The 54905-nt window shown below is 65.0% G+C and carries 46 protein-coding genes; 13 read left to right on the top strand and 33 right to left on the bottom strand.

All coding sequences use genetic code 11. From position 1 onward, the window contains the following. Positions 1-54: 54 nt before the first annotated feature. Positions 55-360: a putative quinol monooxygenase gene (locus ACMZ6R_RS09040; RefSeq protein WP_416110600.1), complete on the bottom strand. Its 306-nt coding sequence runs from the start codon at positions 358-360 to the stop codon at positions 55-57. 189 nt (positions 361-549) lie between these two features. Between ACMZ6R_RS09040 and ACMZ6R_RS09045 the strand changes: the two genes are divergently transcribed. Genes ACMZ6R_RS09045 through ACMZ6R_RS09055 form a run of 3 tightly spaced genes read left to right on the top strand, consistent with a single transcriptional unit; the run spans position 550 to position 5503 of the window. Next, positions 550-1230 (top strand): CerR family C-terminal domain-containing protein, encoded by a 681-nt coding sequence (locus tag ACMZ6R_RS09045; RefSeq protein ID WP_416110601.1) that lies wholly within the window; start codon positions 550-552, stop codon positions 1228-1230. Between the two features lie 5 nt (positions 1231-1235). Next, the gene (locus ACMZ6R_RS09050) at positions 1236-2393 is read left to right on the top strand and encodes an efflux RND transporter periplasmic adaptor subunit (RefSeq protein ID WP_416110652.1); all 1158 of its coding nucleotides are present in this window, start codon (positions 1236-1238) and stop codon (positions 2391-2393) included. After that, positions 2390-5503 carry an efflux RND transporter permease subunit gene (locus ACMZ6R_RS09055; protein ID WP_416110602.1) on the top strand — a complete coding sequence of 1038 codons (3114 nt, stop codon included), beginning with the start codon at positions 2390-2392 and terminating at the stop codon, positions 5501-5503. Before ACMZ6R_RS09050 ends, ACMZ6R_RS09055 begins: the two co-directional genes overlap by 4 nt. Before the next feature lie 177 nt (positions 5504-5680). Here ACMZ6R_RS09055 and ACMZ6R_RS09060 read toward each other — a convergent pair whose 3' ends face one another. The 29 genes from ACMZ6R_RS09060 to ACMZ6R_RS09200 all read right to left on the bottom strand — a co-directional run bounded on the left by ACMZ6R_RS09060 (position 5681) and on the right by ACMZ6R_RS09200 (position 36784). Beyond that, on the bottom strand, positions 5681-6631 hold the full coding sequence (locus ACMZ6R_RS09060; RefSeq protein WP_416110603.1) for a UbiA family prenyltransferase: 951 nt from the start codon (positions 6629-6631) through the stop codon (positions 5681-5683). Position 6632: 1 nt separating this feature from the next. Next, entirely contained in the window at positions 6633-7649 is a 1017-nt protein-coding gene (gene cydB, locus ACMZ6R_RS09065; RefSeq protein ID WP_416110604.1) for a cytochrome d ubiquinol oxidase subunit II, read from the bottom strand. Positions 7650-7711: 62 nt separating this feature from the next. Then, positions 7712-9085 carry a cytochrome ubiquinol oxidase subunit I gene (locus tag ACMZ6R_RS09070; RefSeq protein WP_416110605.1) on the bottom strand — a complete coding sequence of 458 codons (1374 nt, stop codon included), beginning with the start codon at positions 9083-9085 and terminating at the stop codon, positions 7712-7714. Between the two features lie 21 nt (positions 9086-9106). Beyond that, positions 9107-9712 (bottom strand): class I SAM-dependent methyltransferase, encoded by a 606-nt coding sequence (locus ACMZ6R_RS09075; RefSeq protein WP_416110606.1) that lies wholly within the window; start codon positions 9710-9712, stop codon positions 9107-9109. Positions 9713-9803: 91 nt separating this feature from the next. After that, positions 9804-10493: a ubiquinone/menaquinone biosynthesis methyltransferase gene (locus ACMZ6R_RS09080; RefSeq protein ID WP_416110607.1), complete on the bottom strand. Its 690-nt coding sequence runs from the start codon at positions 10491-10493 to the stop codon at positions 9804-9806. Between the two features lie 18 nt (positions 10494-10511). After that, complete coding sequence (locus ACMZ6R_RS09085) at positions 10512-11894, bottom strand: MATE family efflux transporter (protein ID WP_416110608.1); 1383 nt, start codon at positions 11892-11894, stop codon at positions 10512-10514. Between the two features lie 258 nt (positions 11895-12152). After that, positions 12153-12980: a polysaccharide deacetylase family protein gene (locus ACMZ6R_RS09090; protein ID WP_416110609.1), complete on the bottom strand. Its 828-nt coding sequence runs from the start codon at positions 12978-12980 to the stop codon at positions 12153-12155. Positions 12981-13007: 27 nt separating this feature from the next. After that, complete coding sequence (locus ACMZ6R_RS09095; RefSeq protein WP_416110610.1) at positions 13008-14162, bottom strand: lytic murein transglycosylase; 1155 nt, start codon at positions 14160-14162, stop codon at positions 13008-13010. 16 nt (positions 14163-14178) lie between these two features. Next, positions 14179-15132 carry a nucleoside recognition domain-containing protein gene (locus tag ACMZ6R_RS09100; RefSeq protein ID WP_416110611.1) on the bottom strand — a complete coding sequence of 318 codons (954 nt, stop codon included), beginning with the start codon at positions 15130-15132 and terminating at the stop codon, positions 14179-14181. 25 nt (positions 15133-15157) lie between these two features. Next, complete coding sequence (locus tag ACMZ6R_RS09105; RefSeq protein WP_416110612.1) at positions 15158-15640, bottom strand: hypothetical protein; 483 nt, start codon at positions 15638-15640, stop codon at positions 15158-15160. Positions 15641-15745: 105 nt separating this feature from the next. After that, a complete protein-coding gene (locus ACMZ6R_RS09110; protein ID WP_416110613.1) occupies positions 15746-16090 on the bottom strand; it encodes a carboxymuconolactone decarboxylase family protein in 345 nt (114 codons plus the stop codon). 115 nt (positions 16091-16205) lie between these two features. After that, positions 16206-16766 carry a lytic transglycosylase domain-containing protein gene (locus tag ACMZ6R_RS09115; RefSeq protein WP_416110614.1) on the bottom strand — a complete coding sequence of 187 codons (561 nt, stop codon included), beginning with the start codon at positions 16764-16766 and terminating at the stop codon, positions 16206-16208. 43 nt (positions 16767-16809) lie between these two features. Continuing rightward, the gene (locus ACMZ6R_RS09120; RefSeq protein WP_416110615.1) at positions 16810-18177 is read right to left on the bottom strand and encodes a hypothetical protein; all 1368 of its coding nucleotides are present in this window, start codon (positions 18175-18177) and stop codon (positions 16810-16812) included. 141 nt (positions 18178-18318) lie between these two features. After that, on the bottom strand, positions 18319-20049 hold the full coding sequence (locus ACMZ6R_RS09125; protein WP_416110616.1) for a hypothetical protein: 1731 nt from the start codon (positions 20047-20049) through the stop codon (positions 18319-18321). Positions 20050-20059: 10 nt separating this feature from the next. After that, a complete protein-coding gene (locus tag ACMZ6R_RS09130) occupies positions 20060-20593 on the bottom strand; it encodes a prepilin-type N-terminal cleavage/methylation domain-containing protein (protein WP_416110617.1) in 534 nt (177 codons plus the stop codon). A gap of 1 nt (position 20594) precedes the next feature. Further along, complete coding sequence (locus ACMZ6R_RS09135) at positions 20595-21062, bottom strand: type II secretion system protein (protein ID WP_416110618.1); 468 nt, start codon at positions 21060-21062, stop codon at positions 20595-20597. Continuing rightward, positions 21059-21727, bottom strand: a complete 669-nt coding sequence (locus tag ACMZ6R_RS09140) for a GspH/FimT family pseudopilin (protein ID WP_416110619.1) — start codon at positions 21725-21727, stop codon at positions 21059-21061. Before ACMZ6R_RS09140 ends, ACMZ6R_RS09135 begins: the two co-directional genes overlap by 4 nt. Further along, positions 21672-23789: a pilus assembly protein TadD gene (locus ACMZ6R_RS09145; RefSeq protein WP_416110620.1), complete on the bottom strand. Its 2118-nt coding sequence runs from the start codon at positions 23787-23789 to the stop codon at positions 21672-21674. Before ACMZ6R_RS09145 ends, ACMZ6R_RS09140 begins: the two co-directional genes overlap by 56 nt. Before the next feature lie 116 nt (positions 23790-23905). Then, on the bottom strand, positions 23906-24388 hold the full coding sequence (locus ACMZ6R_RS09150) for a type II secretion system protein (RefSeq protein WP_416110621.1): 483 nt from the start codon (positions 24386-24388) through the stop codon (positions 23906-23908). A gap of 34 nt (positions 24389-24422) precedes the next feature. Then, positions 24423-24848 carry a pilin gene (locus tag ACMZ6R_RS09155; RefSeq protein WP_416110622.1) on the bottom strand — a complete coding sequence of 142 codons (426 nt, stop codon included), beginning with the start codon at positions 24846-24848 and terminating at the stop codon, positions 24423-24425. 194 nt (positions 24849-25042) lie between these two features. Continuing rightward, the gene (locus tag ACMZ6R_RS09160) at positions 25043-26365 is read right to left on the bottom strand and encodes a sigma-54 interaction domain-containing protein (RefSeq protein WP_416110623.1); all 1323 of its coding nucleotides are present in this window, start codon (positions 26363-26365) and stop codon (positions 25043-25045) included. An 88-nt stretch (positions 26366-26453) separates the two neighbouring features. Further along, positions 26454-27680 carry a type II secretion system F family protein gene (locus tag ACMZ6R_RS09165; protein ID WP_416110624.1) on the bottom strand — a complete coding sequence of 409 codons (1227 nt, stop codon included), beginning with the start codon at positions 27678-27680 and terminating at the stop codon, positions 26454-26456. Positions 27681-27711: 31 nt separating this feature from the next. Beyond that, positions 27712-29418 (bottom strand): GspE/PulE family protein, encoded by a 1707-nt coding sequence (locus ACMZ6R_RS09170; RefSeq protein ID WP_416110625.1) that lies wholly within the window; start codon positions 29416-29418, stop codon positions 27712-27714. Between the two features lie 99 nt (positions 29419-29517). Beyond that, complete coding sequence (locus ACMZ6R_RS09175; protein ID WP_416110626.1) at positions 29518-31548, bottom strand: ExeA family protein; 2031 nt, start codon at positions 31546-31548, stop codon at positions 29518-29520. Positions 31549-31559: 11 nt separating this feature from the next. Beyond that, positions 31560-33476 (bottom strand): secretin N-terminal domain-containing protein, encoded by a 1917-nt coding sequence (locus ACMZ6R_RS09180; RefSeq protein ID WP_416110627.1) that lies wholly within the window; start codon positions 33474-33476, stop codon positions 31560-31562. 39 nt (positions 33477-33515) lie between these two features. After that, positions 33516-34004: a hypothetical protein gene (locus tag ACMZ6R_RS09185; RefSeq protein ID WP_416110628.1), complete on the bottom strand. Its 489-nt coding sequence runs from the start codon at positions 34002-34004 to the stop codon at positions 33516-33518. A 12-nt stretch (positions 34005-34016) separates the two neighbouring features. After that, positions 34017-34550: a hypothetical protein gene (locus ACMZ6R_RS09190; RefSeq protein WP_416110629.1), complete on the bottom strand. Its 534-nt coding sequence runs from the start codon at positions 34548-34550 to the stop codon at positions 34017-34019. Continuing rightward, positions 34547-36544, bottom strand: a complete 1998-nt coding sequence (locus ACMZ6R_RS09195) for a hypothetical protein (RefSeq protein WP_416110630.1) — start codon at positions 36542-36544, stop codon at positions 34547-34549. The genes ACMZ6R_RS09190 and ACMZ6R_RS09195 overlap by 4 nt, the downstream gene beginning before the upstream one ends. 54 nt (positions 36545-36598) lie before the next feature. Further along, entirely contained in the window at positions 36599-36784 is a 186-nt protein-coding gene (locus tag ACMZ6R_RS09200; RefSeq protein WP_416110631.1) for a helix-turn-helix domain-containing protein, read from the bottom strand. Between the two features lie 336 nt (positions 36785-37120). On the opposite strand from ACMZ6R_RS09200, the gene ACMZ6R_RS09205 reads away from it, so the two are divergent. The 5 genes from ACMZ6R_RS09205 to acs are packed head-to-tail and all read left to right on the top strand — an operon-like array spanning position 37121 to position 42867. Beyond that, the gene (locus tag ACMZ6R_RS09205; RefSeq protein ID WP_416110632.1) at positions 37121-38197 is read left to right on the top strand and encodes a type IV pilus twitching motility protein PilT; all 1077 of its coding nucleotides are present in this window, start codon (positions 37121-37123) and stop codon (positions 38195-38197) included. Between the two features lie 5 nt (positions 38198-38202). Beyond that, positions 38203-39387 carry a type IV pilus twitching motility protein PilT gene (locus ACMZ6R_RS09210; RefSeq protein ID WP_416110633.1) on the top strand — a complete coding sequence of 395 codons (1185 nt, stop codon included), beginning with the start codon at positions 38203-38205 and terminating at the stop codon, positions 39385-39387. Further along, positions 39384-40031, top strand: a complete 648-nt coding sequence (locus ACMZ6R_RS09215) for a hypothetical protein (protein WP_416110634.1) — start codon at positions 39384-39386, stop codon at positions 40029-40031. Before ACMZ6R_RS09210 ends, ACMZ6R_RS09215 begins: the two co-directional genes overlap by 4 nt. Before the next feature lie 12 nt (positions 40032-40043). Next, positions 40044-40922, top strand: a complete 879-nt coding sequence (locus tag ACMZ6R_RS09220) for a LytR/AlgR family response regulator transcription factor (RefSeq protein ID WP_416110635.1) — start codon at positions 40044-40046, stop codon at positions 40920-40922. Between the two features lie 34 nt (positions 40923-40956). After that, a complete protein-coding gene (acs, locus tag ACMZ6R_RS09225) occupies positions 40957-42867 on the top strand; it encodes an acetate--CoA ligase (RefSeq protein WP_416110636.1) in 1911 nt (636 codons plus the stop codon). Between the two features lie 152 nt (positions 42868-43019). Here the strand turns inward: acs and ACMZ6R_RS09230 are convergent, their stop codons facing one another. Both ACMZ6R_RS09230 and ACMZ6R_RS09235 read right to left on the bottom strand, forming a co-directional pair. Next, positions 43020-44129 carry a response regulator gene (locus ACMZ6R_RS09230; protein WP_416110637.1) on the bottom strand — a complete coding sequence of 370 codons (1110 nt, stop codon included), beginning with the start codon at positions 44127-44129 and terminating at the stop codon, positions 43020-43022. 26 nt (positions 44130-44155) lie between these two features. After that, positions 44156-45259 (bottom strand): HD domain-containing phosphohydrolase, encoded by a 1104-nt coding sequence (locus tag ACMZ6R_RS09235; RefSeq protein ID WP_416110638.1) that lies wholly within the window; start codon positions 45257-45259, stop codon positions 44156-44158. Between the two features lie 272 nt (positions 45260-45531). On the opposite strand from ACMZ6R_RS09235, the gene ACMZ6R_RS09240 reads away from it, so the two are divergent. Continuing rightward, positions 45532-47355, top strand: coding sequence for an autotransporter assembly complex protein TamA (locus ACMZ6R_RS09240; RefSeq protein ID WP_416110640.1), 1824 nt, complete (start codon positions 45532-45534; stop codon positions 47353-47355). Continuing rightward, entirely contained in the window at positions 47318-51772 is a 4455-nt protein-coding gene (locus ACMZ6R_RS09245; RefSeq protein ID WP_416110642.1) for a translocation/assembly module TamB domain-containing protein, read from the top strand. The genes ACMZ6R_RS09240 and ACMZ6R_RS09245 overlap by 38 nt, the downstream gene beginning before the upstream one ends. A gap of 129 nt (positions 51773-51901) precedes the next feature. On the opposite strand, the gene ACMZ6R_RS09250 is transcribed toward ACMZ6R_RS09245, so the two are convergent. Then, the gene (locus ACMZ6R_RS09250) at positions 51902-52372 is read right to left on the bottom strand and encodes a hypothetical protein (protein WP_416110644.1); all 471 of its coding nucleotides are present in this window, start codon (positions 52370-52372) and stop codon (positions 51902-51904) included. A gap of 163 nt (positions 52373-52535) precedes the next feature. Here ACMZ6R_RS09250 and ACMZ6R_RS09255 point away from each other — a divergent pair, with 163 nt between their 5' ends. The 3 genes from ACMZ6R_RS09255 (at position 52536) to gap (ending at position 54764) form a co-directional block, all read left to right on the top strand. Continuing rightward, positions 52536-53150, top strand: coding sequence for a hypothetical protein (locus ACMZ6R_RS09255; RefSeq protein ID WP_416110646.1), 615 nt, complete (start codon positions 52536-52538; stop codon positions 53148-53150). 12 nt (positions 53151-53162) lie between these two features. Next, positions 53163-53642: a hypothetical protein gene (locus ACMZ6R_RS09260; protein WP_416110648.1), complete on the top strand. Its 480-nt coding sequence runs from the start codon at positions 53163-53165 to the stop codon at positions 53640-53642. Positions 53643-53780: 138 nt separating this feature from the next. Then, entirely contained in the window at positions 53781-54764 is a 984-nt protein-coding gene (gene gap, locus ACMZ6R_RS09265; RefSeq protein WP_416110650.1) for a type I glyceraldehyde-3-phosphate dehydrogenase, read from the top strand. Positions 54765-54905: the final 141 nt, after the last annotated feature.

Raw genomic sequence — 54905 nt, forward strand, 5'->3', positions numbered from 1 at the left:
GGGGAGGGAACCCCTTTTTTCAAAAAGGGGTTCCCTCCCCCGGGGGTCACATCTCTAGAAACCGGGAAGCTCGGCGAAGAGCTTGACGCTCATGGGCGCGACCATAAGTTCGGGGGCCTTGGCCGCGAACCCTGTCAGATGGGGAGTTTGCAAGTGGCTGGCCAAAAGTTCCCGGTTCTCCCAGGCTTCGATGAGCACGAACTCGCCGGGGCGGGACGTGGACTCGTAGAGGTCGTAGGCGATATAGCCCGGATCTTTCTGGGTCGGGGCAATAAGCCCGGTGAGTTCCGCTTTGAGCTTTGCTTCGAGGCCGGGTTTGGCCACGAACTTGGCCACGACGTTGACGACGCCTTCCGCCATTGGTGATCCTCCTTTTCGATTTACCGCAAGGAGTCTACCGGCTAGGTCTTTTCGGCGTCCAGGTCAACGCCGGGACCGGCCGAACATGGCAAAGCCGTAACCCGGCCGCGTCGTCCCGGGAAAGTATTGACCGGCCCGGCTTTTCCGCCGTACATCCCAGGGCAATGCAGGCTCACGCAAGGCGGACGGATGACTGGCAACGGTCGTGAAGACGAAACCAGGAGGCGGCTCCTCGATGCCGCTGGCGAAATCTTCTCCTGCAAGGGGTATCAAGCCGCCACCGTCCGCGAGATAACCAAATTGGCCAAGGCCAATCTGGCCGCCATCCACTATCATTTCGGCAGCAAGGACCGCCTGTACCAGGCGGTGCTCGAACACGCCCATCGCGAGGCCGGCCGGCGCTATCCCCCGGACCTGGGGCTCGTCGGCGATGCCCCTCCGGAAGTGCGGCTTTACGCCTACATCCGGGCTCTTCTCCTGCGCCTCGAGGACAAAGGCCGCCACAGCTGGCTCATGCGGCTGATGGCCCGGGAGATGGCCGAACCCTCGCCCAACCTGACCACGGTGGTCGAACGCTGTCTGGCTCCGGCCAATGCCGTGCTGCGCGACATCGTGGCCGCGCTGCTCGGCGGGGATCCCAATCCCCTGACCGTGGCCCGCTTTGCCCAGAGCATCGTCGGCCAGTGCCGTCATTTCGTTCTCGACCAGCCCATCCTGGAAAGACTCTATCCCGATTGCGATCCGAGCCAGGACGGCGTCGACGCCCTGGCCCTGCACATCACCCGGTTTTCCCTGGCTGCCATGGGCTTCCCGGACGCCATGCACTTCCCCCAGCCCACCCTTGAACCGCTTTGTGGAGACGCCTTGTGAGCCGCATGTTTGTTTCGCGCGCCCTGATACTGGTGTTTTCCGTATGCTGTGTCTGGTCCTGCGGGGGCTCCGGCGAGAAAAAAGCCGGACGCGACGCCCGGCCGGTGCCGGTGGTGGCCGTTCCCGCCGTCGTTGCCACCCTGCCCTTCGTGGTCAAGGCCGTGGGCAACGTGGAGCCCATGGCCACGGTTTCGGTCAAACCCCGGGTCGACGGGGCCATCACCGCCCAGCTGGTCAAGGACGGCGCCCAGGTGGCCAAGGGCGATCCGCTGTTCCGCCTGGACCCGCGTCCCTTCGATCTGGCCATCCGCGAGGGACAGGCCAAGCTGGCCCGCGACAAGGCCCTGCTGGTCAAGGCCGAGGCGGACCTGACGCGCTACGCCACGCTCAAATCCAAGGACGTGGTGGCCCAGGAGCAGTACGACCAGACCCTTTCCCAGGCCAAGACCCTGGAAGGCACCATCCGCCTCGACGAGGCCAGCCTGGACCGGGCCCGCCTGGACCTCGAGTACGCCGACATCCGCGCCCCCATCGCCGGCCGGGTTGGTACGGTGATGCTCACCGTCGGCAACGTGCTCAAGGCGGGCGACGACCGGATCATGTGCGTCATCAACCAGATCAGCCCCATCTTCATCGCCTTTTCCCTGCCCGAACGCTATCTGCCCGCCATCCAGGCCAAAAACCGCCAGGGCGCGCTCACCGTCACCGCCGTCCCGGCCGGCGAGGACGATTCCCGCCCGGTGACGGCCAACCTCGCCTCCATCGACAACGCCGTGGATTCCAAGACCGGCTCCATCCGGCTGAAGGCCATTGCCGAAAACGCCGATCACAAGCTCTGGCCCGGCCAGTTCGTGCGGGTGGGTCTCACCCTGTCCACGCTTGCCGACGTGATGGTCATCCCGACCCAGGCCGTCATGGACGGGCTCAAGGGTCCCTACGTCTATGTGGTCAAAAAGGACGGCAGGGTGGACGCCCGGCAGATTACGCCCGGCCCCATCATCGACGCCCGGACCGTGGTGGAAAAGGGGCTCTCCCCCGGCGAAATGGTGGTCACCGACGGCCAGGTGCGCCTGGCCCCGGGACTCAAGGCCGCCATCAAGCCAGCATCCGAAGCCAAAACCGCCCCGACCGCCGAGCAGGCCGACGCCAAGGCCGCGCAATGAATCCGGCCGCCATATTCATCACCCGGCCGGTCATGACCACCCTGGTCATGGCCGCCATCCTCATCTTCGGCGTGATGGCCTACCTGAAGCTGCCGGTGTCCGACCTGCCCAACGTCGATTTCCCCACCATCGAGGTGCGGGTGTCGCTGCCCGGGGCCAGCCCCGAGACCATGGCCGCCGCCGTGGCCAACCCGCTGGAAAAGCAGTTCTCCACCATCGCCGGCCTCGACTCCATGACCTCCATCAACTCCGTGGGGTCCACGCGCATCACCCTCCAGTTCGCCCTTGACCGCAGCATCGACGCCGCCGCCCTGGACGTGCAGTCGGCCATGACCACGGCCGGCAAGGACCTGCCCGACGACCTGCCCTCGCCGCCGTATTTCCGCAAGGTCAACCCGGCCGATGCGCCCATCCTCTACCTGGCCATCTCCTCGGACGTCATGCGCCTGTCCGACGTCGACGAGTACGCCGAGAACATGATGGCCCAGCGCATCTCCATGGTGCCGGGCGTGGCCCAGGTTTCGGTCTACGGCTCGAAAAAATACGCCGTGCGCATCCAGCTCGACCCGGAAGCCATGGCCGCCAAGGGCATCGGCGTGGACGAGGTGTCGGACGCGGTCAAGAAGGGCAACGTCAACCTGCCGGTCGGCACGGTATCCGGCCCGTCCAAGGAATACACCGTGCGCTCGAGCGGCAAGTTACTCACCGCCGCCGGCTACAAGCCGCTGATCGTGGCCTGGCGCAACGGCTCGCCCGTGCGCCTGTCCGAAATCGCCAACGTAACGGATTCGGTGGAGGAAACCCGGCGCTTCAACTGGTTTTCCGGCACGCCGGGGCTGGTGCTCGCCATCCAGCGCCAGCCCGGCACCAACACCGTGGAAGTGGTGGATTCCATCAAGGCGCTGCTCCCCCACTTCCAGGCGCAGCTGCCGGCCTCGGTCGACCTGCGCGTGCTCTACGACCGGTCGGAATCCATCCGCGAGTCCGTCTCCGACGTCAAATTCACCCTGGTCCTGACCGTCTGCCTCGTGGTCATGGTCATCTTCCTTTTCCTGCGCAACATCCCGGCCACGATCATCCCGAGTCTGGCCCTGCCCATGTCCGTGGTCGGCACGTTTGCGGCCATGTACGTGTTGGGGTTCAGCCTGGACAACATCTCGCTTATGGCCCTGACCCTGTCCGTCGGCTTCGTGGTGGACGACGCCATCGTCATGCTCGAAAACATCGTGCGGCATCTGGAAATGGGCAAGACGCCCCTGGCCGCCGCCATGGAAGGGTCGAAGGAAATCAGCTTCACCATCGTGTCCATGACCATCTCCCTGGCCGCGGTCTTCCTGCCGGTCTTTTTCATGGGCGGCGTGGTGGGGAGGCTTTTTCACGAATTCGCGGTCACCATCATGGTGTCCATCCTCATCTCCGGCTTCGTGTCCATTTCGCTGACCCCGATGCTGTGCAACCTGATCTTGAAGCCCCATGCCCCGGTGCGCCACGGCAGGGTCTACAACGCCGTCGAGCGGGCCTTCGACGGCCTGCGCAACTTCTACGACGTCAGCCTGCGTCTGGTGCTCAGGCACCACGTCCTGACCATGTGCGTCTCGCTGGTGCTGCTCGGGGTGACGGTGTGGCTTTTCCGGGCCATTCCCAAGGGCTTTTTGCCAAGCGAGGACACGGGACGGCTCACGGTCACGACCGAGGCCGAGGAAGGCGTATCATTCGGGGTGATGATGCAGCGCCAAAAGCTGCTCAACGCCATTGCGGCCAAGGACCCGGACGTTTCCGAATACATGTCCGTCATCGGCTCGGGCGGCCCGAACAACACCAACAACAACGGCCGCATGATGCTGTCGCTCAAGCCCCTCGACGAGCGCAAGGACAGCGCCGATACGGTGATGCAGCGCATCCGCCGGGCCTTCGCCCAGGTGCCGGGGCTTCGGGCCTACCTGCAAAACCCGCCGCCCATCCGCATCGGCGGCCGGTCCTCCAAGGGCCAGTACCAGTTCACCCTGCAGGCCTCGAACACGGACGAACTTTTCACCGCGGCCGCCGCCTTCGAGCAGAAAATGCACGGCATCGCCGACATCCAGGACGTGACGTCGGATTTGCAGATCAAGAACCCGGAACTGCGCGTGGACATCGACCGCGACAAGGCTTCGGCACTCGGCATTTCGGCCTACCAGATCGAAAACGCCCTGGCCACGTCCTACGGCAACCGTCAGATATCGACCATTTACGCCCCCAACGACACCTATCAGGTCATCATGGAGCTGGCCCCGGCCTATCAGGCCAATCCCGACGCGCTGTCCCTGCTCTATGTGCGCTCCGCCGACGGCCAGCTCGTGCCGCTGGACACGCTGGTCAAGCGCGAGGTGTCGGTGGGGCCGCTTTCGGTCAACCATTCCGGGCAAACGCCGTCGGTGACCATCTCGTTCAACCTGCGGCCCGGCGCGTCGCTTGGCGGCGTGGTCGCGGCGGTGGAAGACCTGGCCCGCAAGGAACTGCCGGGCTCGATCTTCACCAGCTTCCAGGGCGAGGCCCAGGCCTTCCAGAGTTCGCTCACCGGCATGGCCGTGCTGCTCGCCATGGCCGTGCTGGTCATCTACATCGTGCTCGGCATCCTCTACGAAAGCTTCATCCACCCCCTGACCATCCTGTCGGGGCTGCCCTCGGCCGGCGTCGGCGCCCTGGCCACACTCATGCTCTTCGGCATGGATCTCAACATCTACGGCTTCGTCGGCATCATCATGCTGATCGGCATCGTGAAAAAAAACGCCATCATGATGATCGACTTCGCCCTGGAAGCCCAGCGCGGCCAGGGGCTTCCCGCCCGCCAGGCCATCTACGAGGGGGCGCTGACCCGCTTTCGGCCCATCATGATGACCACCATGGCGGCGCTCATGGGCACGCTGCCCATCGCCCTGGGCTTCGGCGCGGGCGCGGCGGCCAGACGGCCGCTGGGGCTCTGCGTGGTCGGCGGACTCATCGTGTCGCAGCTGCTGACACTCTACTTCACCCCCGTCTACTACATCTACCTCGACGCCCTCCAAAACTGGTTGGGCCGCCACCTGCGCCGGCGCAGCCACAGCCGCGCATCCGCTATAAATCCTTTATAAAGGAGCCGGGGGGAAACCTTTCTGGAGAAAGGTTCTCCCCCCGGGCCCCCTTTCCAAAGACTTTTACCAGTAACAGCCTGTCACCGTTAAAAGTTTGAGGAAGGGGAGAGCGCGAGAGGGGAGAACCCTTTTTCAAAAGGGTTTCCCCTCTCGCACTTTCTTCCTCGCTCTTCTCACCTAACGCAAAATTAAATGGATGAGCAAAACGGCCAGGGACAGGGCCGGGTAGAAGCTGGCGCGGTTGAAGAGTGCCGAGGCGTCGGCGTCGTCGAGGTTTTTGGCCAGGCGCAGGGCCGGCGGCAACACGAGCCAGGCCCCGCCGAGCAGGGCGACGAGGCTTAGGGGCGTGGAAACGGCCAGGGGCGAGCCGGCGAAAAGCGGCACGGCGATGACGACGCCCGCGGTCAGCGTGGCCACGGCCAGCCGGCTGGCCCGCCTGTAGCCGAGCACCACCGGCATAGTGCGCGCGCCGGTGGCGGCATCGCGGGTGGCGTCGTGCCAGTCGGCCGGGATGTTCTGCCCGCCGATCTCCCAGGTGAAGACCCAGGCGAAAAGCCCGACCAGAAACCAGGCCGGCGGGTCCGGGTTGACGGCGAAGGCGGCGGCCAGCGGCCCGAGGGATTTGACCACGCCGTTTATGATCGCGCGCAGGTGGGTGACGGTCAAAAGCAGGCAGTAGGCCGCCTCGAGCACGCAGCCGGCAACGAGCAGCCAGGCGCAGACGGGGCTGAGCGCAAAGGCCCCGACAAAGGCGACCACAGCCCAGAAAAGAAACCAGACGATGGCCGCCGGCAGGGACAGGCAGCCGTGGGCCAGGGGATGGCGGATAAAGGCCGCGTCCAGATAACCGGCGCGCTCATCCGCGCCGCTGCCCTCCACCTGCCGCTTGTCCGAGCGGTAGTCCACGATATCGTTTAGGGCGTAGACGGCGGTGTAGCCGGCAAAGACGGTGACGCAGCCAAGGGCCACGACGGAAAGCGGCGGAAAGCCGCCCCGGCAAAGCAAGGCGGCGCAAAACGGCCCGGCCAGATCGAGCAGCCCATGGGGCGTGCGCGAAAGGGCCAGGTAGACGGTCAGGGCGAAACGCCCGGTCGGGGCGCAGGAATTCGATGCGGGGGATGTGGCCAAACTACTCGATCTCGTTTTCCGGTGCGGCCTTGCCGCGAAAAACCCGGTACTGGTAGGCGTTGTAGAAAAGGATCACCGGCATGAGCCCGCCGATCACGGCCAGCATGACGCGCAACATCCCGGCCGGCGAGGCGGCCTGGGCAGCGGTCAGGCCCGGGGGCACGATGACCGGGAAGAGGCTGCCGCCAAAAGCGGCGAAGACAAACGCCAGCATGGCGGCGCACCAGCCCAGGGGCTGGCCGTCCCGCCCCTTGCCCAGGGCCTGGAAATAAAACGCCGCGCAAAGGACCGCCGCGAGGGCCAAGCCGATGAACATGGGGGAAAGCCCCCCCTGCCCGCCCGGCCGGCCGACCAGATAGCCCATGTTCCCGTGCAGGGCGACGTAGCCGATGACCACGACCAGCATCACCACGGCCGCAGCGCCGTAGCGCGCCCCCCACTGCCTCGCTTTCGCCTGGAGCGCGCCCTCGGTCTTGAGCACCAGCCAGGCCGCGCCGAACATGGCGTAGAGGAAAAGGAGCGTCAGGGCGACCAGGACGGTAAAGGGCGAAAACCAGTCGAAGGCGCCGCCGGTGTAGCGCAGCCCGTCGAAGTGCATGCCCTGCAAGATGCCGCCGAGCAAAAAGCCGTGGGCCAGCACCACGGCCACGCTGCCGATGCCGAAAAGCACGGACCAACCGCGCTTGCGTTCGGCCTCGGCCCGGTATTCGAGCCCGATACCCCGGGCCATGAGCGCAAAGAGCAGCAGGCCGGCCGGCAGATAGAGCGCGGCCAGCACCGTGCCGTAGACCAGCGGAAAGGCGCCGAAGAGCACCCCGCCGAGCATCACCAGCCAGGTCTGGTTGGCGTGCCACACGCCGTCGATGGTTTCGGTCATGGCGTCCCGCCAGGCCTCGTCGTCTGTGTGCAGGCACAAGAAGCCCACCCCCAGGTCGAACCCGTCGGTAAAGACGTAAAGCCACAACAGCAGGGCCACTATCCAGTACCACGCTTCGGCGATGCCCATAGGTCCGTCCATCAGCAGCCTCTTTTTCTTCCCTTCGCGCCGTTGATCCGACGTTGCTTCCGTCCAGCCCCACCCTACCCTTTCGCGTGGGCGGCGGGGGGCAGCTCTTCCATGTCCGGGCCCTTTCGCAGCAGCTTGCCCATGAAAAACACGAACAGGGAGAAAAGTATCGTATAGGCGACGATAAAGCCGCTCAGCGACACCCAGACTTCGCCGGCGGTCAGGTCCGAATGGCCTTGCCCGGTGCGGAGGAGCCCGTAGGCCAGCCAGGGCTGGCGTCCCACCTCGCGGGTGATCCAGCCCATGACCACGGCCACGTAGGCGCCGCCGGCCATGGCCGCCCAGGCCAGAAACAGCCATTTGCGCCCCGGCGCGGCATCCACGGTGAGCCGGCCCTTCTTCCATTCCCAAAACGTCCAGAGCATGACGCCCACCATGATGAAGCCGATGCCGACCATGAGCCGGAAGGAATAAAACGGCAGCACGATGGGCGGCCGGTCCTCCTTGGGGAAGTCCTTGAGCCCGGGCACGATGCCGGTCGGCGAATGGGTGATGAGCAGGCTCAGGCCGTAGGGTATCTCGATCTGGAAATAATTGCGCTCGTGTTCCGGGTCCGGCCAGGCGAGCATGTTCCAGGGCGCGCCGGTGCCGGGCTTGTTGGTGTTCCAATGGGCCTCGATGGCCGCGACCTTGGCCGGCTGGAGCCGGCCGATCTCCTGGCCGTTGGCGTCGCCGATAAGAGCCTGCAGCGGCGTGACGACCAAGGCGGCGACGGCGGCGATCTTAAATGACTTGAGGTAGAACTCCGTGTGCCGCCCCAGCAGGATGTTGATGCCCGAGACCGCGCCGATGACAAACAGGCTCACCTCCAGGCAGGCCAGGTACATGTGGGTAAAGGCCAGGGGCAGGTCGGGCGAAAAGATGGCGGCCAGATAATTATCCACCACGAAGATGCCGTTTGCGATGTGCCCGCCGGAGGGCGTCTGCATCCAGGCGTTGGCGACCAGAATCCAGAAGGCGGAGAGCGACGCGGCGAAAGCCACCAGGATGGTGGCGGTAAAGTGCATTTTCGGGCCCACCCGCTTCCAGCCGAAGAGCATGATGTAGAGGAAGGCGGACTCGAGCATGAAGGCCATGGTGCCCTCGAAGCCGAGCACCTGGCCGAAGAAGTTGCCCACGGTGGCGGAAAACGGCCCCCAGTTGGTGCCGAACTGGAATTCCAGGGGAATGCCCGAGACCACGCCCACGGCGAAATTGACCGCGAAAAGCCGCGACCAGAAGCGGAACTGGCGAAAGTAGACCAGATCGCCCGTGCGCAGCCACAACCACTCGACCACGACAAGGTAGACGCCGAGCCCGATGGTGAGCGTCGGGAAGGTGATATGAAAGGCGGTGGTCAGCGCGAATTGCAGCCGGGACAGGAAAACGGGATCGGTCAGAAAGTCCATGGCGACTCCAGTGCCCCGCCGTCAGGGGCGCGGATTTTTGACGGCGACGCCGAGGATGTAAAGCGACGATTCGTGGTAGCCCGGCTGGAGGGACAGGCCTTGCCCGTCCATGACCGCCCGGAATTCGGGGCCATGGAAACGGTCCACACGAGGGTGGGCCAGCATGACGCGAAAAAGCGGATTGGCGTAGAGCGGCGGATAGATTTCCTCGAAATAAAACGTCCCGCCCGGCCGCAACACCCGGCCGACTTCGGCCAGGCCGCGCCGCCAATCGGGCAGGTGGTGGATGATGCCGAAGTTGACCACGGCGTCGAAGGCCCCGTCGCGGTAGGGCAGGCGCTCGGCGTCGCCCTGGACGAACAGGGCAAAGCGGCCCAGGTCGCTTTTCGCGCGTCGGCCGGCGGCCACCTTGACCATGGCCGGGTCCACGTCGAGGCCGTGGTAGAGGCCCGGTTTGAACAGCCGGGCGAAAATTCCCGCCCCGCCGCCATCGCCGCAGCCGATCTCGAGCACTTTCGCCCCGGCGGGAATGGCCCGCGTGGCCCGGAAGTAATTGACTTCGCGCCATTGGGCGATCTTGCGCACGAAGCTGCGGCAGTAAAACCGCTCCGGCCAGTTGACCTCCATACTCCCCATCTCCTTAGCGCCGGACAGGCGTCATCATGCCATGTTGCACCAGACAGCCGGGGGCGATGTCAAGGAAAAAATTCTTTTACGGCTACGGCTTGCGCCCGGTGAAAATCCGGGCCAGGCCGAACGTCAGGTCCGTGACCGAGCACTCGGAAAAGCCCGCCTCGGCCATCTGGGCCAGAAAGTCCCGGTCTTTGGGAAAGGCGTCCACGGACTCGACCAGATAGCTGTAGGCATAGTCCGTACGCGAAAGGAAGTTGCCGAACGGCGGCAGGATGCGGTCGAAATAAAAGCGGTACAGCGCCTTGCCGAGGCCATGGCGCGGCATGCCGAATTCCATGATGTGCATGCGCCCGCCGGGGACCAGCACGCGGTTAAATTCGCGCATGACGGCCACGCGCTCGGTGATGTTGCGGATGCCGAAGGCCATGGTCACGGCGGCGACGGAGCCCCCGCGCACCGGGAGTTCCCGGCAGTCGGCCACGCCGAGCGAATAGCCCGTGACACAGCGCTTGCGGATCTTCTCCCGGGCCACGTGCAGCATGGCCGGGGAGAAATCGAGCCCCAGCACCCGCAGTCCCGGTCGGCGGCGACGGATGGCCAGCGCCACCTCGCCCGTGCCCGTGGCCGCGTCGAGGACCAGTCCGTAGCCGGGTTCGATCGCTTCCACCAGACGTTTGCGCCAGTAGATGTCCACGCCCGCCGACAGGGCGGAATTCTGGAAGTCGTAGGAAAAGGCGATGTCCTCGAACATCCGCCGCACCTTGGTGTCGCGCATGCGTCCCTCCGCGAATGCCTACCCGGCAGCATCAGCCGGGGCGACAAGGCATATCTTCTGCCATGCCCCGCTTTTGTAGCGCAAGGTCAGCACCACGGCCAGCATGAGCCCGTACAGGAAAAACACACTCCACAGGGCCACGATGCCGACATGGACGTAGGTCACGGCGAGCCAGGCCGGCAGGATCAGGGCGAAAAGGGAAAGGCCGGCCGCGGACAGCATGAGAAAGCGGGTATCACCCGCACCCCGCAGCACGCCGAATCCCATGTGGATCACGATGTCGCAGCAGCCGATGGCCGCGCACCAAGCGAAAAGCGGCCGGCACAGGGCAACGACGCGGACAAAACCGGCATCATCCCCACGCGGCCGGAAAAACGCCGCCAACTGCTCCGGCAGGCCCAGAAAGACGACGATCATGACCGCCATATAGGCGGCCATCAGGCGCAAGGCGCTGCCGGCGGCGCGCCTGGCCAGATCCGGCCGGCCCGCGCCCATGGATTGCCCCACCACCACGGCCAGCCCCGAGGACATGCCGAGCAGCGGCATAAAGGCCGGCGTGTTGGCGGACACGACCAGGCTCGTGGCGGCAAGCTCGGTGGTGCCGAGCCGGCCGGCCAGGGCGATGAAGACCGTCACCGCGAACATGTCGAGGAAAAACTGGGTCCCGCCCGGCGTGCCCAGGACCACGAGCCTGCGAAAAATCGCCGAATCCGGGCGAAAGGCGCGACGCACGTGGAAGAGCCGGTCGTTTTTCCGCGTGAAAACCAGGGCGACGTAGATGGCGGCCATAGCCCCCCAGGCGGCCACCGTGGCCAGGGCCGAACCGGTCACACCCAGGGCCGGAAAGCCCAGGCGGCCGAAAATGAGCACGTAGTTCAGCGGAATATTGAGGAGCGCGCCGCCGAAATTGACCAGCATCACGGCCCGGGTGAGCCCCCGGCCGCTGAAAAAGGCGGCCAGGGAGGCCTCGAGCACCATGAGCCCGGCGCCGAGCATGAGCACCCGGAAATAGGTCACTTCCAGCCGCTGCACCTCGGGCGCATGGCCCATGGCGTCAAAGACGGCCTCCGAGGCGAAAGACAGGGCGGCCAGGGTCAGGCAGGAGGCCAGGGCGAAATACACGCCCTGCCACAACACCGCGCCGATGTCCCGGGGCCTGCCCGCGCCCACGTTCTGGGCGATGAGCACGCCGGCGTAGCCCACCGTACCGAGGAAAAAGGATGTGCACAGGAAAAAAGCCGATCCCGAGGGCATGACTGCGGCCAGGGCGTCCTGGCTGTACCAGCTCAGAAAGAGCCTGTCGGTCAGGTGCATGGCGGTCAGCGAGGCCATGCCGGCCAAAAGCGGCAACCCGACCCGCAGCACATGGGCATAGCCGCCAGGCCCATGCCAGCGTTTCATGATGACGACCTCGTGGGGCGACGCGATGGTGCGCCCCGGTTTGGACGGCGGAGGATACACAACCGTCCGCGAAGCCGAGTAGAATGGCAAAGATGCGGCGACGCGTCAATGCAAAAGACGGCCGTGGCCGGAAACCGGCGCACCGGCGAGGCGGCAAGGCGCCGGGATCGCGCGCGCCGCAGGGACAGAGCGCCGGTACGGCGGCCCTGTTCCGACAATCGCCACCGCACACGGCCGGGGACTTCCCGGGCCCAGGCGCTATTCGATATTTCGCGGAATCTTTTCCGCCGGCGGCCTGGCCGAGAGCATCGGGCCGTCGGTCGCCGGCGCGGGCTTCACCCGGGCCATCATGGCTTCGTGGTCGCGCAGCACCGAGGCCAGCATGGGCAGGGACAGGTGATGCGCGGCGATGCGGGGGATGGCCGCAACCGGGGTCTGGGCGCTGACCGGCTGGAAGCCGGTCACGAAGCGGTACGTGAACCCCGCTTCCTCGAGCATCTGGGTATAGGCCGCGTTGGTCGAACCGTAGGGGTAGGCGAAGTATTTGGTGTCGTGGCCGACCACCTGCCGGAAGCGCTCCACGCTTTTGCGGATGTCCTCGCGGGCAAAGGCCGCATCCCGGGTCAGGCGCGGGGAATGGCTGTAGGAATGGTTGGCGAAGGTGACCTTGGGATAGGTCTTGAGTTCGTTGATGTCGGCCTGGGTCAGGGTTTTGGGACTCTTGGCGCTACCCACGTAGGCCATGGGCAAAAAGAGCGTGAAGGGCAGGTTGCGGCGCTTAAGCTCCGCGTAGGCATCCATGACCGAGGACCAGCCGTCGTCGACGGCGATGACCACCGCCCCCTCGGGCGGATTGCGTTTTTCGTCGATGCAGCGGGCCAGTTCGTCCAGGGAAATGACCTTGTGGCCGGTGCGTTCCAGATAGTCGAGCTGGGCCGCGAACGCCGCCATGGAAATGGACATGGACGAGCGCCCGCCGAAACTGTGGTAGACGAGGATGGTCGCGGCCCGGACCGGGACCGCCGCGAGAAGCAGCAGCAGGCACAAAACCGCCGAACCGGCGGCGACAAGCCTTTCGGCGCGCATGGGCACCCTCCCGGGTATCGCAACTCTTTACGGCGCAAGCCTACCGGACGCGGCGTCATCACGCAACCGCGCGGCCGCGTCCATGATCGTGTTCACATACACCCGGCTGTGGTTGTAGGCGTAAAAAACCTTGCGCATGGCCTCGTCGGACATGCCCGGCTTCCAGCCCATGGCCCGCAGGATGTTGCCCAGGCTCATCAGCGCGTCGGCGACTTCAAAGAGGTCGGCCTTGCCGTCGCCGTTGCCGTCCACGGCGTATTTGAGCGCATTGGAGGGCATGAACTGGCAGATGCCTATGGCGCCGTAAATGGAACCGGGAATGGACAGCGGGTCCATATTCTGGGCGTCGGCGTAGCGCAGCAGGGCCTTGAGTTCCCTGTAGGCCCATTCGCCCTTTTCCAGGGCTTTCTTCTCCAGCCAGGCCCGCCGGTCGGGCGAAGGTTTTTCGTAGGCGAAAACCGACTCGACCCGGGTCAGGTCCTCGGCGGCGGTCAGGCTCGACAGGTTGACCACGGCCACCTGATCGCCCAGATAGCGCCCGACGCGGGTCTCCACCGCGAGCAGGGCCACCAGGTATTCCTCGGGCACGCCGTAGCGCTGCCGCACCCGGGAGAGCGCCTCACGGTTGCGGGCGTAAAACTCCCGGGCCTCGCCCAGCCGCTCCGGGGTGAGCACCACCTCGTGCACCTCCCGGGCGCTGAAGTCCGGATAGGCGATGTTCTCCGGGGCGCGCACCGGATTTTTGGCCAACTCCGCCAGCAACGCTTCGCTGGCCACGGGGTTCGGCGGCAGCCCGACCGCCGTTTGGTAGGACTTGATGGCCCATTTGGTCATGCGGTCCAGCCGCCCGTCCACCGGGCCGGGATACCAGCCCAGGGCCGAAAGCCTGTTCTGGGCGTCGGCAATGATCCGCAGCCCGTATTTGCGCATGTAAAGGGCCGTCAGCTTATCGGCCATGGCGTTTTGGGAAAAGGCCATCTCGGCGCGGGAATACAGCCGGCGCAGCTTGGATTCGGAGAATCCGTCGGCCACAAGCCGGCGCACCACCGGCTCGAAGGCCGGGTCCACCGTGGAGGCGGCCAATGCGGCCAGAGCGGCCCCGAGAAAAGCCGCGACCAGCGCCACCGACAGGGCGTATCCGTACCAGCGCCACCGCAACCGCGCCATCCAAGCCTTGTCCATCACTCCCCCGACGTCTTCAGGCTGTCCTGGCCCTGGCCAATGCCGGCGCGATCCGGGACAAGACCGCCACCACGACCAGGGAAAAGACGAGCCGCCCGACAAATGTGCCCCACAGGCTCGCGCCGATCAAGCACATTAAAAGCGTATCCTCGATAAGCGCGTGGGACAGGCTCATGAGGCTTATGGCCGAAAACACGTCCCGGCGTTCCACCTTCCCCTGCCGCACGTCGAGCAGGATCAGCCCCGAACCGTAGGCCAGCCCCATGACCAGCCCGATGACGGTGATGGTGGCGGCCGCCCGGCCGATGCCCATGAGCCGCAAAAAAGGCATGAGCGCCGTTTCGAAAAGACGCGTCACGCCAAGGGCGCCCAGCAGGCGCATGAGCCCGACGAGGCTGGCGATGACGCAGTAGATCATGCCCAGGTTTTTCACTTCGCCGAAGGCCCAGGCGGCCAGACCCGCGTCCGCGGCCGAGGGAATAAACAGCAGCGGCGCCGGCTCCGTGAAAAGGTCCAGTCCGGCAAAAAGGCCGTGGAGCAACGCGCCCAAGGCGAGCCCCGCTGTCAGGCGCAGGACCGCCTGTCCGGCAAATCCCACGCCGCATTTTTTGGCGATGGCCCCTTCGACGAAAATATTGTGGGCCACGAGCATCATGGTGGCGATAACGGTGGTCTGGGCCACGGTCAGCGGTTCCATGGTCGGGACCAGGGCGGCGTGCACGGCCAGGGCGGCGTAGAGGTTGTTGGTGATGGCCGTGGCCCAGGTCAGGCCGCATTCCGGGGGCAGGCCGACCAGCCCCATGACCGGGGCCAGGGGTTTGGCCAAAAACGTGATGAGCCCGAGTTCCTTGAGGATTTTCACGCCGATCAGGATCGGCACCATGACCTTGAACAGGTCGAGGCAGATCCGGGCGGCGTCCTTGGCCACTTTCGCGGCCTGGACGGGCAGTTGGGCGAGGCGAGATTGCATGGAGCGGTCGACCGGGGCCGGTTGTTTAAGGCATAACCTTGTTGTTGCGGCTTAAGGCGGCGTAGCCCGTGAAGACGGCGTCGGTCATCACGCCCGCGCCCACGTAGACGGCGCGCCAGTCCTCGGGAGAGAGGGTGACGCCCTCCATGGCGGAGGTGAGCTGTATGTCGTAGACCATGATGGTGAGGTATTCCCGGGCCGGGTCGCTTCCGGCCCTGGCCGCCGCCAGGGCGGCGTCGGTGGTGGCTGCGGCGGCCCATTTACCGGCCCAGGAGGCCACGTAGACCTGCCGGGCGTAGCGCCGGTAGGCGTCCGGGTCTTCGGGTTTGGGCGCGGTGGCCTTGGCCCTGGCCACTGCGATGCGCACCATGGCCACGTTGTCTTCGGTCAGGGGCATGGCCGCCGGTGCGGCCGGTTCTTTGGCCGGTCCGGTCCCGGAAAAAAGGCCGCAGCCGCCAAGCAGCAAGGTCGAAAGGACCAGAAATGCCGTCAACGCCCTACGCGCCATGGAAGCCTCCGGGAGATGCGATCCGTGCGGCGCGAAGAAAGCATGTTCCGGCCATTTTGTCCATGGCGGCGGAAGGGTTGCCAACCGTCCCGCCGCGTTTGGGCCTTACTTCTTGGACAGGGTGTCGAAGGCGTTCAGGATGTGGGACGAGTAGACGAAGGCCGCGCCGGCGTTGAGGCCTATGGCCACGGCCAGGGTTTCAAGGAGTTCCTCGCGGCTGGCTCCGGCGTCCACGGCGGCCTTGCTGTGCACGGCGATGCAGGTTTCGCAGCGCGTGGTCGCGGCCACGGCCAGGGCGATGAGTTCGCGGGTCTTGGCGTCGAGAGCGCCATGGGCGGCGGCCGCCTCGTCAAAGGTGCGTATGGCGCTCATGATTTTGGGATTGCCTTTGGCCAACGCGCCGAGATCCTGCATGGCGTCGCCAAGCAATCCGTTCCAATCAGTGGACATGCCGTTCTCCTTATTCTTGCCGCCCAGGGGCGGCGGTTGCTGGAAACGCGGACCCCTCCGCTTCCGAATTGGTCCCTGCTGGCGCAAAACGGCGCGCGGGTCAAGGCCGGGAGCGTCAGCGCCGTCCGGCCCGGGCCATGACCTTGGCCACGTAGTCCCGGGTCTCGGGGATATCGGGGATGGGACCGCCTTTTGGGACGCGGCCGGGGCCGGCGTTGTAGGCGGCCAGGGCCAGGCGCACGTCGCCGTAGGCGTCGAGCAGCCGGCGCATGTAGCGTATGCCGGCCTCCAGGTTGCTTGCGCCGTCGAAGGCGTCATCAAGGCCCAGATCCCTGCCGGTGCCGGGCATGATCTGCATGAGCCCGGCCGCGCCTTTCGGGGAGACGGCGCGGGTTTCGAAGCCGGATTCCACTTCCACCATGGCGGTCACGAGCTGCGGGTCCAGGCCGTTGCGGCGGCAGTAGTAGCGGATGAAGGGGACCACCTTGCGCTCGTCCGTGCCGGCGGGCAGGCGCATGTAGTCGAAGGGCCGGTAGTTGTCGCTGAGCTTCCTGTTGCTGAGGTGGATGGACCCTTTGGCGTCGCGATATTCGTAGATGGTGTCGGCTCCGGCCTTTGGCGCGGCGGCAAGGACGGCCAGCACGAGGGCCGGGAGGAGGCGGCGAAGCGCGGGCATGGCGGCCAGTGTGCGTGGACGGGGTAAATTTTGCAAGCCGCGCCTAGTGGCGAAAGGCCAGGGCGAAGTCGTGTATGGCCACGGTCTGGGTTTCGGCGCCCGTGGACTCGGTCCAGCCGAAGCGGACGGCGTCGAGTCTGGCGTGGTCGGCGGCGTCCAGACGCACGGCGCTCGATACGAGGGGCGATTCGGCCGTGTAGTCGGCGGTCACGTCGTCGCTTCCCGCGCCTGTCGGGTCGACCCAGGCAAGCACGGTGTAGATGCCCTCCCCACCTTGCAATTCGCGGTGGATTTCCACGCGCATGGCGTGTTCCTCCCCGTCTTCGAGCCAGTTCGCCCCGTCGCCGGGGGCAGCCCGTTCGCGGTAGCCCAGGCTGGTATTGGCCGGATTTTGGGGCGCAGCCCCCGCGCCGTGCACGTTGTCGTCGGCGTTCGTCTCGTCCGCGCCCCAATAGACCACGGCCACGTGGTTGGCGTTGGACTTGTCGCGCCGGGAATTGGACGAGGCAGGGTTACCGCCGCCCCGGTTGGGGTAGGTGTCCACTTCGACGGCTATTTTCGGGGCTTTTATGCCCTGCCCGCTGATTCCCGGGCCGGCATAGCCCAGGTATTCGCCCATGCCGCCGGCTGCCGTGGCCGGGTCGTTTTCGGCCGTTACCACGGCAAAGATGAAGCCGTCGCCCTTGTCCTTGGAGTCGCGCGAATTGTCGTAATCGTCGAAGATGAAACCGAAGTAGGCGCGCAGGCCGTTTCCCAAGGCGCATTTTCCCGCGTCGCAGGAAGCCTTGTTGCCGTTGTACCACGCCGCCGCGTTCGAATCATGGGTTTCGCCGCCAAGGCGCACCCAGCCGTCGGCGTAGCGGCTGGCGTATTGGGCCCACAGCGAGACCCAGTCCGCATAGGTAAGGCTATTGGAAGCCTTGGAGGCATCGGTGCCGAAGACGAGGATGGCGTCCGCCACATTGGTGGCCGCGCCGAGGATGGGGGCCTTAAAGGCGTCGATATCGTTGGCGAAGGTGATGGTGGCGGCGGTTTGGCGGCGGGCCGTGACGCGCACGTTGGTTTCCTGTGTCGAGCCGGAGCCCACGGTGCCGATGCTGGTTATGGTCACGGAACCGCCCGCGTCCTGTGCGGATTGGGACAGGGTGATGGTGCCGCCGCCTATGGCGAAGGTGCCGGTGCGGCCGTCGGCCCAGAGGTTGAGGCCGGAGAGGGCAAGGTAGTAGGCGCGCATTTCATTGGCGCCGGCCAGTGTCGATATGACGGCATGGGGGGAGGAGAGGACCAGGCCTGCGGCTAGGCCGGAGAGAATAACGAGCGCGCCGAGGGTGAAAAGGAGAGTGGAGCCGGATTGAAAAACAACCGGATTGATCGTTTCGGCATTCGGTACAGACCCACCGTCGCAATCCATGGCACCCACTCGCCGCAGTGAGGATACAGCCTACGGCGAAATGGATAATGGAATATCTGCCGTGAGCCTAACTTGAAGGCTATACTTCTTTTTAAGTGGATACAATAAGCAAATTATATTTTTATGCTTATATAAAAATACTCATTCACCCACCCAATTATCACGAGCATAATTTGATTCCACATAATAGGCTGTAACATCACTTTGCCCGACCATTGACCCATCAGATGTAAACATGGCTCCAATTATATGTGTCATATAACCGAGATCAATATTACCCTTAGCATAGATCGTTCCTATCCAGCTATTATTACTCGCAAAAGTAAAAGACCCCATGGTTTCCAAATAACTTTTTGCCGCAATATCTTTCTCGCTTGAAGTTTTATCTATATCATCAAAATTTTTATACTCTCCTCCATCAGATATATACACCGTAAACAAATAGCCGAGCTGCACATTCTTTGTAATAAATATTGTAATATCACCATCAGAAATATCAAGATATAATTTTAAATTACTATTACTAGCATCAAGTTGAACAAAATGATAAACACCAGCCGTCAATTTTAGAGTAGAATTATATTGAAAACTAACTTTTCCATATGTTCCCGGCACTAAGCTTAGAGAACTGGCTTGCGGAACAGTTTTATCTTGGCCGGAAGATGGAAAATTTGAACTATCAGCATGCCTAGGTGCAGACAAAATTTCGCAAGATTCTGGCAAAGTTGGAGAAATTATTTTTGAAGAATCAAATATTGCACATTTATTTATATGACTTTGGTCACCAGATATTGTTCCACCACAACATGTAATTCCACCTATTGTGGAATCTTGCCCAATAGTTAGATTACCATCCGCATAAAGGTCTACATCAATATATGACGCAGATTCCAATGATACATTCTTACCGACATAGGCATTTTTGGAAATTCTTGAACTACTGCCAAGATCTAACGAACCACCAGCATAGACATTCTTTAACACATAGGACGGAGAGCCTAAAGTTACTTTTCCACCAGCATGTATATTGCCTTCAACCGTATTATGAGGCCCTATCTCCACATCTCCTTTAGCATATATATCATTCTTAACTACACTACCAGAAGATCCCAACTTAACATTCCCCTGTGCCCGTATTGGACCATATATAGTTACTTTATCATTAGTTTCAACATCGCCATTGGAACAAATTAATCCCTTAACAGTAGCTCCACTTCCAACATAAGTATCTCCTGAAGATATAACATCCCCTCCAATAACAACAGATGTAGCAAGATTTACATTTTTACCAACAATAGTTTCATCATATGTTGTTCTACTCACTGTATTAAAATTTTTAGTAGTAAATCCATGAATTCCACTGTAGGCTCCGGAAGAATTTTGTTGGGGAGTATACTCGACTATTGAACTTTCCCCCTTTCCTCCCCCATATATAACATAGGAATAAGCGCTCTTATCGTTTACATCTTGCACTGTGCCGATCAAATTCGTGATCTGGTATGTCCCATTCACACCATTTGCATTCAGGTTCCCCAACTGATAGGAAAATGCCCCATTGTCGGGCATGGTATAGGTCACAACACCGGTACCACCCATCCTGCTCGTAAAATTACTGAAATCTATTTTTGCGCTTTCCCCGGCGTCATTGGCGGAATTGAGAAACTGCAACCCGGCATTGGCATTGTAATACGCCCGCATGCCGGCTTCCTGCTCCAGCTTTCCCCGCGACGCCGACGGACTCATGAGCGCCACACCGGCCGCGACAGAGCCAAGCACCACAAGCGCCCCGATCATCCACAACAGCGTGGAACCGGACGATGACCGGAAAACCGGCCCCAAAAGACCCAAAACGGCGCGGTGAAGTCGCATCATGGCATACTCGCTAATTCTTAACCTTGTTCAGTGCCACCCGGGTGGAATACGTCTGCGAAAAGCCCTGGCTGGGATCGTCCCCGACCATGGTAAAGGATATGCCGACAAGGGCTGTATTGCTGCTCAAAGCGCTGTCAGCCGAGGATGTGTACGTATTATAATACGTAAAACGCAAGGAATCGGCGCCAACGCCATCCGTCAACGTATACGGCGTCCCGTTCAATGAATACGAAATCTTATTGTCAGACTGCGATATCACAATCGCATCATTATCAAGGGACGTATTGTAGGAAATGGAAGTTTCCCCTCCCGACGAAGATGCCACCTTCAGGTAGGTAAAGTCGATCGTCATCCGCTGCAGGGCATTCTGGGCCTTCTGCACGGCGGCGGCCGAATTGCGCGCCAGGGTGTAGCCGGATATGAGATTGGTGAACATGCGCGTTGTCAAAAGCGCCACGACGCCAAGCAGAACCAGCACGCACACCATCTCCAGCAACGTGAATCCACCCCGGCGGGAATCGTTCTTTCTTCGCTTGCCGTCCATATCAATCGCTTCCCGGAATATTGCAATTCACATTCGCACTGTTGCTGCTGAAAAGATAACTCAGGCTCACGCCGGAATTGACCTCCGGCTTGATGGTCACCAGCAGAAACTGATACGCGCTGGTATTGGTGACGAATGTGTTTGACTCCGGACAAACGAACCGCTGGTCCGTGACGACATAGCTCGATCCGCTGCCATACGTGGACTGCACTTGGCCGGGAGTTCCTAGTGCGCCATTGAACCCATTCAAGTCGCCAGGGAATTTTTTTTGTTGATCCGATATCATGTTCTCGAGCACAAGTTGCAGGCTGGCGTCGGTCTGCAACTGCTTGACCGGGATGTCCGTGCGCGTGATGCCCGCAGAAAAATAGGACGCGGCAATCACCGCCACAATCCCGAACAGCACGAGCGTCATGATGATTTCCAGCAGGGTGAACCCCGGCGAGGCGACAACAGACGGCTTGCTCATGGCACAAACCCCGTAAATGGCGTGACCGTGACCGTGACCGGCATCTCCGATTCCGTCAGCGTGACCGTCTGCGGACTGCCAGCCGGAGCGGCAGTGGCGTCAAGGGTGGAAATGATGCCTGTCACCGGCTCGCCGCGCCAGTTGAACCATATGGTGTCGGCGCCGCTGTTGAGCGCCCACGAGCAGGCGACTCCGTCCGGCAAGGTGTGCGTCGGCGTGCTCTGGCCAAGCAACACCGGATTTTGCGACGTGTTGCCGGTAACCAGCGTGTAGCCCGAGGCGGTGAAGGAAACGCCCCAGGTGTAGACGTCGGACATGGCCCGCGACTGGGCGTAGCGCAACACCGAGCGCAAGGCGTCGGCCTCGGCCACGGCCTGGGGATTGCGCGGCTCAAGACGGGTTACGGCAATAAGGGCGAGAATCCCCAACACAATGAGGACGACGACGACTTCCATAAGGGTAAAGCCCCGCCGGGCCGCCAAGCCCCGCCCGAAGCCGCCCCTGTCTCTGCCTGCTGCCACCTTGTCCATGCGTAAATCCCAGCCTTGCGCCAAATCTACCCCAAAGCACGGCATCCGTGAAGCACCGGGCGCATCGTCCCGGCTCCCTTCAGCCGCGCCGCAACATCTCCTGGAGCGACTCGATTTCCTTGACCTTGTCCGCATCGCCCGGTCCCGCCTTGGCCTTGGCCATGGCCAAAAGCAGCCCGCCCTCCCGGGACTTGCCGCTGGCAATGGCCGACATGGCCAGATCGTACAGGTCCGTGAACTTCGTGCTGAAAGCCATGGGATTGACCACGGAAAGCAGCGTCTCATACGCCTTGCCGAATTCCTTGAGCCGCGCATAGGTGGCGTAGAGGTTTCGCACCACCATCTCGCGCTCGGACGGCAAGGCCCGGGCCAGCGCCTCCTTGTTGCGCGAAAGCGAATCCTCGTAACGCCCTTCCTTGAACGCGGCCAGCCCGTCCAGGGCATAGCCCATGTAGCGGGCCGGAAACCGCTTCATGAGACGCGCGGCAATGCCCGACGCCTCATGGGTGCGCCCCTCGGCAAGCAGAATCTTAGCCGCCACCGTGTTGACCGCAAGCCCCTCGGGATAGATCGCCAGCAACCGCTGGCACTCGGCCATGGCCGCCTCCCGCTCCTTGGCGTCCATGGCCTCGTAATCGGCCGTGACGCAGGTAGCCGGGGACAGCGCCGTAAGCTTATAGCGGGCGACAAGATCGGGATACTTGTCCGCGTCGGCATAGAGCGTCAGCATGTCGTCGAAAAAGACCGGCACGAAATGGCCCCCGATCTTCTCGAGGCGCTTGGCAAAATCCTTGTCCTGTACGTCGCCCAGCAAAAATCCCGGCGCATAATCCCGCAGCACGCCGCGCATGATCTGCGCGTCGCCAAAGGCGTTCACGCTCGTGAAAAGGTCGAGCCCGGGGAAAAGCATGGTCTGCATGTCCATGTAGATCTTGTACTTGGGGAAAAGGCGCCACTGGAGATAGCCGCCGGGATTGGGCACGTTGAAAATCCGCCCCCCGAGCCCCTTTTGCAGGAGAAAATCGCAGACCCCAACCGGCAGACGGGCCGTATCCACGGGATAATGCGGCCGATAGCCCAGAAAAGCGGCCGAGGTCCAAAGCGTGAGCGCCACGGCCGCAAGCGAGACGATGGCCGCCGTGCGCGCCTTGACGGGTCGGGAGAACCGCGCAACGGCCAGAGCCGTCGCATCCCCCAGAATCGGCAGCGTGAGCAGCATGTATTCGTAGGTGAACCGGCGCATCATCGGCAAAAGCACCATGCCGCCGGCGAAAAGCACCACCCGGCTGACCCGCAGCCTCCGGTTGACGGCCAGCCACAGGCCGCCAAGCGCGGCAGCGAGGACCAGGGCGTTGGTCACCCCGGCCATGAGCCGCTCGTCGGGATAGAAAAAGAGCGCCAGAAACCTGTCCAGCGGCTGGGCGGCCAGTTCCATGACCACGCGTTCATGAAACGGCGGCCCGTCGAAGGCCTTGGCCAGGAGCGACAACCCGGCCGGGGTGACGCAGATGGCGTAGAGCGAAAGGATGGCCGGCCAGCGCACCGACTTGTACCGGGCGGCGGCGCGCTCGCGGCGCATGAGCTTGGCCAGGAAATATTCGCCCAGATACGCGCCCAAAACGAGCATGACCACGGGATACTCCACCCCGTGCAGGTTGGCCCAGACAACGGTCAGGACCGGCAACGCCCAGGCGAGGCGTTGGCGGTAATTGAGCACGTAATGCAGAAAGATGATGAAAAGGTAGGTGAAGGCGTGGGGCCGCAACAACACCTCGCGCGGCTGCAAGGCCAGGGCATAGGCGCAGGTAAAAAAAAGCGTCAGGACGGCCGCGCCAGTGCCGTCGTCTTCCCGGGCGGCCCGGAAATAGGTGAAGACGCCCCAAACCGCGGCCAGATACAACGCCGCGCGCAAAAGCGACAAGGCGACATAGCCGCCCACCTGATACAGCCCGTGCACCAGCACCTGGAAAAGCCAGTAGTAATCCACCCAGCCCTTGCCCGTCGGCGCGTACGAGAAAAACGGCGCGTCGGGCAGCCGCAGGTGTTGAACGATCCAGGCCCCGCCCGTCAGGTGGTACCAGAGGTCGAAATCCAGGGCCACGATGGGCCAGCGTCCCCACAGAACGGCCAGACCGCAAAAAAGGAGCAGGACGGGCCAAGGCTTGAAGGACCGGCCCCAGGAAGAAACGTGCTGCATCATGTTCCCAGGAAAAGAGGATGTTGTGGCGTGCGGACCGGCGCGGGCTCAAACCGCAACCGTGGCAAGGCTGGCGACGCGCACCCGGGTGTGGTCGTTTCGCAACATCGGCGGGGTCACGTTCCGCCCGCAAGGGGACTGTTCCAGTTCCCGGTCACGTTTTGCGCTTCGATGTTGGCGGTGATGGAGACGTCGCCTCCGATGTTCCCGGTACAGTGTATCGAAGCGGCGACATCCGGACTATCGATAATGACCCACCCGCAGATATTCTGGGCATCCGCGTCCAGGGCCAGGCCGGCCACGGCCCGCCGAGCAAATTCCAGGCTGAGCTGCGTCTGGGCAGCGGCAACAAGATTTTGCGCACCGCGCCGTTTCGATTCGTCGAGCAATGAATCGTAATGGGAGACGGCGGCGACGGCAAGAATACCCACCACGACCAGCACACAGACGATCTCGATCAGCGTGAAGCCTGCATTCGAAGTCGCGGGGGGCGATTGCGGAGGACAGGCATGCCTCACCCCAGCGGATCGACCGTTGCCCGAATACGGATGCCGGGAACGGCCGCGGCCTGCACGACCGATGTGGCGCAACGGTCGCATCCGTTCCCGGGCAAGCAAGGTATCGTGTACCGCCCTATTTCTTCGCCTCGGGGCTATTCCAATAACCTGTAACCTTATCTGTACTTCCGCCTACAACATTCGCCACAATTGTAACATATCCTGTCAACCAACCTTTATCTCCCTCAGGATTTCCTGTACAAGTCACCGTACCATCCCCGTTGGAAATACCAAGAGACGTCGTATTGCAGAGGTCAGTAAGTTTTGTATCCAGCGTAGTAGATGTACTATTCAATTTATAGGCGGCATACGTCATGGACAACTCAGATTGCGCTGCGGCCACCAAGCCTTTCGCAGCTGATTTTCGAGCTTCTGATTGTAAATCCTGATACTTGGGCACGGCCACCACGGCCAGAATACCCAGAATGACCAGAACGGCGATGATTTCGATCAGGGTAAAGCCCTGCTGTCCTTTTTTGCGACGATCGGCGACGTGCAGCATTTCCATTCTCCTCCGATAAGCAGTGTTTGCGCCCAAGGCGGGTCATTTTTTATAAGCATGCATCATGCCAACAAAGCCACATTCCCTTAACGAACCGGTTTCCCGGCATTTTGCCCCGACAAGCAGTTCATCTCCTTACTGTGAGGCCGCATCATACTCCAAAAATTGATGGAAAGAACATCAAATTTTGGAGATCAGCCCGCTTCCCCGCTGGAATCCTTGAACGCGCCCGGATGGATGCCAAGCTTTTTCACCCGGTGCCACAGGCTGCGCTCCTTGATGCCAAGAAGCGCCGCCGCCCGGGCCTGCACCCCGCCCGTGCGCGACAGCGCGGCCTCAATGAGCGACTTCTCATAGGCCGAAAGCCGCCCGTCCAGATCGTTTCCCACGCCGGCGGCACCGACGGCGCCGGCGGCATCCGGCCCCCCGGCCGCCAGCCCCGGCAGATGGGCCGGGGAAACCGCCATCGTATCGCCGCACAGCACGGCCGCCCGTTCCATGGTGTTTTTGAGCTCCCGCACGTTGCCCGGCCAATCATAGGCCAAAAGCCGCTGCAAGGCTTCGACCGAAAGCGTGGCTCCGGGGCGAAGCGCCTCGAGAAACCGTTCGGCCAGGATCGGGATGTCCTCCCGGCGCTCCCGAAGCGGCGGCAGGGACAGCGGAAAGACGTTGAGCCGGTGGAAAAGGTCCTCGCGGAACGTGCCCTGGCGGATCATGGCGGCCAGGTCGCGGTGGGTGGCGGCCACGATGCGCACGTTTATGGGCAGGGCACGGTTGCCTCCCAACCGCTCGATGCGGCGCGTTTCCAGCGCCCGCAGTATCTTGGACTGGGTCTCGAGCGGCATGTCGCCGATCTCGTCCAGAAAGAGCGTGCCCCCGCCGGCCTGCTCGAACTTGCCGATCTGGCGGGAAACGGCCCCGGTAAAAGCGCCCTTCTCATGGCCGAACAGCTCGCTTTCCAAAAGTCCCGGCGGGATGGCGGCGCAGTTGACCGCAACGAACGGCCCGCCCGCCCTGGGGCTTTTGTCGTGGATGCCCCTGGCGGCCAGCTCCTTGCCCGTGCCCGATTCCCCGAGGAGCAGCACCGTGGCGTCTGTCGCGGCCACCTTGAGAATCTGGGCGAAAACGCCGCGCATCACCCGGCTTTCCCCCACCATGTCCGGAAAAAGCGCCCGGGCGTCCAGCTTGCCGAGTGTCTCGGCCATCTGGTCGGCCACCAACCCCAGCCGGTCGAATTCCCCCAGGGCGCGGCCCGAAGCGGCGGGCGCAGGGGGCAAAACCGGCGGCGCGGTGGAAAGAAGCCGCCGTATGGGGCGCAGGGCCACAAGCACGAACACCGCGGAAACGCCGGCCACGCAGACGCCCGAGACCAGGGCCGTGACCGCGGGACTCCCCGCCGGCACGAGGCGCGGGAAAAAAAACGGCAGCCAGGAGGCGCACAGAACGGAAAGGGCCGCAACGCCACCCAGGATGACGGGGACCAGCACCGCCAGTCCCGGATCGAATCGTCGCCGCATGCCCTTGCCTTCCACTCTCGCCTTGTAACGCTCCCTGCCGTTGTCCCGCGCCCGTAGCGCCCCGCTTTTCACCTGCGCCGCCGGCAGCTCAATGATGCAGCGACACCTGGGCCATGTCCCACATGGGCAGGAAAATGGCCAGCGCGAAAAACCCCACCACGCCGGCCAATCCCACGATCAAAATCGGCCCCAGGGCATCGGACAGGCGTTTGACCGCATAGGCCACCTCGGCGTCGTAGTGCTCGCTTATGGCCGAAAGCATCTCGTCGAGATTGCCCGATTCCTCGCCCACCGACACCATGGTCACCACCATGGGTGTGAAATACTTGGCCCGGGAAAGCGGCGCGGAAAGCCCCTGCCCGGTGCGGATCATGCCTTGAATCCGCCTGAATTCTTTGGAAATAGCCGCATTGCCGATGGTTTCGACCAGGATGTCGATGGTGGTCAGGACCGGCACGCCGCTCGATTGCAGGATGGCGAAGATGGAGGCGAAGCGCGACATGGCCGCTTTCTGAAAAAGCTTGCCGATAATCGGCACATGCAGAAAAAAAGCATCCCGGGCCACCTGGCCGCCTTCCGTCTTGAACCAGAAATACAAGGCCGACACGACGGCGACCACCCCGGCCACAAGGACATACCAGTAGTGGGTGATAAAGAGGTTGGCTTGTAAGGCGATGCGCGTGGGCAGCGGCAACTGCGCGTGGGCGTTGGCGAAGATCCTGGCGAAAACCGGCACCACGAAGGTCAGCAGGAAAAAAAAAGCCCCGACAAGCGCAATCACCACCGTCATAGGATACTGGAGCGCCGAGCGGATATCGGAGCGGACCTGATGCTCGTGGGAAATAATGTAGATGAGCCGGTCGAGCACCTCCGGCAAAGCGCCCGCCGTTTCGCCGGCCCGCACCATGCTGACGTAGAGCGGCGAAAAAACGCCCTTGTGCACGGCCAGGGCCTCGGAAATGGACGCGCCTTTCTTGACGTCGTCGGCCATACGGCCGCAGAGACGCCGCAGGCGGGGATTTTCCGTCTGCTGCTCCAGCACCTTGAGGATCTCGAGCATGGACAGCCCGGCCGCGAGCATCGTCTTGAACTGCTTGGTGAAAAGGATCAATTCCTGGGGCTTGACCCGGGACAGCGCCGCCTCCAGGGCACTGAACGTGCCGCCGTCCGAGCCGCCAAGCCCGCGCTGGACCGACACCGGGATGTAGCCCATGGCGGCCAGCCGGTTTTTGGCGCCGTCGGGGCTCTCGGCCTCGATCGTGCCCCGGATGGTGTTGCCGGCCTCGTTTATGGCTTCGTAGGAATATTGCGGCACGACGCGGCGTCCTTGTTAGCGGGCGGCGGCATCAGAGCATGACCGCCGAGGAGGCCTCTTCGAAGGTGGTCTTGCCTTCCAGAATTTTCAGGCGCGCGTCGTCCTGAAGCAGTTTCAACCGCCCCGAATCGGCGGCGAACCGGGAGATCTCCCGCGACGTGGCGCGCTTGGCCACCATCTCCTGGATATCCTCGTCGATGACCAGGATTTCGTAAAGCCCGACGCGCCCCTTGAATCCCGTGTCGCCGCACATGTAACAGCCCCGGCCCCGCATGAAAACCGCGCCCTGCGTGTCTTCCAGGTTCCAGAACCGCAGCACCTCGGGCTTTGGCGTGTAGGGCTCGGCGCAGTTGGGGCAGACCCGGCGCACCAGGCGCTGGGCAATGGAGGCGACCAGCACCGAGGACACCAGAAACGGCTCGATGCCCATGTCCATAAGCCGCATGACCGCGCCGGCCGCGTCGTTGGTATGCACGGTGGAGAGCACCTTGTGGCCGGTCAGCGCCGCCTGGGTGGCGATGGCGGCGGTCTCGGCGTCGCGGATCTCGCCCACCAGCACCACGTCCGGGTCCTGGCGCAGCGTGGACCGCAGGGCGCTGGCAAAGGTCATGCCGGCCCGACGGTTGAGCTGCACCTGGCGCACGCCGTCCAGGCGATACTCGACCGGGTCCTCCAGGGTGACGACGTTGATGTCCGGCCGGTTGATCTCGCGCAGCAGGGCAAAAAGCGTGGTGGACTTGCCCGAACCCGTCGGCCCGGTGGCCAGGAACATGCCGTAGGGCTTTTCCACCACCAGCCGGAGCTTGGCCAGGTCGTCCGGGGCAAGGCCCAGGTCGGTCAAAAGCAGCCCGCCGGCGCTCATGTCCAAAAGACGCAACACCAGATTCTCGCCATGGATGGTCGGCAGGGTCGAGACGCGGATGTTGATCTCCCGCTTGTCGATGGCCACGGTGAAGCGGCCGTCCTGGGGCACGCGGCTGACGGCGATGTCGAGGTTGCCGAGAATCTTGATGCGCGAAACGATGGGCAGGATCATGGGTTTGGGCGGCGAGGGCACGGCCTTGAGCTTGCCGTCGATACGCATGCGGATCTGCACCTGGTCGCGCTCGGGGCTTATGTGCACGTCGCTTGCGCCCTCGCGCACGGCCTGGGACAGAAGCGAGTTGACGAAGCGCACCACCGGGGCCTCGCCGGCCATGTCCTCCAGGGAGCTGACCTGCACGTCCTCGGTCGTGCGCGCGGCCGGCTTCTCGTCGTCGCGCATGCTCTCGATGCTGTCGAGCACGCCTTCGAGCCCGAGTCCCATACCGTAGATGGCGCTGGTCAGGTGGCCAAGCTCCCGCTCGGTGCAAATGACGGGTTCCACCTCGCAGTTCTTGTAGATCTCGATGTCCTCGATGGAACTGACGTCGAGGGGGTCGGGCATGGCCACCTGGATGAGGTTGCCCGTCTTTTGCAGCGGCACGAGCCGGGCACGCAGGGCCATCTCGGCCGGAATGATGGCGGCCAGGCTGCCGTCCACTGGAAAGCGTTCGGGCGTATATTTGGAAAGCCCCATCTGGCGACTGATCAGGTCGACAATGTCGGATTCCTTGACCGTGCCTTCGCGCACGAGCTGCTGCCCAAGGCGCAGCCCGGCCCGCTTGCCGGCGGCAAGGGCCTGACGCAACTGGTCTTCGGTCACAAGTCCGGCGGAGACAAGCATCTCGCCAAGACGCAGGCGTTTTCTGGGCTCCATTCCTCTTCCCCGGGTCCGGCCGGCGCGGAAACGCCCGTGTAATCACGTGTCGCGCGCGGTCGGCCCTTCCCTGTCACGGCTTGGGCGTTTCGTCCAGGTTTACGGCTGTCCGGGGAGCGGCGACGGCTGCCGCTCGGCCACCTGCCGGACGGCGGCCTTGCCAGCCACGGCGGCCACGGCCCGGGTCACGCCGGGGGCCGGTCGGGAGGCCGGGCCGAGTTCCGTGAAATACGTCGTGCCGGCAGGATACCCGCCCAGAAGCACCGCCCTGGCCGCAAGTTCCCGGGGGAGGCCCGCCAAGGCCGCTTCCGCCGCTTCCTGGTCGGGGTACAAAACGGGCAGGACCACATCGAAGCGCAGGCTCGCATCGGGCAGCCGGGTGCAGAAAAGCGAGAGTTCCGCTTGGCCGGTGTGGCGGAAAATAAAGGTGAATCCCCTCTCCAGCCCGTCCACGCCGGCCACCTTGACCAGGTAGGTCCCCGCGGGCGGGGCCACGGCCTCGATGGGCGGATAGACAAGGGTTTCACCGGCCCGAATCCGGTTGAAATTCTTGCCGGGGTTGGCGGCGGCGAGCCGGGACAGCACCTCTCTGCCGCCGCTGCCGTAGAGTCGCGCCGCAAGCCTGCTCACGCTCCAGCCCGGGCGCACGACACAGGCTCCGATCCTGCCCGGCGCGGCCGCCTTTCCGGAATGCCCGTCGCCGGCAACAGGCATGGCCGGCGGCAGTTCCGGAGAGACCGCGGCAGCGGCCACGACCGAAGCAGCCGGCAGGCCGTCGTCCGGAGCGACCACGATGATGTGCTCCGGCGCGTTTGGCGGCAAGGCGGCGGCCGCCAGATCCAACGCGGCGGCCATATCCCGCCCCTGGCGCGTCCCGGGCTCCGGCGCGACGGTTTCGGCCGTGGACGGGACAACCCTGGCCCCCGGCGACACGGTCTGGGGCGTTTCGTCGGCCGCTGGCGAGGCGGCCGGAGCTTGGGCTTTCGCTGACTGGGCGGCGACCGGGCTCGGGGTTTCGGCCGCTGGCGAGGCGGCCGCGCCGGCATGAGCGGCCAGAAGCGGCACGGCCGGTTTGGCCAAAGCGGCCTCGGCCACGGGAACCGCCGGCATGGCCGGTGTCCGGTTGCCGCTCGGCGCAAGGGCCGGAGCGGGAGCCTGGGCGGGGGGCAGGGAAGCGACTGCCCGACTCAGGATATCCGCGCCATGCCGCACGAACGGCGGCTGCCCGCTTAGCATGCCGACGCTGATCAAACCGGCCAGGGCGCAGCCGGTGGCAAGCCCTCCCCGGCGCAACCACACGGAAGTGGCCCCCCGCTGCTCCCTGGCCGCCCGGCCGACCAGCCCCCAGCCGATGCGCTGGCGGCCGAAACCGACCGCCAGGAGCATGGACAGATGGCACAGTCGCACGATCTTGCGCGGATAACCGCCGGTCAGGCGATGGATGCGCCGGCAGGCCAGGGACGTGAACACGGCCGGGACGCGTCCTTCCGGGGAACACAGGGCCAGACGGGTTTCGATCATGCGCCGGGTCTGGGTCCTGGTCAGCGGCAAAAGCCGGTAGCGAAAATTGACCCGGTCCTCGAGGTTGGGCCGCGCGGCCAGCACGTCCTCGAACTCGTTTTGGGCGAAGATGACGATCTGCAACAGCTTGTGGGTGTTGGTCTCGAAATTGAGCAGTTCGCGCAACAGCTCCAGGCACGGCGGCGTGATCTTTTGCCCCTCGTCCACAATAAGGGCCACGATCCGCCGGCCGTCCTGGCCACGCCGCAGCAGCTCGGCCTTGAGCGCCTCGCGTAACAGCCCGGCGTCGCGCCCGAGCGGCGCCGCGTCCAGGCCGAACAGCCGGGCCAGGGATAACAGGAAATCCTCGGGCGTGGCGTGGTAGGGGTCGTCGATGAAATGGACCTCGATGTCGTCGTCGCCGTCGAGGAGCCGGGTCAGTTCCCGGCCGAGCGTGGTCTTGCCCGTGCCCACCTCGCCAAGCACCACGTTGAGTCCGCGCCGCAGACGCACGGCGATTTCCATATGCTGTAGGCATTCCAGGTGGGACGGGGCCCGGTAGAGCAAATCCGGGTCCGGAGAGTTGGAGAAGGGCTCGCGGACGAGGCCCAGGGCCTTATAGTAGCTCATGGCACACTCCTTTAGGGTCTGACGACTTCGGCCGCCGCGACGGGCGAGAGGGCTTTGGGGTCGACGCGATCGGCCACGGGCGGCACCGGCGCGATGGGTTTTTCCTTGAGAATGATGGGCGTTATGAAGATAAGCATCTGCTCGCGCTCGACGCTCGAGTTCTTGGACTTAAAGGCCCAGCCAAGCCCCGGGATGTCCCGCAGGTAGGGCACGCCGGAGTTGCCGTCGGACATCGTGTCCCGGACCAGCCCGGAGATGACGATGGTCTCGCGGTCCTCGACCACCAGGTTCGACTGGGTCTCGCGTTTGTAGATGTAGGGGTTGCCGTCCACGGTGCGCGTGGTGTCCACCTGGTCATCCTTGACCGTGATCTTCATGCGCAGGTTGGTGCCGTCCACCACATGGGGCAGTATCTCGAGGCGCAGGGTGGCGTTGGCGAACTGGACGTTGGTGCCGTTTTGGGAGGTGGAGGTGTAGGGCACATCCATGCCGTTTTCCACGAAGGCCGTCTGGTTCTCCATGGTGGTGATGGTGGGGCTGGCCAGGATTTTCAACTTGTTCTCCTCGGCCAGGGCGGTGAGCTGGGCCTCCAGCACGTTTTCCCCGATCTTGCCGAACAGGAAGTCGACCCCGGCGCCGGCGGCCCCAAGGCCCGAGGCCGTGATCAGGGATTTGTTCAAGGTCGAAGCCGGATAGTTGAGGCCGAAGCCGTTGCCGGACGTGCCGCCGGGGAAGATCGGGCTCGACACGTTGCTGGCGCTCGTGCTGCCGCTATTGGCGTTGGAGGAACTGCCGGAGCCGCTGAGGGTCGAGTTGGAGGACCCCCCGGAGGCCGAGGTCAAACCGTTATTGCCCGACGTCGTGGTGGTGGAGGTCGTCGCGAGCTGGGCCGGGGACATCCGGAAGTTGGAGTTTTTCAGCAACCCGCCCCACTGCACGCCCAGCGCCTGGGCCGTGGTCCGGTCGGTCTGCACGATAAAGGCCTTGAGCTTGACCTGGGGACGCGGCTTGTCGAGCTCTTCGATGAGCGCCACCAGTTTTTTCGCGTCCTCCTCCGGGGCCTGGATGATGATGGAATTGCTGTGCTGGTCCGGCACGATCGAACAATTGAGCTGGCCGGGCCGACGCCCGCCCTGGCCGCGCATCTTGATCGTATCGTTGGCGGACCGGTCCGGCGTGATGTTGTGGGCGGTCTGGCCGGCCGGAGTCGGTTGTTTGGCCTGCTGCTGCCCGGGCATGGTCGCGCCGGAAGAGCCGCACATGGCCGAAAGCGTGGCGTACATTTTGGAAAGTTCGGCGTAGTTGATCTCGACCCGGGCTGTGACGTCGGGTTCGAGTTCCCTGGCCTTGGCCGCTTCGGCCGCCACTTTATTGCTGGTTTCCTTGAGCTTTTGCTGCTGCTCCATGTCGGCCACGGTCATCACGCGGATGATGTCGCCTTCCACCGAGTAGGTCAGGCCGTTGGAGGCCAGGATGCTTTTAAACGTCTCGTCCCAGGGGGCGTCGGTCACGTTGACGTTGATGCGAAGCCCCTTGCCCTGCTGCGGCCCCTCGCCGGCGCCGGTCGAACCGGGAATCGACGAGGAAAGCACCACGTTCTGGTTGGCCGCCCGGGCCATGGCCCGCACCACGGCCACCAGGTCCGTGTCGTACATGCGCAGCGTCACTTTCTGGGTGGGCAGGGCCCGCGCCGGCTTCTCCGCAGCCTTGTCTTTTTTGGAGGCGAGGGCCGCCTTCTTGAATTCGATCCGACGCGGATGGCTCGTCGGGGAATAGCCCTCCGACTGGACGGCCCGGGCATCCCAATGCTCGATAAAGGCATCCTTGTGCGGCTTTTTCACGCAACCCGGCGCGGTCAGGGACACCGCCAAGAGCGCCGCCAGCGCGGCCCTGCCCCACTTCCCCGCGTTCATGACGCGACCTCGCATATGCATTCTCCCATCCTGTCCGGCGCGACGCGCCATGGCTCAGCGTCCATGGGCGTCCTGCCCCCGGGCTTCCTGACCCTCGTAGGGAATCGTCATCTGCTGCCCGTTGGCCAGACTCTCCAACACCACCTGGTCCGGGGCGATGGACACGACCTTGTAGCCGCCGCCGTCCAGGGCGTCGCCGACCTGGTATTCCATGCCGTCCACGACGGCCAATTTGCCGCTGCCAAGCTCCACGTATCCCGAGTAGCGGGGCAGAACCGAATGCTGCACGGAGGCGCGCCCGGATAACGGCTTGTCGTAAAAGGATTTTATCGGCCATTTTTCGCCGATGGCCGCAACGAGCGAAATTTCGGCCGGGCTCAGATCCGAGTCCTTGATGGCGCGCAACAGGTTCGCGGCCTGGGTGGCGTCGCCGGGATTGGGCTGCCGGGCGGTCGGGGACGAGGGCCGGTCCAGCGTGACCCAAAGCCCGATCACGGCCGTGACGCAGACCGCCGCCAAAAGGATTTTCTCGCGTTTGCTCATTGCCCAGACCGCCTACTTGATCGCCAGCCAGCATTTCATGGCGTATTCGCGCCCTTCCGCGCCGGCCATGGTGGACACCGACTCCACTTTGACCAGGGGCCCGTACCGGCCAAAGGCCAGCATGAATTTCCGGAAGGCCTCCGCCGGTCCCAGAAATCCGAGTCGAACCGCCAGCAGGCCCTTTCGCGTCACCGAGGAAGGGTCCGGGGAAACGCGCGTCACCCGCAGCCCGAGCGGTGTGGCCATGTCCCCGAAAATCGTGTTGAGCCGGCCCACGTCGGACAGGGGCAGCGTGGCCTTGCCGCCGACCGGGCCCACCTGCTGCAAATGCTCCCGGGCCTGCGTGAGCAACTTGGCGACCGGGGCGAACTGGCGACGCATGGTCAGCGACGCTTGCAAGTGCGCAAGCTCCTGTCGCAGTTCCCTGGCGGCGTGGTAATCCGGCACGATGAAAACCGCCATGAACCCCGCCGCGATGACCGCGCCCGCGAGCAGGAATCCCAGGGTACGGGGCGGCAGGCGGCGCTTGATCTCGGTAAGCTTCATGGCGTGGTCTCCGAAAGCTCGAGGCCGATGACGTAGCGCAGTCCCGAAGCGCCGTCGGCAAGGGGTTCCACTTCGCTTTTTTTGACCGTGACATTCTCGAAAAGCGGCTCCCCTTCGAGGGCCACCACATAGCTGGCCAGCATCGAATCGAACAGGCGGGCATCACCGGTGATCATGCCGTCGAGGACCAAACGCCCCGTTCCCGCCGCGTCCTTGCCTTTCTTGCCGCTTTTCTTGTCCGACTCCCGCGGCGCGCCGAGTTCGGTGGTCAGCGTGCCGACGCCGACGCCGTCGGGCGCCAGGGCCAAGGCTCTCTCCCAGACGCCGACCGCCTGGTTGCGCCCGGCAAAGGCGCGCAGCATTGCCCGCTTGGCGCGAAGATCATCCGTCATCCGCGACAGGGAGGCCACGTCCATGCCGCCGCCCAGGGACGCCAGTTGCCCGTTGATCGCGTCCCGCTCCCGGGTGAGCGCGCGCCGGGTGGAAGCGGCGTCGAAGGAGAAAAACGCCATGGTCGCGAGCACCAGGGCCAAAATGATCAGCGTCCACTGCTCGAGCAGGCGTGAGACCCGGACGGAAGCCTTTTCCCTGTAGGTGAAAAACACGCTCGGCGTGACGTCCACATCGGCAAGGGCCAGTCCCAGGGCCTGGCTCCAGGCCGGGCCGGGCAGCATCCAGCCGTCAAGGAGCGGCACCTTGGGCACGCGCGCGCCCAGCAGATCGAGGGGGGTGCAGCGAAGTCCCGTCTGCTCCCCGATATAGGACACGAACGTCTTGCTGCCGCCCAAAAGGCCCGACACGGTCAAGTGCGACACCGCGTCAAAGCCGAACGACTCGCGGTAGTGTTTGAGCGTCATTTCCACCTGCCGCACCAGCCGCGAGGCCACGGGTTCGAGCATGCCCATGACGTCCTGAGGCTCGAGCCCCAGGCCGGGATGGCAGGTGCCCAGATCCTCGCAGCCGTAGATGATGCTCCAGAAAAGCTCCCGGGCCTGCTCCTTGGTCACGCGCGGCCGGGCCGGCTGGTCCGCGTTTTTCGGGGGGGGCGTGGCCTCGGGTTCGGGCTCGAGTTCGAGCACCAGGCCCGTTGCGGCATCCCCCCCGTCGTCCAGATCCAGCAGCGTATCCCCGGCCGCGCCCGGGGCCAGGGCCATGCCCTGTTCCGGCACGGGCTGCGGCGTGGCGGACAGGTTCGCCTCCAGGGCTTCCATCACCGCCTGTTCCATGCCCGACATGGAGGTCTTGATGACCCGCACGAACATCAGGTTGCCGTCGTTGAATATTTCCAGGCGCGACCAGTTCTGGCCCACATGGAGGTTGGCCGTGGTCCCGGCGGCCTCGTGCAGGATGCGGCGGCGGTAGAAATTCTGGTCGGCAAAGGATTCGAGGGTGAGCCCGGCCAGGGGGAAGCCGGCTTTGACGAAATCGGCCCGCAGCGCCTCGGCGGCTTCGCGCGGCGCGGTGTAGGCGAGCCCGCCGAGCCGCTCCATGCCTTTTTCGGTCGTCTCGCCCCGGCGCTCGAAATCGAACACCACCGAAGCCTCGTCGAAGCTCATTTCCTTTTTGGCCGTCCAGAACATCGCGTTGTCCACCTGGCCGGAGGACACCTTGGGGATGGTCACGAATTGGATGTTGGCCCGGGAACTCTGGTCCGCCGCCCAGATGCGCGGGGTCGGGCCGGGACCGCACAACTCGGACAGCGTGCGGCGCAGCAAGGCCGCGAAGCCCTCCTTGCCGGGCGCGACACCCTCGGGCACGGGGACGACGACGGCTCCAAGCACCTCGAAACCGGCATCGTGGCCGCGCACCTTGATGCAGGTCAGTTGCGTCTGCCCGATGTCCACGCCGACGGAAACGGCCTTGCCGAAGGAAAAAAGACGCGCCCCCTTACCCGGTTTTCGCTCCCGGGGGGCACTTGCCGCCGTTTTTCCGGCCGGCCGGCGAATCATCTCCAGCAGCCGCTGGTTCGGCGTGGTTGTTTTTTCCTTGGGCATCGTCGTGTTCCGTTCAGATCATCCGGTGTTCGTTTTCCAAAAGCGGCGCCGCGGCTAGCCCTGCAAGCGCGTCAGCCGTGACACCTCGTCATGGCTGATGCGCCAGCCGCGTCCGACCTTGACGCCATGCAGGGTGTGGCCCTTGATGAACTTGCGCACCGTCTGGTCGCTGCATTTGAGCAGCCTGGCCACTTCCTGCACCGTGTAGGTTTCCTTGATCTCTCCCACGTGTTCCCGCATGGCGCATCGCTCCTTATCGCTATCTAACGATACTTACGGTCGGCTTGGGCCAAAAAAAAACCCGGGGACGCGCGCAACGCGCCATCCATCCGTTCCACTTTTTTATTTCCCGCACACAACCGTTTCATTCCGTTAATCTCCCCGGCGGACCTTCCCTCCGCCGTTTGCATCATAACCGGTCAATTCCCCGGGACTTCCTGAAAACGGACCACCCGGGGCACCCTCTTCCCTACAAAACCCGTGCCCAGCACAACCGGCCTCCACGCGGCGATTCCAAAACCACCGGGCTTGATGCTAGGGTGGGTCAGCGCAATACCCCAACAACATGGCGGACCCATGGCCCAAATCGACGCGTTTTTTCAGATGCTCAAGGAAACCGGCGCTTCGGATCTGCACCTCTCGAGCGGTGCCCAGCCGGTGCTGCGCATAAACGGCCGGCTCGAGCGCATCAAATACAAGGTGCTCGAAAACGAGGAATTAAAGACCCTGCTCTACGAGATCGCCCCCGAACGGCTGGTCAAGGCCTACGAGGAGACGGGCGACCTCGACTTCGCCTACGCCTCGCCCGGCATCGGACGGTTCCGGGCCAACTACTTCCGCCAGGAGCGCGGCGTGGCGGCCTCGTTTCGGGCCATCCCCGAAAACGTGCCCACGCTTGCCGACCTGGGGCTGCCCGACATCCTGGCCGAGCTGGCCATGCGGCCCAAGGGACTGGTGCTGGTCACCGGCCCCACGGGCTCGGGCAAATCCACCACGCTTGCCGCCATGGTGCGCCACGCCGCCGAGAACCGACGCGACCACATCATCACCATCGAGGACCCCATCGAGTTCGTGCACGCCCCGGCCGCGGCCCTCGTCAACCAGCGCGAAGTGGGGCGCGACACGAAAAGCTTCGCCGCCGCCCTGCGTGGGGCCTTGCGCGAGGACCCTGACATCATCCTGGTCGGCGAAATGCGCGACATGGAAACCATCGAGCTGGCCCTGGAGGCGGCCGAGACCGGCCATCTGGTGCTCTCGACCCTGCACACCGTGTCCGCCGCCAAGACCATCGACCGCATCATCGACGTCTTTCCCGGCGACCGGCAGGCGCAAATCCGCTCGGCCCTGTCCGAATCCCTGGTGGCCGTGATCTCCCAGGTGCTGTTCAGGCGCGCCGACGCCCCGGGCCGGGTGCTGGCCCAGGAAATCCTTTTGGCCAACACGGCCGTGCGCAACCTCATCCGGGAAAACAAGGTGTTCCAGCTTTACTCGGTCATGGAGACGGGCAGGAAGCAAGGCATGCGCACCCTGGACGAGGCCATGCTCGAACTGCTGGCCGCCGGGCGCATCGACGGCCTCGACGCCTGGAGAAACGCGGCCAACAAGACGCGGTTCGCCGACATGGCCCCGAAAACAGCGGTCCGGGAGGCCTGACCACCATGCCCCGCCGCCTGCTCAACGCCGTCGTCGGCGCGGCCTTGGGCCAAGCCCCGGCCGCCTCGGACTACATGTTCACCGCCCGCTCCCCGGCCGGAGCGCTCCTCGACGGCGTGTTCACCCCGCTGGCCCTGCCCCAGCTCACCGGCCCCCTCGCCCCGGCCCAGACCGAAGCCCTGGTGCGGGGGCTTGTGGGCACGGACGCCCGGCTCATAGCCGACCTGCGCGCCCGGGGCGGCTGCGACGCGGCCTACCGCCACCCGACCGGCGTGCGCTTCCGGGTCAACGCCTACCGGGCCGGGGACAGCCTGGGGCTGGTGCTGCGCCGGCTGCCGGACGCGCCGCCGGCCCTGGCCGCCCTCGGGCTGCCGCCGGTTTTCGCGCGCATGGCCGCCCTGGCCGAGGGACTGGTGCTGGTGGTCGGGGCCACGGGCTCGGGCAAATCCACCACGCTCGCCGCCCTGACCGCCGCCATCCTGGCCACACGGGCGGTACACGTGGTCAGCCTGGAAGACCCGGTGGAAAACATCTTTTCCCCGGGGCGCGGCGTGGTCAGCCAGCGGGAGCTGGGCACGGATTTCCCCGATTTCGCCGACGGCATCCGCTCCGCCCTGCGCCAGGCCCCCCACGTGATCCTCGTCGGCGAGGCGCGCGACCGGGAGACCGTGGACGCGGCCCTTGGCGCGGCCGAAACCGGGCATCTGGTCCTCACCACCCTGCATACGGCCGACTGCGCCGGCGCGGTGGAGCGGCTGCTGGCCTTTTTCAGCCCCAGCGAACAGACGCTGGCCCGGCAACGCCTGGGCGGGAGCCTTCGCTACGTGGCGGCCCAGCGGCTGCTGCCGCGCCTCGGCGGCGGACGGGCCGTGTCCGTGGAGGTGCTGGCCGCGACGCTGCGCACCCGGGACCGCATCCGCGCGCCCAAGGAGCAGGGGATGGGATTTTCCGACATCCTGGAACAGGGCGAGCCTTACGGCATGGTCACCTTCGACGCCTCCACGGCCGCCCTGTATGCCGCCGGGACCATCACCGAGGAGACGGCGCTGGCCCGCGCCTCGGATCGGGCCGCGCTGGCCCGCGCCCTGGATGCGGTCAAGGCCGGACGCGGCCTGCCCGTCACCTCCATCACCGGCCTTTCCCTGGACGCGCCGTCGCCCGGGGACTCCGTCACGGGAGAGCCGTCATGACCGGCGCGGCCGTCATCACCTGCCCCTGCGGCAACCACACGCTGACGCTTGCCCCGGACAAACCGCCGGTCGGCGGCCGGGCGGCCTTTACCTGTCCGGCCTGCGGCAAGCGCCGCAGCTTCACCCGCATCGAGACCGGCGCGGTCTTCGACGCACCGACGGGCGCGGCCTCGCCGCCGCCCCCGGCTCCGGCGACCGGGCAGACGCCCGAAGTGACGCCCCTGCCCGATCCCCGGCCCGTCCCCCCGGGTTCGCGCCTGGTCATCGCCGCCCTGGGCGACGCGCCCTGGCGGCAGGCCCTGGACGCGGCCTTTGCGGCCCCCGCCTGGCATGTGCTCGATGCCGCGCCCGAGCCGGACCAGAACCGGGCCGATGTGGCCGGCCTGCTTCCGGCCGTGGTCGTGGCCCTGGACGGACCGGCCGCCCGGGAACTGCTCGAGGCCGTGGCCACGCTCACCGGCCGGCAGCGGGAAGGCCTCGCCCTCTTCCTGGTCGGCGACTTCGCCGAGGGCGACGCGACCACCGCCTTTGCCGCCGGCGCGGACGCCGTCTTCGACCGCCGCGTCGCCGAAAACATCGCGGGCAGGCTCGCGGCCGCCTGGGAGCGCCGCAGCGCCCTGCCCTCCCTTTTTACCGCTCCCTAAGAAGGACGCCTTATGGACCGTATCGCGGCCCTGCTCGTGCACCCCGACCCCGAAGTCCGCACGGCCCTGCGCCAGGGGCTGGCGGACGCGGATTTCATCCGGGTGCTCGGCGAGGCCGTGGACGCTTACGAAGCGTCCGAGTTGTTGCGGGCCATTCCCTACGGTCTCCTTTTCTGCGGCGTGGACCTGCCGGGCGAAGTGGGCGGCTTCGAGCTGGCCCAGGCGCTGACAGCTGCCAAGCGCCAGCCCGGGCTGGTCTTTATCGCCACGGACGAATCCCGGGCCTTTGCGGCCTTCGAACTCGGCGCGGCCGACTATCTGCTGTGGCCTTTTTCCCCGCAGCGCATCGCCCGGACCCTGGAGCGGCTTTCCCGCTACAAGCCGGCCTTTCGCGAGGCCCCGCCGCCCCAATGGCGGCCCGCCGCCGCCCCGGCCGCCCTGGACGACGACCCCGAGGGCGAACAGACCGTGCAGCTCGCCCTGGAGGGCGAGGAGGAGGACCGCTTTCTCTCGGCTCTGCGCCAGGCCTGGGACACGGGCTCCGAGCGGCCGGTGGACATCGAAAAACTCCCCATCACCTTCGACGGCCGCACCATCCTCATGCCCTATACCCAGATTCTTTTCATCGAGGCCTACGAGGACTATTCCTTCGTCCACACCGCCACAAAGAAGCTTCTGACCTCGTACCGCCTCAAAAACCTCGAGGAACGGCTGCGACCCCACCGCTTTTTCCGGGTGCACCGCAAATACCTCGTCAACCTGGACCAGGTGACGGAGATCGCCACCATGCCCGGCGGCAACTTCATGCTGCGCACCGCCGGCAAGACGCGCATCGAACTGCCCATCGGCCGCCGCCGCATCGGCGAGCTCAAGCAGATTCTCGGCTTGTAAGGGGAAACGCGTTTTGCCGCCAAGGAGGATACCGATGCCGACGACCGCGAACCTCGACGCGCTGCTTACGGAAGAGCGCGTGTTCCGGCCGGCCCCGTCCACGGTCATCGAAGCCAACGTCAAGCCGGCCGATCTGGCCGAGGCCTACCGGCTGGCGGCGTCCGACCACCAGGGCTACTGGGAGCAGGCGGCCCTCGAACTCGAATGGCACCGCAAATGGGACGCCGTGCTCGACGATTCCCAGGCCCCGGCCTACCGCTGGTTCCCCGGGGCCCGCACCAATATCGTGCACAACGCCCTGGACCGCCACGTCCATATCTGGACCAAGAACAAACTGGCGCTCATCTGGGAGGGTGAGGCCGGGGACTGCCGCAAATTCACCTATTTCGAGCTCTACCGCGAGGTCAACCGGCTGGCCGGGGCGCTTCGGGCGCTCGGCGTCGGGCGCGGCGACCGGGTGTGCCTGTACATGCCGCCCATCCCCGAAACCGTGATCGCCATGCTGGCCACGGCCAAGATCGGGGCCGTGCACGTCTTTGTCTTCGCCGGCTACGCGGCCAAATTCCTGCGCGAACGCCTGAGCGACGCCGGGGCCAAGGTGCTCGTGACGGCCGACGGCTTCTACCGGGGCGGCAAGCTCATAAACCTCAAGGCCGTGGTGGACGAGGCCCTGGCCGACGCCAGGCCGGACGTGGCCGAGACGGTGGTGGTCGTGCGCCGCACCGGCGACGACATCGACATGCAGGAGCCCCGGGACCTCTATTACCATGACCTGCTGCGCCAGGAATCGCCCGAGGCCGCGACCGAGATCATGGAAGCCGGGGAACCGCTTTTCTGGCTGCCCACCTCCGGGGCCACGGGCAAGCCCAAGTCCGTGGTGCACAGCCACGGCGGCTACATGGTCGGCGCGCACCACACCTTCCGCACCGTCTTCGACGTCAAGCCGACCGACATCCACTTCTGCACGGCCGACCCGGGCTGGATCACCGGCCATACCTACGGCGTCTACGGGCCGTTTCTGACCGGGGCCACGGTCATCCTCTACGAAGGGCACCCCCTCTATCCCCAGGCCGACCGCCTGCCGGCCATCATCGAGCGCTACGGGGCCACCATCTTTTACGCCACGCCGACCCTTGTCCGCATGCTCATGCGCTACGGGCCGCAGTACCCCAAAAAACGCGACCTCTCGACGCTGCGCCTGCTCGGCAGCGTGGGCGAGCCCCTCGGCCCCGACGCCTGGATGTGGCTTTACAAGCACATCGGCCGATCCAACTGCCCGGTCCTCGACACCTGGTGGCAGACCGAGACGGGCATGGCCATGCTCTCGCCCATGCCGATCTCCCTGCTCAAACCCGGTTCCGTGGGCAAGGCCCTGCCCGGCGTCGCCGCCGACGTGGTGGACGAGGACGGCCGGGCCGTGCCTCCGGGCCAGGGCGGTTTTCTGGTCTTAAAAAAACCCTGGCCCGGGATGCTCACCGGCCTTGCCGGCGACGAGGCCGGCTACGCCGCCGCCTACTGGGACAAGATACCGGGCGTCTATTTCGCCGGCGACGTGGCCCGGCGCGACGAGGACGGCTATTTCTGGATCCAGGGCCGAGCCGACGACGTGCTCAACATCGCCGGGCACCGCATCGGCACGGCCGAGGTGGAAGCGGCGCTCACGTCCCACCGCTTCGTCATCGAGGCGGCGGTGATCGGACTGCCGGACAAGATCAAGGGCGAGGTGGCCAAGGCCTTCGTGGTGCCCTCCTCCCAGTGGCAGGAGGCCTACGCCGACGCCGACGCCTTCGCCTCGGACCTGCGCGCCCACGTGCGCCGCGAACTCGGCCCCATCGTCATCGTGCGGGCGGTCACGCTGCGGGAATCCCTGCCGCGCACGCAAAGCGGCAAGATCCTGCGGCGTATGCTGCGGGAGGAGGAAGAACCGGGGGGAACCTTTCTGTAGAAAGGTTCCCCCCGGACCCCCTTCCCAAGACTTTTGGCGATAACAAACTGTTATCGCTAACTATATATACCGGTAAAAAATTGAGGAAGGGGAGAGCGCGAGAGGGGAAACCCTTTTTAAAGGGTTTCCCCTCTCGCACTGTCTTCTCCCGCTCACCTCTGGGGCAAAATGATAGTGATCGTGGTCATGCCGGTGGCGTCGGAGGTTTCCATGCGCACGGTTCCGCCGTGGGCTTCGGCGATAAGTCGCGCGGAGTAGGTCCCGAGTCCGGTGCCGTCCAGTTTGCCCGAGGTGGCGTACTTCGTGAAAAAGCGTCCCCGCATATCCGCCGGCACCACGCCCTGGTTGGTCACGGTTATTACGGCCGGATCGCCGGGGCGCAGGTCGACCGTGACCACGCCCTCCTCGGGCGAGGCTTCCAGCGCGTTTTTCAGGCAATTGGCCAGCATGGTGTAGAAAAGCAACCGCTCGGCCGTGAGCCTGACCGGCATTTTGCCGTCGTCCGGCCGGCCGGCGACGGTCAGGGCCAGCACATTGCGCTTGTACCCGGCAACGGTCGCCATCTCCACGAAAAGACGCCGCACCACCGCCGCCGCGTCCATGGACTCGGCCCGCAGCACATACGTCCCGCGCTCCATCTTGAACAGGTCCAGGGACTGGTTGATCATGGACAGCATCTTGAGGCCGCTTTCCTCGATCAGATGCACGAACATGGACTGGGTGTCGCTGAGATTCCCCTCGTTCAGGATCAGCGGCGGCAGGCCGATGATGCCGGTCAGCGGCGCCTTGAGGTCGTGGCGCATGATGCGGTCCACGTCCTCGCGCAACTTGGCCGCCTCGGTCAGAGCCGCGTTTTGCCGGGCCAGCGTCTCCCTGGCCGCGCGCAGTTCCAGGTGGTTTTTGACCCGTGCCCGCACCACGGCCGGGCTGGCCGGCTTGACGATGTAGTCCACGGCTCCGAGCGAGAGCCCGTAGGCCTCATCCTCGGGGGCGAACTTGGCGGTGACGAAGATGATCGGGATTTCGGCCGTGACCGGATCGGCCTTCAAGCGGCGGCAGACCTCGTAGCCGTCCATGTCGGGCATGACGACGTCGAGCAGGATGATGTCCGGAGGAAGGCGCCTGGCCAGGTCCAGGGCGTCCGCCCCCCGGGCGGCCACGCGGATGTCGTGCCCGTCGCGCAGAAATTCGGCCAGGATGCGGATATTGGCCGGCACGTCGTCCACGATGAGCACGAACGGCCGTTTGTCGCTATCGGGCATAGGTTTCGGGTCCCTCGAACAGGCCCTTACATCTCGAATTCCCGCTGAATCTTCTCGACGCTGGCGAAATCGCCCAGAAAAACGTCCAGCACGCGCGGATCGAAATGGCTGCCCCGGCCGGCCCGCATGATCTCCAGGGATTTCTCGTTGGAGAAGGCTTCCTTGTAGGGACGCTTGCTGGTCAGGGCGTCGAAGACGTCGGCCACGGCGCAGATGCGGCCATAAAGGGGGATGTCGTCGCCGGCAAGGCCCTTGGGGTAGCCCGAACCGTCCCACTTCTCGTGATGGGACAGGGCGATGATCTCGCCCACACGCAAGAGCTCGAAATTGGACTCGCCCAGGATGCGCGCCCCGAAGATGGTGTGCTTTTGCATCACCACCCACTCCTCGGGCGTGAGCTTGGCCGGTTTCAAAAGGATGCTGTCGGGGATGCCGATCTTGCCGATATCGTGCATGGGGCTGGCCTGCAAAACCAGGTCGACCTCGGCGTCGGGCAGGTCCAGCTTACCGGCAAGCAGGGCGCAGTAGCGGCTCATGCGCTGGATGTGGTCGGCGGTCTCCTCGTCCTTGAATTCGGCGGCGGACGCCAGGCGGTGGATGGTCTCCAGGTGGGCCGAGAGGATGGTGCGCTGGGATTCCTTGACGTTTTCCAGGGCCATCCTGAGGGCCGAGGTGCGCACGGCCACCATTTCCTCGAGTTCGGCCTGGTAGCGCTTCACCTCGTCCTGGGACTCCTTCATCTTTAAAAGCGAACTCACGCGCACCCGCAGTTCGGTCAGGTCGATGGGCTTGGAGATGAAGTCGTTGGCGCCGGCCTCCACAGCCTTGAGCCGATCCTGCTTGCTGGTGAGCGCCGTGACCATGATGATGGGCACATCAGCCACTTCCGGGATTTCCCGAATCTTCTTGGCCACGGTGAAGCCGTCGGTTTCGGGCATCATGACGTCGAGCAGCACCAGATCGATGCTCGGGTCCAGGTACTGGAGCGCCTCGGCGAACGATTCCATGAGCACCGGTTCATGGCCGAGATTGCGCAACAGCCCGCCTATCACCCGAAGGTTGATGCGTTCATCGTCAATAGCCAAAATGCGCTTGGGGCTGTTCAAATTCCACCAGCCTTTGCCCGTCATGGTTCTCGAAACGTGGATCGTGCCGCGATATTTTCCGTATTCCCTATTATGCTATCGCTTCCCGAAGGGTCAAGCCGTCCTGCCTCTTCCGCAAAAGGCCCTGTGCGGGAGGACATCGTGAAAACGTCCCCGGGCGTAATTGCGGCAATAAAAAAAGAGCCTTTTCGACTCGATCCGGCGTTCGTCCTGTTGCTTGGCCGCTTGCGCTCGTGTTACGGCTGCTCTCGTCGGCCGGTTTTGCAGGTAAGGAGACACCCCCTATCGGACAGCGCATGCATTCAAGGACCTCCGCCGCCCTTTGGGCCGTTTTCGCCTTCATGGCCGTCTGCGCCGGCATCCGGCAGCCCGCGTATGCCGCTCCCCAAGCGGCCCAGAGCGGTCTGGCCTACGTGGTGCGCTACACCGGCGACGCCGATCCCCGCATCCTCGAGCTTTTAAAACAGGTGTCCAAGGCGGAAAGCCTGATCCAGAGCCCGCCCGACTCGGCCCTGCTCCTCGAACGCCGTGCCGCCGAGGACAAGTCGGCCTTTGCCAAGGTCTTTCAGTCCGAAGGTTATTTCGCCGCCGCCATCACCATCGGCCTCGACCAGAAGGTTTCGCCGGCGGTGTTGACCTACTCCATCGAGACCGGTCCGCGCTTCACGCTCGCCAAGGTGACCCTTGTCGTGCCGCCCGACCATCCGGGCCGGGACGCCGCGCTGCCGACGCCGGAGCAGATCGGACTGCCCGTGCCCGAACCGTTTCTGGCCAAGGCCGTGGTCGACGCCGAAGCCAGGATCACCGATCTCCTGCACCGGCAGGCCCGCCCCTACGCCAAGATCGGCCACCGCACGGTCACGGCCAATTTCGCCAACCATGACGTGACCGTGGCCTGGACCATCGATCCCGGGCCCCGGGCGACCTTCGGCCCGCTGCGCTTTTCCGGACTGACCTCGATCAAGGAGGCCTACCTCGCCGCCCAGATCCCCTGGAAGCAAGGCCAGCCCTACGACGCGGACCTCGTGGCCCGCTACCGCAAGAAACTCGTCGGCCTCGACCTGTTCGCCATGGTCCAGGTGGAGCCGGCGGAGACGCTCGACGCCTCGGGCCAGGCCCCCATCCAGGTCAAGGTAATCGAGCGCAAGCATCGCACCGTAAAAGGCGGCGTCAATTACAAAACCGACGAAGGCCCCGGAGCGAACCTCAGCTGGGAAAACCGCAACCTCTTCGGCGGCGGCGAGAAGCTCTCCGTGGCGGCGACCGGCTCGGCCATCGAGCAACTCGGCGAAATCACTTTTGAAAAGCCCGACTTCCTGGCCCCAAAAAACCTGTTTGTGGCCAAGGGCAAAGTGGCCGACGAAAACAAGAAGGCCTACAAGGGCCAGACCGCCCAGACCACGGCCATGGTGCGCCGCCATTTCACCGACACCCTCACCGCCGGCGCGGGACTCGGCTACCGCGCCTCCTACATCGAGAAGGACGAATCGCGTCCCTGGGAGGACGGCACCCGCTACGGTTTCGTCTTCGTGCCGACCGAGGCCACCTACGACACGCGCAAGGACCTGCTCGACCCGCAGCAGGGCATACTGGCAAGTCTGGCCTGTTCCCCTTACTGGGGTGCCGTCGACCACGGCCCGAACTTCGTCCGCCCGGAATTTTCCGTGGCCAGCTATTTCAAACTGCTCGAAAAACCGGGACTGGTCCTGGCCACCCGGGTCATCGGCGGCGCCAACATCGGGGCCGAGCGCGACGACGTCTCCCCGGACCTGCGCTTTTACGCCGGCGGCTCCGGCTCCATCCGGGGCTATCCCTACCAGACCGTGGGACCGCTGCGGGGCAAGACCCCCGTGGGCGGCGGATCGCTTTTCACCTTTTCGGCGGAACTTCGCTGGCGCGTCACCGAGCTGATCGGGGTGGTTCCCTTCCTCGACGGCGGCTCCGCCTTCAAAAACGCCCTGGCCCCCTACAACCAGCCGATCCTGCTCGGGGCGGGGCTGGGGATTCGCGTGTACACCCCGGTCGGCCCCGTGCGCCTGGATGTGGCCACACCGGTGACCCCGCGCAAGGATATCGACGACATTGCCCAATTCTACTTCAGCATCGGACAATCCTTCTAGAGGAAACGCCGCCAAGCCGCGCAAGGCCCGGTCCCGCCACCGCTTCTGGCGCTGGCTTGGTCTTGGTCTGGCCGTTTGTTGCACCCTGCTGCTTCTGGCCTGGGGGCTGCTGCTGACCCCGCCGGGGCTCGATCTGGCCGCCCGGGTGGCCGAGCGGGCCATCTCCGCCGGGTCGGGCCTTGCCGCCCGCATCGAAAACGTCTCGGGCACCCTGCCCTTCTCCTTAAACGTGGGACGGTTCGCCCTGGCCGACAAGAAAGGCACCTGGCTTGTAGTGGCCGACGCGCGACTGTCCTGGTCGCCCTTGGCCCTGCTCGGCGGCCGGGTGCTCATAAACGAGGTCGCGGCCGGCACCGTGCGGGTGCGCCGCGCTCCGGACCTGCCCCCGGCACCCGCGCCTGGGGCCATGGAATGGCCGCCGCGCTTTCCCCGGCTGCCGCCCATCCTCGTGGACCGCCTTGCCGTTGGCCGGCTCATCCTGGACAAGGAACTGGCCGGCCAGGACGCGGTCATCCGCATCGACGGACGGCTGGCCGAATCCGGGGCCGGGGCCGTCGGGCTGGCGCTTTCGGCCACGCGCCTGGACGGGGACAAGCCGCTTTCGGTCAGGCTGGCCGGATCGCTTAACTATGCCGCGTGGAAGCTTGCGGCCAAGGCGTCCCTGGCCGACGCGCCCGGCGGGCTTCTCGCCGCCGCCCTGGCCGGTCCGGACGGCGGGGGACTGGCCGTGAACCTGACCGGCGACGGCCCGCTTGACGCCTGGAAGGGAACGCTGACGGCCGCACTTGGCGGCAAGGAATTTCTGACCGCCGACCTGGGCCTCGGCGTGCCCCTGCAAAAGGACGCCCTGGCCGCCTTTTCCGTACGCCTGACCGCCGCGCCGTCGGCGAGGCTTGTGCCCGAGGCCGCCGCCAGATTGGTCGGCGACCATCCGGACCTCTCCCTCGTCGGCCGCGTTGGCATCGTTACCGACGATCTGTTTCTGGACGAACTGACCGCCCATGTGGCAGCCGGCAGCCTCACGGCCAAGGCCGGCCTGGACGCGACCGGCAAGAAGATGACGGGAACGGCCACGGTACTCCTGCCGGACGCGAGCGTCCTCGATCCCTCCCTGGCCGGCAACGCGGCGGTCACCATCGACGCCAGCGGGCCGCTCAAGCGGCCAAAGCTCACCGCGCGCCTGACCCTCGGCGGCTTGAGGGCCGGCCCGACGTCCCTCAGGGCGGCCACGATCAACGCCACGGCCGATCCGGCCGGCGACCTGGACGGGCCCTTCCCCGGGGCGGGGCTCACCGTGACCGGCAACCTGGACGGACTGGCCGGGCCCGAGGGCACCACGCTGCTGGGCGACGCCTTGCGCCTCACCGCAACGGCCGACCTTGCCGCCGACGGGGCCGTCACCGCCCGCGCCATCGCCCTGGAAGGCGCGGGCGGCGCGGTGCGCGCAAGCGACGTGCGCTACGCCGGCGGCAAGGTCACCGGAAAACTCGGCATTTCCGTGGCCGACATCGCCGGCGCGGCCGGACTGGCCGGCTTGCGCCTGACCGGCAAACTGGCGCTGGCGGCCGACATCGCGGCCGACGCCGCCGGCAAGGGGCAGGCCGCCCTGAAACTGGACCTTGCGGGGCTCGCCCCGCGCGAAGGTGCGGACGCAGCCGCCAAGGCCCTGGCCGCCCTGCTCGGCGCGTCGCCCACCCTCGCCGCCAAGGCCGGATTCGCGGCCTCCGGCGCGCGCATCGAATCCCTGGCGTTGAATGGCAAGGCGGTCACCCTTGCCGCTTCGGGCGACTATGACGCCGCGTCCGATGGCCTTTCGGCCAAGGCGGCGCTCAAAGTGGCCGATCTGGCCGTGCTCGAACCGGCCCTGGGCGAAAAAAGCGGCGGCGCGCTGTCCCTCGACCTGACCGCCACCGGCACCGCCGCAGCCCCGCGCCTGACCGTTTCGGCCAAGGGCGAACGCCTCGTTTTCGGCGATCTGGCCCTGTCCGGACTGGAACTTGCGGCCACGGGCAACGATCTGGCCGCCGCCCCAAGCGGCACGGTGTCGCTTTCCGCCCGGCGCGAGGGCGAATCGGCCCGGTTCGAAGCCGACTACGCCCTGCGCGACACGCGCCTGACCGTTTCCAAACTGCGCCTCGCCGCCCCGGACGCCGCCTTTTCCGGGGATGCCGTCATCGACACGGCAACCGGGCGCGTCAGCGGCAAACTCTCCGGCAAGGCAGGAAACCTCGCCGGCCTCGGCCGTTTCGCCGGACAGCAACTCGCCGGCAGCCTGACGCTCTCCGCCACGGCCACAGCCGGCAAAAACGGACAAGGCGTCGTGTGCGACCTGACCGCCGCCGGTCTGCGCCTGCCCGGCCTTGCCGCCGCCAACCTGACCGTGGCCGCCAACCTCGACGACGTCAGCGGCAATCCCCGGGGCAAGGCCGACATCGCCGCCAAGGGGCTGGCCGCCGGTGGCCTCGATCTGGCAACGCTGTCCCTGGCCGCCCACGGCGACGGCCGCACGCTTTCCGCCAAGCTCGACGCCAAAGGGACCATCCCGGGCGGCAAGCCGCTCACCCTGGCCGCCAGCATCGGTCTTTCGCCCGCTGGCAAGGGCCGCCGGATCACGATGTCCAGCCTCGACGGGAGCCTGGACACGAAAAAATTCCGCCTGACCGGCCCGGCCACGGTGACCATCGACGGCGTAAGCACGCGTCTCGACGCCTTGGCCCTGACCTTCGACAAGGCGAAAATCGAGGCCTCCGGCAGCCTGTCGCCCCGGTCCGTTTCCGGCAAGGCTTCCATCACGCACCTTTCCCTGCCCATGCTGGCCTCCTTTGGCGTGGCCAGACTTGGCGGCACGGGACAGGTGGCTATTTCCCTGGCCGGTTCCGCCGCGAAGCCGGAACTCACGGCCGAGGTCGCGGTCAACGACCTGTCCATGGCCTCGGAAAAGGGCTCCGGGCTGCCGACGCTCGCCGTGACCGCCAAGGCGTCCGTTTCCGGCGGCAAGGCCGAGGCGCGCGCCACCGTCGGCCCGACCGGCAAGAAAGAGGCCGTCACCGTGGTGGCCGCCCTGCCCGTCCGCTTCGCCCTTTCGCCCTTCGCCTTCGACGTGCCGCCGCACGGCGCGCTTTCGGGGCGTATCACCGCCGACAGCGACCTGTCGCAGATGGCGGGACTTCTCGCCCAGGCCAACACCCGCATCGTCGGCCGCTTAACCGCCGACATGGCCATCGGCGGCACGCTGGCCGCGCCGTCGGTCACGGGCTCGATGGCCCTGGCCGCCAAGAAGCTCGAAAACGCTGACGCTGGGCTGGTGCTGCACAATCTGACCTTCCGGGCCAACGCCTCGGGCGGGACCATCGCCATCGAGCAGGCCTCCGGCCAGGACGGCCACGGCGGCAATTTCACCCTGACCGGCAGGGTCGGCATCGCGGACCCACAAAACGGCCCCGTGGACCTGAACCTGAAGCTCAACCACCTGCGCGTGGCCGGGCTCGATCTGGCCCGGGTCACGGCAAACGGGAGTCTGGCCGTCGCCGGCACCCTGTCCCGCATGCGGGCGAGCGGCACGATCGAAATCGGCCCGGCGGACATCAACCTGCCGACCTCGCTCCCGCCGGACGTGGTGGTCATCCCCGTCACCTACGTCAACGACCCCAACGCCCCGAAGAAAAAAGCCAAACATCACGCGCCGCCGGCCGCCGCCCGCCGCATCGACCTGGACATCACGGCCGCGCTCGGCCAGGCGGTCTACGTGCGGGGAATGGGGCTGGAATCGCGCTGGGAAGGCAAGGTCAAGGTCACGGGCACGGCCGCCGCGCCGGTCGTGGTCGGCAGGTATTCCGTGGCCAAGGGCCGGGTGGAACTCTTCGGCAGCAACCTGGAGATCACCAAGGGCGACGTCACCTTCAACGGCGGCAGCCCTCCGGCCCCCGTCCTCGACATCCTGGCCGAAAATACCTCCGGGGACGTCACGGCCGGGGTTTCCATCACCGGCGACGCGACCACCCCGTCCATCAAGCTGGTTTCGACCCCGACGCTGTCCCACGACGAGATTCTCTCGCGCATTCTGTTCGGACAGTCCGCCAAGGCGCTGTCCCCGATCCAGGCGGCTCAGCTGGCCCAGGCCGCCGCCTCGCTCTACGCCGGCGGCACGCCGACCAGCATCCTGGCCCGCACCCGGCGCATCCTCGGCCTCGATCAGCTGTCCCTGGTCTCGGGCAAGGGCACCGGCATGGCCTCCACCGTGCTCAAGGCCGGCAAGGAAATCACCAAGGGCGTGACCGTGGGCGTGGAACAAGGCATGGGCGCGCAGACCGGTGCCGTCTCCGTGGAGGTGCAGGTCACCCCCAACATCACCGTGGACAGCCGGGTCGGCGCGGACAACAAGCAGGGCGTGGGCGTCAACTGGAAGTGGGATTATTGAGGGACACGTTCGGGAACGCCCCCGTGCAGTGAGGAAGCGTCCGTAAAGGCGGACACCTGGGGAAGGGGAGAGCGCGAGAGGGGCGACGGCCCTTTTCGAAGGGTTTCCCCTCTCGCGCCGTTTTGGCTCTTATTTACCGGCCTTGCGCTGCTGGTCGAGCTCCTGCTTGATGCGTTCGCCGTACTTGCGGGACTGGACGATGATTTCGTCCACCTTGTCGCCGCGCAACCGCATAAGCGAGATCTTGTAGGCCCCGTCGATGGGGATCATGGCGTTTTTGGGATCGGCGTACAGGGTGTTCATGGCGCTGATGACGCTGCCGGGATCCACGCCGACATAGGAATTGAAGCAGCTGCGGAAATGCTGCTCGATCTCCTGGGGTTTGGCGCCCTTGTTGATGCTGCTCACGTCGGTGCACATGATCCGCACCGCCGTGGCCAGACCGAACATGAAGGATCGCTTTTCCTGGTCATTATAGCTGGTCCAGGCATGGGCGAAGGTTCCGCCCGCCGCCGGGGACACCGCGGAAGCCGCGAACGCCGGAACGCGAAACGCCACAAGAACGAAAAACAACGCCAAAAGCAGGGCCTTTCTGGTCATGTCGACAATCTCCTTAAAATGGAACAAGCGGGCGACGCGCCCGGACGGATAGCGTCGTTTCTACGCCATGGCGCAACGCCCGGCAAGCCCGCGCCCTTGACAATCGCGCACCCCCGGGCATTGTGAAGGCCGCAATCCGCCAACACCGCCAAAGGAGCCTCACATGACCCGAAGCCTTTCGGCCCTGCTCGCCCTGATCCTGATCCTGGCCCTGGCCGCGCCCGCCTGCGCCCAGAAGGCCCCCACAAAGCTTGCCGGCATCACCCTCGGCGCGGACGCCGAAAGTCTGCGCGACCGTCTCGACATCTCCCGCATGGCCCCCATCTGGAACCGACCCTGGCTGATCCGGGCCAACCTCAAGCCGACCAAGGGTTTTAGCGCCGGCTACGTGATCCTCGGCGGCTGCGCCACCACCAACCGCGTCATGCGCGTGCGCCTGCTCTACGCCGACGGCTCTTTGGCCGCCTTTGACAAGCTGGCCAAGGAGATGACTTCCCGCTACGGCGTGCCCACACCGCTGTCTTCGAAAAAAGGCAGCAAATATAAGGGATATCGATGGGTCTTCGGCTCCAACAAAACCAAGGGCATCGACGTTTTGCTCGAACATTTCGGCGCCGCCACCGATGACGGCCCCACGGGCAACGTCATCCGGCTCTCGGATAACCGGGCCATGGCCGACGAAAAGGCCTGCTACGACTCCATGGTCCGGGGCGCGCCGGAACCCCAGCCGGCTTTTCCCCTGTTCACAATCGACCAGAACTGGCTTTTGCCCCAATAACAAGGCGTATCCATGGTCTTCGGTCACGCCGCCCTGGGCTCGCTCGGCAACCAGTTCGCCCTTCGCCGCGCACCGCTGGCGCTGTGCGTCATCGCCGCCTTCGGGTCGGACTGGATCGACAAGCCGCTCAAGCTCTTTTTCGGCCTGCCGGGACACGGCATCGCCCACAGCCTGATCGGCGGCGCGCTTTTTCTCGGGCTTTTCGCCGTGATCTGCCGCCGGGCACGCCTGCCCGCTTCCTGGCCCCTGGTCGTGGCCGCCTTCTGGAGCCTGCACCTCGTCTGCGACGTGGTGCGGGCTCCGGTCCTTTTCTGGCCGCTTCTGGGCGATTTTCCCACCGTCGACGCCTCCACGGCCGAGATGGCCTGGCGGTTCTACACGGTTTCGCCGCTTTCCGCCCTGGCCTGGTGCGACATCGCCCTGACCGCCCTGGCCGTTTCGGCCAGGCTGGCCCAGGCCGCCTCCTGGCCGCGGTCGTCCGCCCCGTCTTGACAAGACGTCTAACCATCGGGAAAGAACGACGTTTCATTGACACAAAACCGTGACCCGGCCTATAATTTTCCGCGCCTGCGGGCCGTGCCCACGCGCTTCCCACCGATACCTCACGAACCATCCCAGGAGGACACGGATATGGCGGTTACGATCGGCATCAACGGATTCGGCCGGATCGGACGATACCTGACGCGGCTTGTTGCCGGCGATCCCGACATCACCATCAAGGCCATCAACGCCCGGGCCGACAACGCCCAGCTTGCCCATCTGCTCAAATACGACTCCGTGCACGGCCGCTTCGCCGGCACTGTCACCCCGAGCGAAAACGGCCTGATCATAAACGACAAGCCCGTCACCATCACCCGCCACGGCGGCGGCGAATGGCGCTGGGGGGATTGCGGCTGCAACTACGTCGTCGAGACGACCGGCAAGTTCGTGGACCGGGAATCCTGCGAAAAGCACATGGCCTCCGGCGCCAAAAAGGTCATCATCAGCGCCCCCGGGAAAAACGAGGACATCACCGTCGTCATGGGCGTCAACGACCAGGACCTGCGGCCCGAGCACCGCATCATCTCCAACGCCTCCTGCACCACCAACTGTCTGGCCCCCATCGCCAAGGCCATAAACGACGCCTTCGGCATCAAGCACGGCCTCATGACCACCATCCACGCCTACACCATGAGCCAGCGCATCCTGGACGGCTCCCACAAGGACTGGCGGCGCGGCCGGGCCTGCGGCCTGTCCATGATCCCGACCACCACCGGCGCGGCCCGGGCCGTGACCAAGGTCATCCCGGCCCTGGCCGGACGCCTGGACGGCATGTCCATCCGCGTGCCCACGCCCAACGTCTCCCTGGTGGATTTCTCCTGCGAACTGGAAAAGCCCACCGACACCGCCGGGCTGCTCAAGGTGCTCGAAGCCGCCTCCGGCGAGAACCTAGGATTCACCGAGGAGCCGCTGGTGTCCATCGACTTCACCGGCGACACCCACGGCGGCGTGGTCGACGCCAAGGCCAGCCAGGTCCTCGACGGCACCATGGCCAAGATTCTGGCCTGGTACGACAACGAATCCGGCTTCACCAACCAGCTCGTGCGCCTGATCAAAAAGGTGGCAAGCCTTTAGAGAAAGAACCGGGGGGAAACCTTTCTGTAGAAAGGTTTCCCCCCGGACCCCCTTTCTAAAGACTTTTAATGGTGACGGTCTGTTATCGTTAAAAAGTTTTTGGGAGGGGAGAGCGCGAGAGGGGAACCCTTTTTTCAAAAA

Origin of the sequence: Solidesulfovibrio sp. C21 (genome assembly GCF_047785625.1) — a bacterium.
In the GTDB taxonomy this organism is placed as follows: Bacteria; Desulfobacterota; Desulfovibrionia; order Desulfovibrionales; family Desulfovibrionaceae; genus Solidesulfovibrio.

Coding starts and splice junctions, on each gene's coding strand:
- ACMZ6R_RS09110 (WP_416110613.1), bottom strand. CDS start 16,090: ATGTCCACTGATTGGAACGGATTGCTTGGCGACGCCATGCAGGATCTC.
- ACMZ6R_RS09095 (WP_416110610.1), bottom strand. CDS start 14,162: ATGGACAAGGCTTGGATGGCGCGGTTGCGGTGGCGCTGGTACGGATAC.
- ACMZ6R_RS09125 (WP_416110616.1), bottom strand. CDS start 20,049: ATGATGCGACTTCACCGCGCCGTTTTGGGTCTTTTGGGGCCGGTTTTC.
- ACMZ6R_RS09160 (WP_416110623.1), bottom strand. CDS start 26,365: ATGCGGCGACGATTCGATCCGGGACTGGCGGTGCTGGTCCCCGTCATC.
- ACMZ6R_RS09100 (WP_416110611.1), bottom strand. CDS start 15,132: ATGCAATCTCGCCTCGCCCAACTGCCCGTCCAGGCCGCGAAAGTGGCC.
- ACMZ6R_RS09150 (WP_416110621.1), bottom strand. CDS start 24,388: ATGCGACCGTTGCGCCACATCGGTCGTGCAGGCCGCGGCCGTTCCCGG.
- ACMZ6R_RS09185 (WP_416110628.1), bottom strand. CDS start 34,004: ATGAGCAAACGCGAGAAAATCCTTTTGGCGGCGGTCTGCGTCACGGCC.
- ACMZ6R_RS09070 (WP_416110605.1), bottom strand. CDS start 9,085: ATGGACTTTCTGACCGATCCCGTTTTCCTGTCCCGGCTGCAATTCGCG.
- ACMZ6R_RS09210 (WP_416110633.1), top strand. CDS start 38,203: ATGCCCCGCCGCCTGCTCAACGCCGTCGTCGGCGCGGCCTTGGGCCAA.
- ACMZ6R_RS09040 (WP_416110600.1), bottom strand. CDS start 360: ATGGCGGAAGGCGTCGTCAACGTCGTGGCCAAGTTCGTGGCCAAACCC.
- ACMZ6R_RS09220 (WP_416110635.1), top strand. CDS start 40,044: ATGGACCGTATCGCGGCCCTGCTCGTGCACCCCGACCCCGAAGTCCGC.
- ACMZ6R_RS09115 (WP_416110614.1), bottom strand. CDS start 16,766: ATGCCCGCGCTTCGCCGCCTCCTCCCGGCCCTCGTGCTGGCCGTCCTT.
- ACMZ6R_RS09130 (WP_416110617.1), bottom strand. CDS start 20,593: ATGGACGGCAAGCGAAGAAAGAACGATTCCCGCCGGGGTGGATTCACG.
- ACMZ6R_RS09120 (WP_416110615.1), bottom strand. CDS start 18,177: ATGGATTGCGACGGTGGGTCTGTACCGAATGCCGAAACGATCAATCCG.
- ACMZ6R_RS09135 (WP_416110618.1), bottom strand. CDS start 21,062: ATGAGCAAGCCGTCTGTTGTCGCCTCGCCGGGGTTCACCCTGCTGGAA.
- ACMZ6R_RS09240 (WP_416110640.1), top strand. CDS start 45,532: ATGCATTCAAGGACCTCCGCCGCCCTTTGGGCCGTTTTCGCCTTCATG.
- gap (WP_416110650.1), top strand. CDS start 53,781: ATGGCGGTTACGATCGGCATCAACGGATTCGGCCGGATCGGACGATAC.
- ACMZ6R_RS09180 (WP_416110627.1), bottom strand. CDS start 33,476: ATGCGAGGTCGCGTCATGAACGCGGGGAAGTGGGGCAGGGCCGCGCTG.
- ACMZ6R_RS09055 (WP_416110602.1), top strand. CDS start 2,390: ATGAATCCGGCCGCCATATTCATCACCCGGCCGGTCATGACCACCCTG.
- ACMZ6R_RS09080 (WP_416110607.1), bottom strand. CDS start 10,493: ATGCGCGACACCAAGGTGCGGCGGATGTTCGAGGACATCGCCTTTTCC.
- ACMZ6R_RS09105 (WP_416110612.1), bottom strand. CDS start 15,640: ATGGCGCGTAGGGCGTTGACGGCATTTCTGGTCCTTTCGACCTTGCTG.
- cydB (WP_416110604.1), bottom strand. CDS start 7,649: ATGGACGGACCTATGGGCATCGCCGAAGCGTGGTACTGGATAGTGGCC.
- ACMZ6R_RS09045 (WP_416110601.1), top strand. CDS start 550: ATGACTGGCAACGGTCGTGAAGACGAAACCAGGAGGCGGCTCCTCGAT.
- ACMZ6R_RS09140 (WP_416110619.1), bottom strand. CDS start 21,727: ATGCGGACAAGGTCAAGGAAATCGAGTCGCTCCAGGAGATGTTGCGGC.
- ACMZ6R_RS09255 (WP_416110646.1), top strand. CDS start 52,536: ATGACCCGAAGCCTTTCGGCCCTGCTCGCCCTGATCCTGATCCTGGCC.
- ACMZ6R_RS09200 (WP_416110631.1), bottom strand. CDS start 36,784: ATGCGGGAACACGTGGGAGAGATCAAGGAAACCTACACGGTGCAGGAA.
- acs (WP_416110636.1), top strand. CDS start 40,957: ATGCCGACGACCGCGAACCTCGACGCGCTGCTTACGGAAGAGCGCGTG.
- ACMZ6R_RS09250 (WP_416110644.1), bottom strand. CDS start 52,372: ATGACCAGAAAGGCCCTGCTTTTGGCGTTGTTTTTCGTTCTTGTGGCG.
- ACMZ6R_RS09235 (WP_416110638.1), bottom strand. CDS start 45,259: ATGACGGGCAAAGGCTGGTGGAATTTGAACAGCCCCAAGCGCATTTTG.
- ACMZ6R_RS09075 (WP_416110606.1), bottom strand. CDS start 9,712: ATGGAGGTCAACTGGCCGGAGCGGTTTTACTGCCGCAGCTTCGTGCGC.
- ACMZ6R_RS09230 (WP_416110637.1), bottom strand. CDS start 44,129: ATGCCCGATAGCGACAAACGGCCGTTCGTGCTCATCGTGGACGACGTG.
- ACMZ6R_RS09195 (WP_416110630.1), bottom strand. CDS start 36,544: ATGCCCAAGGAAAAAACAACCACGCCGAACCAGCGGCTGCTGGAGATG.
- ACMZ6R_RS09175 (WP_416110626.1), bottom strand. CDS start 31,548: ATGAGCTACTATAAGGCCCTGGGCCTCGTCCGCGAGCCCTTCTCCAAC.
- ACMZ6R_RS09260 (WP_416110648.1), top strand. CDS start 53,163: ATGGTCTTCGGTCACGCCGCCCTGGGCTCGCTCGGCAACCAGTTCGCC.
- ACMZ6R_RS09085 (WP_416110608.1), bottom strand. CDS start 11,894: ATGAAACGCTGGCATGGGCCTGGCGGCTATGCCCATGTGCTGCGGGTC.
- ACMZ6R_RS09090 (WP_416110609.1), bottom strand. CDS start 12,980: ATGCGCGCCGAAAGGCTTGTCGCCGCCGGTTCGGCGGTTTTGTGCCTG.
- ACMZ6R_RS09050 (WP_416110652.1), top strand. CDS start 1,236: ATGTTTGTTTCGCGCGCCCTGATACTGGTGTTTTCCGTATGCTGTGTC.
- ACMZ6R_RS09190 (WP_416110629.1), bottom strand. CDS start 34,550: ATGAAGCTTACCGAGATCAAGCGCCGCCTGCCGCCCCGTACCCTGGGA.
- ACMZ6R_RS09145 (WP_416110620.1), bottom strand. CDS start 23,789: ATGCAGCACGTTTCTTCCTGGGGCCGGTCCTTCAAGCCTTGGCCCGTC.
- ACMZ6R_RS09170 (WP_416110625.1), bottom strand. CDS start 29,418: ATGGAGCCCAGAAAACGCCTGCGTCTTGGCGAGATGCTTGTCTCCGCC.
- ACMZ6R_RS09205 (WP_416110632.1), top strand. CDS start 37,121: ATGGCCCAAATCGACGCGTTTTTTCAGATGCTCAAGGAAACCGGCGCT.
- ACMZ6R_RS09155 (WP_416110622.1), bottom strand. CDS start 24,848: ATGCTGCACGTCGCCGATCGTCGCAAAAAAGGACAGCAGGGCTTTACC.
- ACMZ6R_RS09215 (WP_416110634.1), top strand. CDS start 39,384: ATGACCGGCGCGGCCGTCATCACCTGCCCCTGCGGCAACCACACGCTG.